Origin of the sequence: Neobacillus jeddahensis, from assembly GCF_000612625.1 — a bacterium.
Taxonomy (GTDB): domain Bacteria; phylum Bacillota; class Bacilli; order Bacillales; family Cytobacillaceae; genus Neobacillus; species Neobacillus jeddahensis.
In genome coordinates this window covers 1-57671 of sequence record NZ_CCAS010000008.1, presented here as the reverse complement: position 1 = coordinate 57671, position 57671 = coordinate 1, and the positions used below count along the sequence as shown (strand labels likewise).

Below are 57671 nucleotides of genomic sequence, written 5' to 3'. Positions count from 1 at the left end.
TCGTCCAAAGCGTTTCTTTGGTGCAGCTCGTAATATTGAAGAGGGCGGCAGCTTAACGATTTTAGCGACGGCTCTTGTCGATACAGGTTCCCGTATGGATGACGTGATTTATGAGGAATTTAAAGGGACCGGTAATATGGAGCTCCATCTGGATCGTCAGTTGGCTGAGCGTCGCATTTTCCCTGCGCTTGATATTCGTCGTTCTGGAACACGTAAGGAAGAGTTATTGATTCCGAAGGATCATTTGGATAAATTATGGGCTATTCGGAAATCAATGTCAGACTCACCAGATTTTGCAGAACGCTTCTTGAAAAAATTGCGTCAAACGAAATCAAATGAAGAGTTTTTTGCCCAACTTGGGGAAGAGCTAAAATCAAGACGGTAGTAGAAAAAGTAGGTCGAGGGAGACCTCGCAGGTGCGTCATGCGTCTGAGGAGTCTCTCGGGAACGCCCGCGCAGCACTGTGTACCTGAGGCGGAAATCAACAGCTAATTTTACTTAAAACCAACAAATCCCAACTTGCAAAATAAGGTTCCCCTTGTTATAATGGGTGCAGTGTGTTTGAAGTATTTCATGCTTGTTTTTACGACAGGCATTTTTATAACTCTGTTTCGAAAGATTCAGGGCGGAAGGAGATGAAAAGAATGAAAGCAGGAATTCATCCAAATTATAAAACAGTAACGGTGTCATGTGCATGTGGTAATACATTTGAAACTGGTTCTGTTAAAAATGAGATCCGTGTTGAAACTTGTTCAGAATGTCATCCATTCTATACTGGTCGTCAAAAATTCGCTGAAGCTGGCGGACGTGTTGACCGTTTCAACAAAAAATACGGCCTTAAGCAACAATAAGATTGCTCAAGAACAGGCAAGAGGAACTTTGACTTGCCTGTTTTTTATTGAAAAAAAACGCGTTAACATAGATAATCCGCCGGTATTATTTTGGCGGAAAGCATAAAATACTTACGATAGATTGTCTGATAGGGTTCGTTTAAGGAAGGAGACGCCGTTTATGTATTTAATGAAGCAAAGCGGATGGGTTGAGGTTATCTGCGGCAGTATGTTTTCTGGTAAATCGGAGGAATTGATTCGTCGGGTGAGACGAGCTCAGTTTGCGAAACAAAAAATAGCTGTTTTTAAGCCGAAAATTGATAATCGCTACAGTGAACAATCTGTGGTTTCCCATAATGGCTCTTCTTTTCACGCTAAGCCTATTTCCCATTCGATTGAGATTCTACATCATGTCGAAGCGGATATCGATATCATTGCCATTGATGAAATTCAGTTTTTCGATGAAGGAATTGTTCGGATCGTTCAACAACTGGCTGATAGTGGTCACCGTGTGATTTGCGCTGGGTTGGACATGGATTTCCGTGGTGAGCCGTTTGGACAAATGCCCGCGTTGATGGCAATCGCTGAATCGGTGACGAAGCTTCAAGCTGTTTGCACCGTCTGTGGTTCACCATCAAGCAGGACTCAGCGCCTCATTGACGGACGTCCCGCCTCTTACCATGACCCAGTTATCATGGTAGGAGCATCCGAGGCATACGAGCCACGCTGTCGTCACCATCACGAAGTCCCAAAAACCACCCCTGTCACCACCGCACGCTAATTGGGTGCCTGACACCATAAACTAGGTTAGCACGGTTAACATCGTTACCATGGTCGATGAGCAGGAATTGGTGCCTGACACCATAAATAACATTTGCACTGTCTGAGAGTTGATTTCTCAGGCAGTTTTTTATTAGGTTGATGGAATTCCGGGATTTTTCTGCGGATGTTGGAAAGATTTCACTCGGTGACAGGCGGGTTGGACGGGCATGATAGTAATGGAGGTGTACAATGCCAAAAAAGTTACTTTTGTTTATCATGCTGTTCATTGTATTAAGTGGATGCCAGAACGATACTAACCGCAGCAGTGACGAAGAAGCGTATGATTTAAGGAATGACACGACCGCACCAAACTATATGTCGAACCGTAATAATGATCGTAATACGGCAGAGAATATGACCAACCGTGGAAAGACTAAGCAGCACCAAGTCGAAAATGATATCACCAATCAAAATCCGAACTTTCTCGACCTAGGCGGAACAGGAAGTGGTAGTGAGGCGGGAGCGAACAACCAGGGCAACGATATCAACAAAGCGAAACAGGTTGTCGCTGCCACCAAAGAATTTGAGACCGACTCTGTGGTGATCAATGGCGATCGGATGTGGGTGTCGGTGTATAAAAAGGGGATTCTTTCTGATCAAGTGAAGATTGATGCTGAAGCCCGTCTCCATCGGAAATTGGTTCAGGCTCTTCCAAGTTATCATATGGAAGTCAGTGTGAAGGAAGATCGCCGCTAGCATGCTCTGCTTTTTTAGGGCATGTTTTTTTATCATATAAAATGTACAGAAATCAACAGACAACATAACAGAGTGATGAGAAAAAAGGGCGTACCACCGCCGTTTATCGCCCTGTAAAAAAATATCTCTCACAATTTGGTTTTGACGGTTGTTTTCACCTATACTATAATTAGAATGTTATGGACTAAAAACTGAGGTGAATGGACTGTGTTTGATCGTCTTCAATCCGTGGAAGATCGTTATGAAAAGTTAAATGAGCTTTTAAGCGACCCACAAATTATCAATGATACAAAAAAACTTCGTGAATATTCAAAAGAACAATCTGATATACAAGAAACTGTACAAACGTATCGCCAATATAAAGAAACGCGCGAACAGCTTCAAGACGCAAAAGCTATGCTCGATGACAAGCTTGATGCTGAAATGCGTGAAATGGTGAAGGAAGAAGTCAATGAGCTGGAAGGGCAAATTGAAGAACTAGAGGCAAAAATGAAAATCCTGCTTGTGCCGAAGGATCCGAATGATGACAAAAACGTTATCTTTGAAATCCGCGGTGCAGCTGGTGGCGATGAAGCAGCCCTATTTGCGGGAACGCTATACCGGATGTACAGCCGCTACGCGGAATCACAAGGCTGGAAGACCGAACTAATTGACGCAAGCCCCACAGGTCTTGGCGGTTACAAGGAAATTAGTTTTATGATTAACGGAGCAGGTGCTTACTCCAAATTGAAATTTGAAAATGGCGCCCACCGTGTGCAACGTGTTCCAGAAACAGAATCAAGCGGACGGATTCATACATCAACCGCAACGGTTGTCTGTTTGCCAGAGGCGGAAGAGTTTGAATATGAAATCCATGATAAAGATATTCGTTTTGATACGTTTGCTTCTAGTGGTGCGGGCGGACAATCCGTTAACACGACCATGTCAGCCGTTCGTTTAACCCATCTTCCAACTGGAATCATGGTATCGATTCAGGATGAAAAATCGCAACATAAAAATAGAGACAAAGCGATGAAGGTTTTACGTGCGCGCGTCTATGATAAGTTCCAACAAGAAGCGCAGGCAGAATACGATCAAGTGCGTAAATCTGCTGTTGGTACGGGGGATCGTTCGGAGCGGATTCGCACATACAATTTCCCGCAAAACCGTGTGACCGACCACCGGATTGGCTTAACGATTCAAAAGCTTGATCAGATCATTGAAGGGAAGCTCGATGAAATTATCGATGCACTCATTATGGAAGAACAAGCAAAACGACTAGAAAGTGCCTCAAAAGATGAGTAAAAAAGTATTCGAAGCTCTCCAATGGGCTTCTTCTTTTTTAATCGAGGCCAAGCGGGGTGAGAACGCAGGGGAATTACTGCTTCGCCATTACACAGGTATGTCGCGGGCACAGCTGTTTGCGAACGTGCGCGATGAGCTTGCCCCTTCAGTGTGGGACGTGTTTGAACAGGCGGTCAAGGACCATGCGGCGGGTGTTCCCGTTCAGTATCTGATCGGCTCGGAGGAGTTTTACGGTCGATCGTTTGTCGTCAATGAAAGTGTACTCATCCCACGCCCGGAAACCGAAGAACTCGTATATGGAACACTTGAGCGCATGAAAAAGCTATTCAGCCAAACCGGAAAGCTTCACCTTGCTGATATCGGCACAGGCAGTGGCGCCATCGCCATCACCGTGAAACTAGAATACGGGGTGTCAGGCACCAATCCAACTATGGAGCCAGTGCAAACAGTAGAAAGGGTGTCAGGCACCAATTTAAAGGTGACGGGGACGGATATTGCGGAGGAGTCGCTGGTGGTTGCCCGCGAAAATGCGGCTAGATTGGGTGCGGAGGTTGAGTTTATTCAAGGGGATTTGTTGCGCCCGTTGATTGAGAGGGGCGAAAAGCTGGATGTGGTCCTTTCCAATCCGCCATATATTCCAGCTGGGGATATTACCACTATGTCCGAAGTGGTGACAGAGCATGAGCCGCACCGGGCTTTATTTGCTGGGGCTGATGGCTTGGATTTTTACCGCCGATTCATGGTCGAGCTCCCACAAATCCTAGCGCCGCGCGCGCTGATTGGCTTTGAAATTGGGGCCGGTCAGGGTGGAGCGGTAGCGGAGCTTTTGCAAAAGGCCTTCCCAATGGCAATGGTAGAGGTTGTTAATGATATAAATGGCAGGGACCGGATGGTGTTTGCCGAACTTACAGAGTGTTAAGGCGAATCGGCGCCATTAACACTCTTTTTTTGACCTTCTAAAAAAATAATGGTGGGAAGTAGGGGGATAAGCCCGATATTCCTGCTGTATTTACATATTGTACGTTCTCCGGCCACACGTCATTCAAGCAAGTGAATCATGAATTTTTGTAAATTTACTAGTTTAAGATTCTGGCATTTTGTCCACAATGAAGATATCGAAGGGCAAAGGGGCGGTGCAGAATGAGAAGTAAATTACTAGTTTGGGGATATTTAGTGGTTTTATCATTGGGAACAATGTTGAGTTTATATATGCCAAAAACGGAAGCAGCATCAAAGGAATCGATCGTGATTCCAGGGGAAGCGATTCGCTTACGCATTCTCGCCAATAGTGATTTTGAAAAGGACCAAGCGATCAAACGTAAGGTGCGCGACGCTGTCAACGCTCAAATAACACTGTGGGTACAGGATTTAACCTCGATGCAGGAAGCTAAACAGGTGATGAATGAAAAGCTGCCAGAAATTCAAGCAATTGCGGAAGAGGTTGTCCGTGAACAAGGCTCCGATCAATCGGTCAAGGTGGAATTTGGGAAGGTGCAGTTCCCAACGAAATTATATGGGCAGTTCTTATATCCAGCCGGCGAGTATCAAGCGATTTTAATTACATTAGGAAGTGGAGAAGGAGCAAATTGGTGGTGCGTGCTCTATCCACCATTATGCTTCCTTGATTTTTCAAATGGAACAGCTGTAAGTGAAGGTTTTGAGGAGCACAAGGTGAAGGCGGAAACGGTGGAGGGGCATGAGGAGAGTGTGGAAAAGGTAGCTGTTGAAACTAGCAGCGACGAAAATGTGGTCGAGACACAACCAAAAGAAACCGTAAAACAGCCGGACACAGCCAAAAAGGAATCCTCAGCACACAAGCAGTCTGAAGTGAATAATGTGTCCAAAGAAGACAAGCAGAAGTGGAAAACGGTGGAAAAGGATGACACGATGAAGGCAGATGTGATCAACAAAAAGCAGGTAATCGCAGACGAGCCGATCGTAGAAAAGAGAGTCAAAAAACAAACGAAGAAGGCACCTGTGTATACAGCTGAAGATGAAGAGCCGGTCAAAGTGAAGTTTTTCGCCGTTGAGATGTGGGAAAAGATGTTTGACTAAAAATTAGTTCCGGGCTCCAGGCGCTTCACCTTCCACTCCGGTCATAGGTTCCTTACACAGCATAAATCTAACAAGGTATGATTCCTCATTATTCATGAGGATTATACCTTTTTTTGCTGTATAGTTATCGTATCATTTTGACTAGAGGACTACCATGATGCAGAATTAACTATCAATAATTTCTAGTCTATATAAGCAAGTTGGAACATGGTAGTATGAACTACATATTGGTCAAGATCTTTAATTTCACAAAAACTTAAGTACATTCTGTCAAATTATTTCACCATTAATGGTGAATGAAATTGGTCTGTAAACGCTTGCAATCTGAGGATATAATTTTAATCAAGGATATCCAAACTTATTACTACTAGTAGAGCGGTGAATAGCTTGTTAACTTCAAGAGAAATTCAAATTGTAACGAAATTGCTGGAGGCCGAAAAAACTCTTCGGACAAAAGATCTATCAACAGAGTTGAATGTTAGTACCCGAACGATCAAGTCTGACCTAGAGCAGGTGCGAAAATGGTTTACGGATCATGGAATTGAGCTTTGTTCACAGCCAAATAGAGGCTATTGGATTGAATGCAGTGAAAATAACCGTTTGAAACTGTATAAAACCTTAATGGAAATGGAAAGTAAATCACTCTATCCAGACCAAAACATCCGAATAGAGAAAATATTATATCTGTTTTTTTCGCAAAATGGTTATGTTACCGCAGCTCGAATCGCAGATTATCTACAGGTAAGTAGAAATACGGTCATCAGTGATTTGAACTTTTTAGAGGACTACATTAAACCATGGATGATCGAGTTGGAGAGGATGCCGCGTACTGGTTACAAGATTGTTGGAGAAGAAATTCATATCCGGTTACTTTTTGAACATATCATTCAGGAGAGTTTAAGTAATTTTGATTTATATAAAATTATTTCAACGCTAAAATCCGGTGGAACAGATGAAATAAACATTGGTTTTACACAGGAAATCCAAACTAAGTTTGAAAAAGTCATTCAATACATCCACTTGATATTAAAAGACAAGCGCTTTGAAGCCGTTTCCCATGCGGAAATAGTGTCCATCTTTATTCGTCTTATTATTTTTTTAGTAAGACTGGAAAGTGAATTTACAATTGGAAGCTATCGGCTGTTAAAGAACAACCAGCATATTGGTTCACTTTCCTCAAAATTCATTCTGAATGTCATGACGAAAATATGTGAGGAATTTGATTTTCCTATACTTGAAGATGAATTCTTATATGTACACCGCAATTTCTTATTAGAAGATAAAGAACTAAATCTTCTTACCATAACAGAGGAATTGATTCGTTCCGTCAGTAAGAAGGAAGGGATACCGTACGATAAGGACACGCGATTGTTTAATAATTTATTAACCCATTTGTCGTTACGGTTTGAAAAAAATAAAACATATGTAACCGAAGTAAATCCTTTTAAAAACGAAATTAAACGAAACAATGCTTCATTGTTTTCTAGTATAAAAGAGGCGTGTGAAAAGCTCTTTGGTAAAAATACGAAGGTGGTTCAGGATTCGTTTCTGTCCTTTATTGCCCTGCACTTTCTCGTTTCATATGAAAATGTGTTTGATAAAAAGCCGAAAATTAGAGCCCTTTATGTTTGTTCAACAGGTAGAGGGGTTGCAAGGTTAATCAAAAACCGAGTGGAGCGGGAAATTGGAGAGATTAATATAACGAGATATTGCTCTGTTATGGAAGTAGATGAAATTAGTAAAAATGAGGACATTGACTTAATTGTTAGTATTTTCCCAATTAAATCGAGTATTCCAGTCATTTTGGTAGAGCCAGTACCAACCGAAGAGAATATCTTAGCTATCCGTGAGAAAGTGAACGAACTTCGGAGAGGTAAGGTAGCAGGAGAGGATCTTACCATTGAGAACGATGACGGACATTCGCTTGTGATGGATTATGAAATGATTAGTCAGGAAATCATCGTAAAAGGTTTTGAAATATCAAATGAGATATTCAGCATGTTGGCCGGAAAAATGACAGAGGAACGAAAAATGGGTTTGCACGTCCATCTTTTCCTTATGGTTCATCGTTATTATTTTCATAAGCAATATGACCAATTTATCCATCAAACAAAGGATGACCATGATGAACAGTTGCTACATCAGATCAATGAAATCTTAATACGTCATCGTATTTTTATTAATGAGACAGAGCTTATCGCGCTATTACCATATTTTCAATGATTGGATGCGAAAATGGATGTGTGAAACAATTGTTTTGAAAAATGGATGGGTCATCGATCCTGAGAAGAAAAACATCGTTAAAGAAGATGTATACATTGTTGATGGGAAATTTGCTAGTTTAGAAGAAATTGATTCCGATCATAAAACTGAAATTGATGTGGAAGGCAGCTATGTTTCACCAGGTTTTATCGATATGCATGTCCATGTGTTTGAAGCGAAAACTGAACTTGGCATCAATGCTGATAAAGTAGGAATTGACCAGGGGGTAACAACCATTGTGGATGCAGGAAGCTCAGGTATCGACGACTATTCCTCCTTTAGAAAGACGATTATAGAGCCGAATCAAACGGAGGTTCTTTCCTTTATCAACATTTCACGAAAGGGCCTGTGCAATGGACTGTCTGAATTGGCAGACATGGATGAGTTGACGACCTTAGACGAGCTGCAAGAAATTCTTGCAAACGAGAAAAATATTGTGGGATTAAAAGCAAGAATGAGTGCTTCGGTTGTTAAAGACAATGGAATCAAGCCATTAGAATATGCAAGGAAACTAGCAAATGAAGCGAATTTGCCGATTATGGTTCATATCGGGAATGCCCCCCCTGAAATAACAGAAATTTTACCCTTATTAACAAAAGGGGATATCGTCACCCATGCCTTTCATGGAAAAAAAGGCGGTATTTTAAGTAAGGATGATAGATTGATTAATGAAGCGTTTGAGGCGATTGAACGGGGAGTATTATTTGATGTTGGGCATGGAACCTCCAGCTTTTCGTTTCAAACGATGAAGAAATATAAGGAAAAGTACCAATATCCATTTTCAACAAGTACCGATATTTATATAGGAAACTACGATAAACCGGTTGGCAGCCTGATGACAACCATGTCAAAGCTGCTCGCCATCGGATATTCCTTAGAAGAAGTTGTTGCTTCTGTTACATTGAGACCTAAACTAGCATTAGCTTTAGCGGAGCAAGGTAGTTTGCAGCACGGAACACGCGCTGATGTAACCGTCTTCAAAATAGTAAACCAGGATGAAACGCTGATTGACTCACATGGTGAGCAAATGAAAGTTAACAAACTGATGGTCCCACATTTAACGTTACGACAAGGAAAGGTTGTTTTTGAATCAAAATGAATATTGAAAATGCATCCCAAGAAATCAAAGAAATCATGATGAAAAGCGGAGACATAAAACGTTGTGAACAGGTATTTGACCTATCACAGGAGCTCTGCAAATCTGAAAATATCTTTATGACAGATGTTCAACAATTATCCGTGCTCTCACATCTATCGGCAATGGTTCATCGTTCATTAACAAGTGAAAAGCTTGCGCCAATCGACCGAGACTTGTTTGCTGGAATCTCTAGTGAGTCACTTAGTATGGCAAGGAAGGTAAAAGAATCGCTGGAAAATTTAGAAGAAGACGAAGTATATTTACTATCCATTCATTTTGAAGTAGCAAAACAAAATTGATCATTAACGGAGGAATAGAACATGAGTGAAGTAGTAGTAGTCATTGGGGATCGTTTAGGAAAAGGGCAAAATGTCGCAAAAGGTGTAGAAGCTGCTGGTGGGAAGGCAATTGTTGTAAGTGGATTCGGTGCAGATATGCGGTTGGGAGACGAAATGAATGCGAAAAACGCCACGATTGGAATCTCTTTCTGTGGAAGCGGTGGAGCTGGTGCGATTACAGCGCAAACAAAATATGGTTACAAGGCAAGATACGGAATGCGTTCGATTGAAGAAGGAATTACGGCTATTCGTGATGGTGTGAAAGTGTTAGGCTTTGGATTTATGGATGTGGAGGAACTTGGAAAAAGAATTACTGAGGAGTATTTGAAAGTAAATGGATAATTCCATGTATAAAAAATTAGTTCATAAGGTTCGAATTGAAGGAAAAGGACAATCCAAAGAACATGCGATTGCGACTGCACTTGGGAAAATTCAAAAAAAAGTGAACGCTGAATTAAATGGGATGATTATCCGCATTGAGCCAATCAATATCGAAATTGTAGAAGCGATTGAGGAAACCTATACGGAGCGGTTTTTACTTTTCTTTTTCCCAAGAAAAAGAAGCCAATTTAAGCTTTTGATGGATATTGAAGTGGATTTGTTCCTATTAGAAACCGAAAAAATTGAATTTAGAGAAAAGAAAAGATAGTAGGGAGATGAATTCATGGTATTTCTAACGATTTTATTCAAATCGCTTATTATTGGGGGGTTGGTTGGATTTGGCGTCGGGGCCGGTGCTGCACGGATGTTCCATGCTCCAAAGGTTCAAGGTATGGGCGCATTTAGAACATTGGGGGAATTAAATGCCTGTGCAGGTGACGCTGTATCCCACTTTTCCTTCGGTTTAGGATTTTTCTTTAATGCTTGGGCGTCCGCTGTTGGTGCAGGGGCATTTACGCAAGACGTTGACCATCGGATTATTCCGAACTGGGCAGCTGCATTTCTGATTGGTAGAGGGAAAAGAGTGGAAGATACTTTACACAATCCCAAAAAAATGGCGATTGTCGGTGCAGTCATTGGGGCCATTGTGGTAGCATTTTTGAATTCTACGGCTTCGGCCATTCCAGAATCGATGCAGGCGATTGCTGTTAAAGTATTAGTGCCGGCAGCAAACCTGTTAATCAACCCTGTTATGCCTGTCATTTTCTGGCTTGCAGCATTGGATGCAGGAAAACGTTCTGGTATGTGGGGGACTATTTTCGGCGGACTTGCCCACCTCATTATGGGGAATGCCGTTCCTGGGGTGGTTCTTGGAATTTTGATTGGTAAAGGTGTCGATGATGGCGGTTGGAACCGTGTAACGAAAACTTTGTTAATCTCAGTTATTATTTTATTCGTTTTAAGTGGATTTTTCCGAGGATTCGATATGAATTTCCTTACAAGTATACATGTAGACGTACCAACCGGATTAAAAGATTTACACAATCTTATTAGCGGAGGAGGAAAATAGTATATGGAATCACAAGTCAATCTAAAAGGCTTTTGGTACGCAGATTGGTCATTTCCTATCTTTGTAGCGTTTTTATCAGCGGGAATATTTGCTGGAACTCATATGTACTATGTCCACCATATCGGTGCATTCAATGATGTGGCCATTGTGGCCATGCTTCAGGCAGGAATCGAGGGTGGAGGATACGGCGCAGCAGCGGCATTTGGTGCCAGTTTCTTATTTGCCCGTGTTTTAGAAGGCTCGCTAGTCGGTATCTTGGATATTGGCGGCTCATTGCAAACAGGTCTTGGTATTGGTGTACCTGCGTTAATGCTCGGTGCAGGTTTTGTTACCCCAATCAGCAATTTCCCGTTATCCCTTTTAACCGGGGCAGTTTTAGGATTATTGGTTGGTTATGCAGTGATTGGATTGAAAAAATTCACAGTTGGAAAGGCAAATTCAACTTTTGGTTCGGATGTCATGATGGGAGCTGGTAACCAATCAGGAAGGTTTCTGGGTCCGCTAATTGTTCTATCAGCTTGTGGAGCATCGATTCCAATCGGTCTAGGATCCATTATCGGAGCGGCAATCTTTTATGTTTGGAAAAAACCAGTAGCCGGTGGCGCCATTTTAGGTGCGATGATTCTTGGGGCAATTTTCCCAATAACTTTGGAGTGATAGTAAAATGACAACTAGTTTATTCGAAAATTTTGGTTTAAAAAAAATTATTAATGCAAGTGGCAAAATGACCGCATTGGGCGCTTCGGCTGTAACCGATGAAATTGGCAATGCCTTAAAAGCGGCTGCCCAGGACTACGTCGATATTGATGAATTAATTCAATATGCCGGTACCGTTATTGCTCACCATACGGGTGCGGAGGATGGCTGCCCAACGGTTGGTGCAGCAGCTGGAATTGCCATTTCAATCGCATCAGTAATTGCAGGCAAAAATCTAAGCTTAATTGAAAGAATGCCAAATTCAGAAGGCTTAAAAAATGAAATTATTATTCAAAAAGGTCAAAACGTCCATTTTGGCGGTAGTATTGATCAAATGATTCGCCTGGGAGGCGGGCATGTCGTTGAAGTAGGCAGTGCAAATAAGGTGGAGTGTGACCATATCGAAGAAGCAATTACCGAAAAAACAGCAGCACTCCTTTATATTAAGTCACATCATGCTGTTCAAAAGGGAATGCAGTCAATTGAAGCGATGATGAGCATTGCAAAAAAACACAGTATTCCATTCATTATTGATGCGGCAGCAGAAAATGACTTTAAAAAGTACTATGCAATGGGGGCTGATATCATTATCTACAGCGGTGGTAAAGCATTAGAAGGCCCTACATCAGGATTTATTTGTGGGAAAGGGCATTTTATGGAAGCAGCCCGCAAGCAATATAAGGGAATTGGCAGAGCGATGAAGGTCGGGAAAGAAGCAATTGCTGGGCTCATTACCGCGTTAAATCAATATCCTGATAAAGATGATCGGGTAGACGAGCAAATCAGCCGGATGACAAATCTTTGCGATAGACTTAATAAAGTAGAAGGGCTATCCTGTTCAATTAAACAAGATGAAGCAGGTCGTCCTATTTATCGAGCCCAAATTGAAGTAAAGAAAGAAGCGGGTATGACGGCAGAACGGATATTGCATCAGCTTGAATCCGGCAATCCAGCTATTTATTTACGTCATCATTATGTCAACGTAGGAATTTTATCAGTCGATCCGCGTCCATTATTACTTGGACAAGAGGATATTATTGCAGATCAGATTATGAGCATCATCAAGGAGGCAAAGGAAAATAATGTTCGATAAACATCAAGTAATTTTTAATTGTTTAGCAAAAGATGTGGACAATGCGAAGGAACTCATCAATGTCGGTGGCGACCGTGTCCTTATTGGATTAATGGTTAAATCCTTCCCGGATGTTGACAGTGCCATTGAAGAAGTGAAACGTTATAAAGAAAATAACATCCCCGTTTCTGTTGGGTTAGGTGCAGCAGACCCTGTCCAATGGAGAAAGGTAGCAGACGTTTCGGCACAGACAATTCCCAATCATATTAATCAAGTATATCCTGCCTCTGCCTATACTTTGGGGAGAATGGAAGAGCTAGGTGCAACAGATACAATCGTAAATGCGGTCATTGAACCGACAGGCACCCCAGGCAAAGTAATGATTTCAACAGGTCCTGACAGCTCTAAATTTAAAGAAACGGTTTCTTGTGAATTAGCTGCGACAATGTTAGCTGAGATGGGTGTTCATTCTATCAAGTTTTACCCAATTGATGGTGACAAACGCTTAGATGAGGTAGCCGCTATGGCTAAGGCAGCAGCAGCAGTTGGAATTAAGTACTTTGAACCTACAGGAGGTATATCCTTAGAGAATGTAGAAGCGATTGTCAAAACCTGTTTAGATAGTGGTTCAGAGGTGGTTATTCCGCACTTATATACTTCTTTAATTGATAAGGAAACAGGTAAGACTAGACCAGAATATATCGAACAGTTGTTATCAATGAAGTGGTAGGAAAGCTAATCAAAAGGAATAAATAAGATCAAGTCAGTCCAAATATGGGCTGGCTTCTATTATTTTTGAAAAAAAATACTAGATTCACCATTCTTCCTGTTCTATTTAGCCTCTTATTTCATATTAATAGACTAGAATCATAAAAAAGAGGTGGAAAAGGATGCAAGCATTAATTCGGAAGGCAAATAAGCAGGATTTGGGAACGTTACGAGCGTTTCTATCACGGGCAAAGCTTGGGACGGAGGGACTAACTGCCGAAACCGTCGACTATTTTTTATTGCTAGAAGATGAAGATGGAACACTTCGAGGTTCACTTGGGATGGAGGCATTTGGTGAATGCGGATTGCTTCGCTCGCTTGTCGTTTCACCTGGACAAGCAGAGAAGGAGATTTTCATCTTATTTGATCAAATGGTCCTGTTAGCAAAAGAAAAAGGAATGAAAAGCTTGTATTTGGCTACTAATAAAGGTGTCACCCTGCCGTTTTTTGAATTAATGGGGTTCCAGCGAATGGGTCGAGGTGAGTTACCCCCGGATTTTTACCAATCTGAACACATTCGACACGTTTTAAATGTGGATAACTCGTTGTTTTTAAAATTTTCTATATAATTGTGGATATATCCACAAAGTTATCCACTTTTTATTCAAAGTTATCCACAATTTGTGGATAAACCTTGTTTTTATACCCACCTTCTTTTATACTTTCAAACATACTTAGTGAAAAAATATGAGTCTTTCCGTCTATATTCGTCAAAATTCGATAAAAGATTCATAACCGATAAAGGTGGATAACAATGAACACAAAAGTTTGGAAAGTGGATAACTATGTGGATAATCTCAAAAATAATCCACAAGTTGTGGATGCAGCGGATTTTTTACGAAAAAATGAGGTGGTTGCCCTGCCAACGGAAACCGTTTACGGGTTGGGCGGCAATGCTGAAAGTGATGAGGCAGTTGCCAAGATTTATGAAGCGAAGGGGCGGCCTGGGGATAATCCGTTAATTATTCACATTGCTGATCGCCAGCAGCTTACTAGATTTGTTGCAGATGTCCCTCACAAGGCGGAGCAGCTGATGGATGCGTTTTGGCCAGGGCCGTTAACGATTATTTTTAATAAGAAGGAAGGCGTTCTGTCGGAAAAAGCAACGGCCGGTTTGGCGACGGTGGCGGTGCGCATGCCCGATCATCCAGTTGCACTGGCATTGTTGGAGGTATGTGGTCTGCCGATTGCGGCACCGAGTGCGAACAGCTCAGGGAAACCGAGCCCGACGACCGCGGCCCATGTATTGGATGATTTAAATGGGAAAATTGCAGGTGTATTTGACGGCGGCCCAACAGGAGTGGGGGTGGAATCTACAGTGGTCGATTGTACGGAGGAGATCCCGGTCATCTTAAGACCTGGCGGCGTGACACTCGAGCAGCTTGCCGAGGTAGTCGGCGAAGTCCATGTTGATGCCGCTTTAACAGATGAGGCAGCCCGCCCGAAAGCACCGGGGATGAAATATCGCCACTATGCTCCGAATGCCCCACTTTTTATGGTGTCAGGCACCACGGGATTTTTGCAAAAACTAGTCACTGAAAAGCAGCAGGAAGGCTTAAAGGTTGGTGTATTGACGACGGAGGAGAATGTCGATCAATATTCGGCCGATCTTGTGCTTGCCTGCGGCAGGCGTGCGGAGCTGGAGACGGTGGCGGCGGCACTTTATGAGACGCTGCGCCGCTTCAATCAGGGGCAGGTGGATGTGATCTATAGTGAAATGTTCACGAATACGGGCGTGGGTAATGCCATCATGAACCGCCTCCAAAAAGCGGCCGGCAATAAGCTAATTTCAGAATAAAAATGTAGGAGCACCATGTCTCGAAGGGAGGCGTGGTGCTTTTATAATGAACAAGCTTCACCAAGGTCCGATTTCCCCTGCACACTTCTAAAATAGTTTGGACGTGCATATGCTTAGATAGTTAGTCCAAGGGGGGGCAGGGATCGATGTCTGAAATGGTTGGTGAATTGATTACACTTATAGTAATGGCATTTGCACTAGGGATGGATGCCTTCTCAGTTGGGCTTGGCATGGGGATGTACAAACTGCGGCTTAGGAAAATCTGTTATATCGGCCTAACGATCGGCTTTTTTCATGTGTGGATGCCGCTCGTAGGTGTACTGGCAGGGAAATTCTTATCAGAAAAATTTGGCATATTTGCCACCTTTATCGGCGGTGTCCTTCTCATCGTCCTCGGGGTGCAAATGATTTGGTCAACGATAAAAGAAGGGGAAGACAAGGTCATTTCTCCAGCTGGCTTCGGTCTCTTACTATTTGCCTTAAGTGTGAGCCTTGATAGTTTTTCGGTCGGACTGACCTTAGGGATATATGGGGCTAAAACCATCATGGTTATTCTCTGCTTCGGAATCGTTGCCACCGTGCAAACATGGGCAGGGCTGCTCTTGGGTAGGAAGGTGCAGGGCTGGCTTGGGACGTACAGCGAAGCCCTCGGTGGTGCCATTTTACTAGCGTTTGGCCTAAAACTGCTTACGCCATTTTGGTAAACATTACTCTAGTAAACTACATACGGCAATGGCTGAAATAACCTTCTTTCGAATTTTTCGAGAGAGGTTTTTTACATTTATAGCTATTTGAGCCGTTTTGCTAGAGTGGATAGGAAGAAGCTTTAGCCTTATAATAAAAACAAAAGGAGGCAAACAGCTTGAAGCATATATTGTTTGTATGTACGGGAAATACATGTCGAAGTCCGATGGCTGAAGCTATTTTGAAAAATAAAAATCTCACTGGCTTCGAAGTGAAATCGGCAGGCATTTATGCTGCCAATGGCAGTGAGGCCTCTACACATGCGAAACAGGTGATGGAAGACAACGGCGTTGCACACAATCATCGCTCGAGCATGCTAACGGGGGTCGAGGTGGATTGGGCCGATTTGATTTTAACCATGACCGCGTCCCATAAATTTGCGATTCAACAGCAATTCCCGCAATCTGGCCGCAAAGTGTTTACCTTAAAGGAATTTGGCGGTGAGCCGTTCAATCACGATGTCGTCGATCCTTATGGCGGCAGCCGGGAAATGTACGAGGCCACCTACCGAGAATTACAGGAATTCATTGATAAGGCGATTGAAAAACTAAATTTGTAGTGGAACCTTTATATTCGATAGGTAGTATGTCAAAATGAAAGCAGTATGTACTTTGGAATAGAAATGGAGGATTTTTTCATGAAAGTAGCATTAGCATCAGATCATGGTGGCATCCATATTCGTAAGGAAATTGCCAAATTGCTAGAGGAATTAAAAATGGAGTATGTCGATTTCGGCTGTGACTGTGAGACGTCAGTGGATTTTCCAGATTACGCCCTGCCTGTCGCTGAAAAGGTAGCGAGTGGTGAGTTTGATCGAGGGATTTTGATTTGTGGAACAGGTATTGGGATGAGTATTGCTGCGAACAAAGTGAAGGGCATCCGCTGTGCGCTCGTGCATGATACCTTTAGCGCGAAAGCAACGCGCGCCCATAATGATTCCAACATGCTTGCTATGGGTGAGCGCGTGATTGGCCCTGGATTAGCCCGCGATATCGCTGAAATCTGGCTGACTGGAGAGTTTGAAGGCGGCCGTCATGCCAACCGAATTGGAAAAATCACTGAATACGAAAACAAACATCTATAGGAATGGAAGCAACCTGCATTAACAAACAATCAATAGATCACTGTTAATAGAAAGGTCGAGACGGATGATTCACGAATGGGAAAAGGAACTAGAAGCAATCGTAACTGAATTCAAAGACCAGGTCGGATTGAAGCCGGGGCTGCTGCTGGTCGTTGGCTGCAGTACAAGCGAGGTCATCGGTGAACGAATTGGCACCTCTGGCACCGTGGACGTTGCAGAAATGATTTTCCGTGTATTGAGCAAGCTTCAAGCAGAAACAGGGATTCAGCTCGCCTTCCAATGCTGTGAACATTTAAATCGAGCGTTGGTTGTCGAACGCTCCGTTGCGGATGCCCGCGGGTTGGAGGAGGTTACCGTTGTTCCGGTCCGGACAGCCGGCGGAGCCATGGCCACCTATGCGTTTGCAAACCTAAACGAGGCAGCCGTCGTTGAATTCGTAAAAGCAGACGCAGGAATCGATATTGGCCATACGTTGATTGGGATGCACCTAAAACATGTCGCCGTGCCTATTCGCGTCAAACAAAAAAACGTCGGACATGCCTACGTCACCTTAGCAAAAGCGCGCCCAAAACTAATCGGCGGCGCCCGAGCCATCTACGAACCAACCAAAGAAAACAGAAGCTGCTAAAGTTTGGTGCCTGACACCATTTAGCAGGTACTCCCTGTCAATAGGTTGGAAATGGTGTGACACCATTTGTTAGGTATTCTCTATGATTAAGTGGTTAACAAGGGTGGTTTAGGTAAAATGGGACTTCCCTTGAGGGGAAAACGTGCTAAAATAAAGAAGGAATTTTCTAACGGTTTCTGGTTTATACATAAAAGGGGGATTTAGGATGAAGCATTTGTCACAAGCGGATGAGCAGGTTTTTCAAGCGATTCAACAAGAATTAGGGCGTCAGCGCTCCAAAATTGAATTAATAGCCTCAGAAAACTTTGTCAGTGAAGCGGTCATGGAGGCCCAAGGATCTGTACTAACCAATAAGTATGCCGAAGGATACCCTGGACGCCGTTACTATGGCGGCTGTGAATATGTCGATATCGTCGAAGACCTCGCACGTGAGCGCGCAAAGGAAATCTTCGGTGCGGAATATGTGAACGTTCAGCCGCATTCAGGGGCCCAAGCCAATATGGCCGTTTACTTCACCATCCTTGAACAAGGCGACACCGTTCTAGGGATGAACCTCTCACACGGTGGTCACTTAACACACGGAAGCCCAGTCAACTTCAGTGGGATCCAATATAACTTCGTTGAATACGGTGTCGATGAACACACACACCGCATCAACTATGAAGATGTACGTGAAAAGGCCCTTGCGCACAAGCCAAAGTTGATTGTCGCCGGGGCGAGTGCTTACCCACGCGAAATTGACTTCGCCAAATTCCGCGAGATTGCTGATGAAGTGGGCGCCTACCTCATGGTCGATATGGCGCATATCGCTGGACTCGTTGCAGCCGGCCTGCATCCAAACCCAGTGCCATACGCTGATTTTGTTACGACTACTACACATAAAACCTTACGTGGTCCACGTGGCGGGATGATCCTTTGCAAAGAGGAATTCGGCAAGAAAATTGATAAATCTATCTTCCCTGGCATCCAAGGCGGTCCGTTAATGCACGTCATCGCAGCCAAAGCCGTTGCCTTCGGCGAAGCATTGCAGCCAAGCTTCAAAGAATATGCTGGCAACATTATCGCCAATGCCAAGCGTTTAGGGGAAAGCTTGCAAAAAGAAGGCATCAAGCTTGTTTCTGACGGAACGGACAACCACTTGCTGCTCATCGATGTCCAGAATCTAGGCTTAACTGGTAAGGTAGCCGAAAAAGTATTGGACGAAATCGGTATTACCGTTAATAAAAACACGATTCCATTCGATCCGCAAAGTCCATTTGTGACAAGCGGAATTCGCATCGGGACAGCAGCCGTAACAAGCCGTGGCTTTGGTCTAGAGGACATGGACGAAATCGCCGCGCTGATCGCCTTCACGTTGAAAAACCATGAAGACGAAGCAAAGCTAGACGAAGCGCGTGCACGAGTTGAAGCCTTAACAAATAAATTCACCCTATATCCAGAATATTAATAGATAAAAAATCGACCTTTCATCACGAAGGGTCGATTTTTTCGTTAGAAAGTACAAAATATCCCACGTTAAAATATTCGGAAAATTCCTATAATATATTGACGAAACACATAGTTTGTATTACGTTAGTTACAAATGTTATCAATAAGAACAAATGTAAAAATAAGTAAAAGGAGAATTCAGTACAAACTTGCACACAAACGGGGCTTCCTATAGGTAAAAAGTTGGTATGAAAACGGTTACAAAATTCATAACATTTCAAATATAATAGAACCAGAAGGAGGTTGTAGGGATGTTCCTTGATGATCGCAGTGTCAATTTGTTAAACGAATTGATCCGGACTCCGCAAATAAAAAATAAGGAACTAGAAGATAAATTTAACCTTAGTCGACGCCAAGTTGGCTATTCGATTGAAAAAATCAATCAATGGTTACAAACGAAAAACCTATTGCCGATTACGAAAAGCCGCAACGGAAATTTTATTATTGATAAAAATATCTTTGAACATTTTTCTGAGGGAAGGACGACAACCGATCACATCGAAACGTACATCCCGACCGAAAAGGAACGAGCACTCTTACTTATATTATACTTACTTGGCAAAAAAGAAGAAATCTCTCTGTTTCATATTATCGACCTTCTCCATGTCAGCAAAAACACGGGGATCAGCGATATCAAGGAAGCGACCGAATTCATTAAGAACTACGGTCTGACCATCTCCTATTCGCGCGCCGATGGCTATGACATCATCGGCGATGAGTTCCAAATCCGCAAGCTGCTGATCGAGGTCGTCAAATCCGTTCTTAACTTTTTCAATGGTTATAAGTATTTCGAGAAATTTCTACAGCTTACTATCGCACTGATGAAGGAAAAGGTCAAATCGATAGAAGCATCGCTCAATATCCATTTAACTGACGAAAGCTACGAAAGCTTGCCCTACATTATTGAACTTATTTTTATTAGAATCGAACAAGGACATTTCCTTAACGCTGACTTTCATATTAGCGTCGATGAACTGGCCGACACCGAAGAATATTTGGCCTCTAAGCTGCTCCTAAAGGAAAACATGGAAATACCCATCACCGAAAGAATCTGGCTCACCCTGCAGTTATTGACATCCAATGTGCGCGCAGCGGATATCCTCACCGATGAACGCATTCAAGAACTAAAGCATGCCATCAGCAAGATGCTTCACCTTTTTGAAAAAAAATCATGCATCTTCATTGTCGACAAAGAGGAGATTTTGAACAAATTACTGCTCCATATGCGCCCTGCCTATTATCGAATCAAATATCATCTCACCCTGAAGGATCAATACTCGATGAAAATGATTGAGGAATATATTGACCTGCACGAAATGGCCGCAGCCTCGATTGGTCCGCTTGAGGAGCTAATTGGCGAGACCTTCCCAGCAGGGGAAATTGCTTTTATCACGATGTTCCTGGCTGGACAGCTCATCAAACAAGGCGAAGACCTTCACAAAAAGAAACGCGCCGTGGTGGTTTGTACGAATGGTTTAACCATTTCAAAAATCATGCAGCAAACGCTAAAGGAACTATTTCCAGAATTTTATTTTGCCGAAAGCCTGTCATTAAGACAGTTTCAGACCGATCCGCTTGAGCATGATATTGTCTTTAGTACGATTCCGATTCAATCAGAGAAGCCGCATTATTTAATTAACCCCCTCATGACGATAAGCGAAAAAGAGGCACTGAGGAGGCGGGTGATTACCACCGTCGACAAGGATAGCTATGCCACGATTAACATTAGTCGCTTAATCGCTACCATTAAGGAAAATGCTATCGTCACCGATGAAATGGCCCTGCTCACCTCGTTGTCGAAGCTGTTTCAAGCGGGCCAGAAAAAGGAACCCAAGGAGCCGAAACCCGTCATATATGGGTTGAAACAATTTCTACCGAGAGAGTTCATCCAAATCCGCGATCGCGTCGATACGTGGCAGGAGGCGATTGCGATTGCCTGTGAGCCGTTGTTGACAAGCAAGATTATCAAGCCGGACTATGTGACAACGCTCGTCGAGGAAAACAATCATCAGCATGTGTATAGTTTTATAGGTCGTCAGATGGCGATTCCGCATGCCGCGCCGGAAAAGGGCGTCCTGGCCGATGCCTTTGCCATGCTTATTTTAAAAAATCCGGTTGCGTTTGCAAACGGACATAAGGTATCCATTGTCACGCCACTCGCCATTTATAATCAAAACCGCCATTTAAAGGCGTTATCGCAGTTAGTCGAGCTCGCTGAAGACGATCACAAGATTTCCAAATTGCTAGACTCGAAGGATGTGTCTGAAGCGTGGTTGATCATCAATGGATATTGAATTGTTAGGAGGAACTACCATGTTTTTCGATCGAAAAATTACCTTTTTTGAGTTAGAAGCAAGTGATCGCCAAGAGGCACTGAGGAAAATGGCTGAATCCCTATACGCCGCCGAACTCGTTTCCGCTTCGTTTCATGACGGAATTGTTGCACGCGAGGAAAGCTTTCCCACGGGATTAGCCGTCGAGCCCTATGGCATCGCGATTCCCCATACGGATGCCGATATGGTCATTACACCACAAATCGCTTTTGCCTCGTTAAAAAACCCTGTTAAATTCCAAATGATGGGAAGTGGCGGTGAGATTGATGTGTCGTTGATTTTCATGCTTGCCTTAAAAAAAGCGGAGGATCAACTAACGATGCTGCAGCGCTTAATGGAAATTTTTCAAGACCGGGCATTATTGATGGAATTTGCCGCCTGTAAAAATCAAGCCGACTTAGATGCCTTATTAAACAAGGCGGGGCTGGAATAATTCTCCGGGCTTCTGGAGCTGGACCATTCTCGAAATCAAAATTCTTTATAGAAAAAGGAGGACTTTACATGTCAGTTTTACAATGGTTCGTCGATCTTGGTGCAAGTGTCATGCTGCCAATTCTCTTGTTTATCTTCGGGATTATTTTGGGGACCAAGCCAAGTAAGGCCTTTAAAGCCGGCTTAACGGTAGGGATTGGTTTCGTTGGGTTGAACCTGGTCATCGGCTTGTTAACGAATAGCTTAGGACCGGCTGCCAAGGCGATGGTCGATAACTTTGGCTTCCAGCTTGGGACGATTGATGTCGGTTGGCCTGCCGCTGCCGCCATTTCCTACGGGACGGCCCTAGGAAGTTTGGCGATTCCACTTGGGATTGGTATCAACGTTGTCCTGTTGCTCGCCGGTTTGACAAAGACTCTGGACGTCGATATTTGGGATTACTGGCACTGCGCCTTTACCGGCTCGCTCGTCTACGCCCTGACCGGGAATTTTGCCCTCGGCTTGTATACGATTGCGATTCACTTAGTCGTTATTTTCTTCCTAGGGGATTTAATTGCTAAGGATATTAGTAAGTTTTACGGCTTTACCAATATCACGTTCCCACACGGGGCGTCGGCACCCTCCTATTTGGTTGCGAAACCGTTGAATTGGGTATTTGACCGAATCCCCGGCTTCAATAAATTAGAGGCGGACCCTGAATCGATCCAAAAACGAATTGGGATTTTCGGCGATTCGACCGTCATGGGTGTGTTAATCGGAATTGTCATCGGGTTTCTCGCTGGCTACAATGTCTCGGAAATCATGCAGCTTGCTGTGCAAACAGGAGCCGTGATGATGTTAATGCCGCGAATGGTTTCGTTATTAATGGAAGGGCTTTCGCCGATTTCGGAAGCTGCTAGTGATTTTGTCAGAAAACGTATGCCAGGCCGCGATCTCTATATCGGGATGGACAGTGCTCTTTCTGTTGGGCACCCGGCTGTTTTGTCGGCATCGCTAATCATTGTGCCGATCACGTTGTTTTTAGCGGTAATATTACCGGGAAATAAAGTTTTGCCTTTCGGGGATTTGGCGACGATTCCGTTCTTAGTCTGTTTGATGACACCAGTGTTCCGGGGGAATATCATTCGAACTGTGGTCGCCGGGACGATTTATATGGCGGTCGGATTGTTAATCGCTTCCTGGGCAGCCCCATTAATCACCGATTCTGCGTTAGCAGCGAAGTTTGATATGGCCGGGAACTCCAGTATTTCTGCCCTTGTCGATGGGGCGGTATGGACGACGTTTATCTTTGTCGGCTTGGCGAAGATTCTCAGTTGGGGCGGAATTACAATTATCGGCGTGATCGCCTTCGCCGGCTTGATTTATTTGAATAAAATCAAACCAAAGCGTGAGGCGAAGCTTGGCAAGGATCAAGGAGCCAGTCTATAAGAAAAGCGTCAGGCACCTGTCTATCGACTTAATTTCTCTTAATGCGAGCCGAAAGTGATCGTTTTAAGTAATCAAGCACAAGCCGAGCTAACGGGAAGGTTGTACGTTAACCTTCTCAACGGATTGGCTTGTGACCTCGAGACGATGGCTTCTCGAGGCCAAAATTTTTTAAAAAAGGGAAGGTGATTCGCTTGTTAACAGAGTGGAAGGAAGCTGTTTGTGAGGCCAATAAAGCCTTGAAGGAGCTGGAGCTTGTCAAATGGACGAGTGGAAATGTCAGTTATCGTGACCCAGCGAGCAATCTCGTTATCATTAAACCAAGCGGCATTCATTTTGCCGCCTTGACACCGGATGATATGGTGATCGTCGATTTAGACGGAAAGGTCATCGAGGGCCATTTGAAGCCATCGGTGGACACGGCTAGTCATTTGTACGTCTATAAGCATCGCGACGATATCCATAGTATTGTGCATACCCATTCCCCGTTTGCGACTAGCTTCGCGATTCGCGGTTTGGATATTCCGTCTTACACAACTACCGCCGCCAATCTCTTCAATGAGCGGGTTCCGTGTTCAGACTTTGCGGCAATCGGTGAAGAGGACGTGGGAAAACAAATTATTGACCATCTTGGTGATTCACCGGCCGTATTACTCCGCAGTCATGGAGTATTCACCGTTGGAAAGGATATTGAGCACGCCTTGAAGGCGGCTGTCATTTTAGAGGAAACGGCAGAATATGCTCATTATGCGACCTTGCATGAACCGGACATCGAGCCGCTCAGCTCGTCCGTGATTGCGGCTTGCAACCATTTTTACAAAACGTCCTATGGGCAAAAAAACACGATAAAAGGGTGAGTGCAGATGAAAAAACTATTGATTATGTGTGGAACAGGGATTGCTACGTCAACGATTGTTACGGGAAAGGTGAAAACGTGGCTTTCGGAAAATGGACTCGAAAGTAAAGTGAAGCTATTCCAATCGAAGATCAGCGAGGAGCTCAGTCGCATCGATGACTACGATATTATCGTCTCGACAACACTTGTCCCTGATAATATTAAAAGTAAGGTCATTGATGGCGTCCCATTGTTAACGGGCATCGGCAAGGACGCGATGTTCGAAAAAATCAAAACTCAAATTCTCGCATAACGAAAAAACAGCCTGCTGGTGGGAGTAGGCTGTTTTTTTATGGGGCCATTTAATGGGGCCTGACCCCCGGCGCGTTAAAGCTTTACTCCACCAAACCGAGCGTCCGCAAGCCGTGATAAATTCCGCTCTCCATGACGTCGGTCGTTTTATTTTTTGCAATGGCGAACAGGTCGGGATGGGCATTCCCCATCGCGAAGCTTTCGCCCACACTTTGGAGCATTTCCTTGTCGTTTAAGCCGTCACCAAAGGCAATTGCCTCTTCCTTCACGATTCCCATATGCTCCAAAACGAGGCTCACCCCGGTCCCTTTATTCACATTGTCACGAAGCACATCAAAGCATTGCTGCATCCCGTCGACATTTGCCTGCGATAGGATCAGGCTCGGCACGCTCTCATAGAAGTGAACATCATCCGGCTTCATATTAATAAACGTCATGGCAAGGACATCGTCCGTCGAACCGCGTCGCTGGGCAAGTGGTTCATTTTTCCGGTAAGCGAATTTCGTGACAAACCTTCGGGCAGCGGGGGAATCTAGGGAGGTGAGGTAGTTCGCGGTGCCGGTGTGAAGGGCAAGTTCGTGCTGATGTGCGCCGGCAATCGTTAATACCTGTTCTACATGTGTGGGCGGGAGCGGCTTTTCGAAGCAGCGCTTACCCTGAATAATGGCGGCAGCCCCGTTGTACCCGATAAAGGATTGGACCTGCAACTCCGCGGCGAGCTCCCTAATTTCATGAATCGGCCTGCCTGTCGTTAAGATGACTTCCATTCCGCGGTCAAGCACTTCCAAGATTGCCTGCTTGGTTGAGTGCTCAATCGTATCGTCAGGACGAATGATCGTGCCATCAATATCTAAAAATAAAGCTTTATAATGGGACATCTCGACACTCCTTGGTTTAGTTTCAGGAAAATTCATACTATTCCATTAAGGCTATTATAACATTCTCTCCCTTCGTCAATCTGAAAAAAGGAACCGGCAAAGAGTTGAACATTGCTTTTTTTTTCTGTAAAATGAGACGAATGCATGATTAATTTTAATAAAAGGGGCGATTTTTGTGGCAAAGGTATACGTCTTCGACCATCCACTTATCCAACACAAGCTTACTTACATACGTGATAAAAATACAGGAACAAAGGAGTTCCGCGAGCTCGTCGACGAAGTGGCAACATTGATGGCGTTTGAGATTACAAGGGATATGTCGCTGGAAGATATCGATATCGAGACACCAGTCTGTACGGCGAAATCCAAAGTCCTGTCTGGGAAAAAGATGGGCGTTGTGCCGATTTTGCGCGCCGGAATTGGCATGGTTGATGGAATCTTAAAGTTAATCCCTGCTGCGAAGGTAGGCCACATCGGCTTATACCGCGACCCTGAAACATTAATGCCGGTTGAATATTATATTAAGCTGCCAAGTGATGTAGAAGAGCGTGATTTCATCGTGGTGGATCCGATGCTGGCAACAGGCGGTTCTGCGGTGGAGGCGATCCGCTCCTTGAAGAAGCGTGGCGCCAAGCATATTAAGTTTATGTGTTTGATTGCTGCACCGGAGGGTGTGGAGGCTGTGAAAACGGCACACCCTGATGTGGATATCTATATTGCGGCATTGGATGAGAAATTAAATGACCATGGCTACATTGTACCAGGCCTTGGTGATGCCGGTGACCGTTTGTTCGGCACAAAATAGTTTTATGATGAACAGCTCCGTTGGTGGGGCTGTTTTTTGTTGGTAGTTGAGCTTAAAAATGAGCAAATCCTAAATTTTGGAGGGAATCCAGTAAGGAGAGCAACTGAAAATCAGGTTGTTTTTACCTGAAAATGGTAAATTATCCAATCTAGCTAAAAAATGATCCGATGATGTCGGAGAATCGTCCAAAGAAGGCAGAAAATGATCCGATCTCTTGCGAAAATGATCCGATCTTAAATGTTGGAGGGAATTCTGATGAGAGAGCAGCTGAAAACGAGGAAATATTTACCTGAAAATGGTAAATTATCCAATCTAGCTAAAAAATGATCCAATGATATTGGAAAATCATCCAAAGATAGCAGAAAATGATCCGATTCATCGAAAAAATGCTCCGATCAAACCCAGTCTATCTGCCTGTCACAAATTATCCACATAATAGTCGCAATTAAATTGCAGGAATTCAGCTCCTGAATACGGAAATTTACCGGTACAACTAAAAAATGAGACTAATTAAGGAGGAAATGCCATGATATTAAATGAACGACCCGTGCCGATCCCGCTCCTACAGCGCGAAGCCCTTCTGCGGAGAGTCCCGCCTACCCATATAAGTTACCGGGACATCGAAGTAGGACTAATGAAATGGAAAAAGGGATACGCCGGTGAAAAGAATGTCGATTACTACCTCTCCTACCTCCCCGAAGATCAATACCACATCATCAATGACCTGCGTCTCATACAGAAAAATCCCTTCCAAATCGATAGCTACATTCAATCAAGGCAATTTGGCTTAATACTAGAAATTAAAAACATCAGCGGGACACTATTCTTTGATCAGGCCACCCAGGGCGTTATCCGAACGTATAATGGTCAATCAGAAGGAATCTCCAATCCGTTGACACAAGCACGGCACCATCAGAGCCAATTCCTCAAATGGATGATCCACCATAAACTCCCCTCCATGCCAATCGAGTACTTAGTCGTCATCAGTAAAAACTCGACCATCTTACGCACGAATCCTGGGAATGAACATATCTTTAACCACATGATATACGCAGAAAACCTCGAGGAAAAAGTAGCGGAGCTAGCCGCCAAATATCAAAGTCCTCTTCTGAAAGGTCAGGCCCTCAACAAACGATGTCAACTGATTCTAGCGGAAAATAGCCCCGCCTATCCGGAAATCCTTAAAACCTTTGCCATTCCAAAATCAATCATTATAAAGGGTGTTCGATGTCCGAATTGCCAACATATCCCGATGATCCGAGTCTCTGCCTCCTGGTATTGCGGTAAATGCAAGACCTACTCAAAGAATGCGCACATTCCAGCCATTCGTGAGTACTTTCTTCTCATGAATGAGCCGCTCACCGTTAAACTTTTTCAAGAATTTTTCCGCATTGACCAGCGCAATGTTGCGAAATACCTCCTCCGTACCCTCTCTCTTACGGCGACTGGACATGAGCGAACCACTGCATACTTTCTTCCACCCGAACGCATACTATCCCCACTTCTGGAAAACGATAGTAAAAAAGGGGAATGGTCGATATGAAATTGCTACTTGCTATCCTTCTCACCTTCCAAACAGCCAACATACTAGTTCACCCGCCGATTCCAAATCGGGCAGACGAAACCATCGCGATCGTCGTCCTCGATAAGCCGCACTCTGAGCAGGATATCAAACAGCTCATCGCTCCGTACAAAGACGTGAAACTGCGTCGCATTTTTCAAGAGGCAATCGATGGTTTTTCCGTGCAAGGTAGCGCGGAGCAAATCGAAAAGCTGACCACCCAAGCACACAAGCAAATTATCCATGTCTCAGCGGTTACCAACTATCAGGCCGAGACCGAGGAAAGCATCAAGATCATTGGCGGCGAAGAAGTGCGCAGCTTTTTTGACCAAAAAAATGAGCGGCTCACCGGCAAAGGGGTAACGGTTGGCGTCATTGATACGGGTGTCGATTACACCCATCCCGATCTAAGGCGCAATTATGCGGGTGGGCATGATCTCGTCGATAACGACCGCGATCCGATGGAGACACTCGCAATCGGCAAGGCTACCATCCACGGCACGCATGTCGCCGGGATCATTGCAGCTAATGGAAAAATAAAGGGCGTCGCTCCCGAGGCCAAGATTGTTGCCTACCGGGCACTCGGTCCGGGCGGAGGCGGGACAACCGAGCAAGTTCTCGCGGCGATTGATCAGGCGATCAAAGACAAAGTCGATATTGTCAATCTGTCACTCGGCAACGACATAAACGGTCCCGACCTCCCAATTAGTCTCGCTTTAAATCGCGCTGTCGACAAAGGCATCGTTGCTGTAGCGGCATCGGGAAATTCTGGCCCGAATGTGTGGACCGTCGGTTCCCCTGGTACAGCCTCGAAAGCGATCTCGGTCGGAGCGTCAACACCAACACTGGAGATCCCCTCTTTATTAATAGAAGGAACACGGGATAAAATCCGGCTTCAGCCGATGGAGGGCTCGGAAAAGTGGGCGCTGGACCGTTCCTTAGAGCTAGTCGATGGCGGGATCGGCAGGAGAAAGGAACTACAAAACGTTCAAGGGAAAATGGTCCTATTGCAACGGGGAACATTGACCTTTTCGGAAAAAGCCAAAAATGCCCTTGACGCGGGGGCAAAGGCCGTGTTGATTTACAATAATACGAGTGGAGAGTTTATGGGTAATTTGGATACCCCAATGACCATCCCGGTAGCAGCGCTATCGAAGCGTGACGGAGGTATTTTACAAAAAGAAATAAACAAGGGCAGTGTGTCGGCGAGGGTCGAGGTGAGGGAGGAGCGGGATCGGCTGGCGGACTTTAGCTCGCGTGGGCCGGTGACGGGAACATGGGAGATTAAGCCAGATATTGTTGCGCCAGGGGTGGCGATTCATTCGACAATTCCGGGCGGTTATTTGTCGCTGCAGGGGACGAGTATGGCGGCGCCGCATGTGGCCGGGGCCTGTGCGCTGATTAAGCAGGCGCATCCGGATTGGACGCCGCTGCAAATTAAGGCGGCTTTGATGAATACGGCGAAACCGCTTAGCAGCGGAGCTAGTGCGGAGAATAAAGACCATACGATTAAAATCGGTGCTGATTCTGAACCAAGCTATTATCGAACGTATGAGCAGGGGGCTGGCCGGATTCAGGTGGATGCGGCGATTCATGCACCTTCGCTTGTGTCGCCGAGCAGTATCCGCTTTGGGAAGTATACCGATGAGAGTGACCGGCATATCGCTCATTTGCATGTGGAAAATACGAGTGGCCGCACGCAGCGCTATGCCTTTACGATTCCGAAACAGGTGGACGGACTGAGCTGGCACTTCCCGTTATCGTTTACCTTAGAGGCGGGCCAAGCGAAGGAGGTCAGTGTCGAGCTTGTTGTCGATCCGAAGTTGTTTAAAGGCAAGATACACGATGGCTATTTAAGTCTGCAGGCCGGGGAAGCGTCGATGCAAATTCCATATTTGTATGTGCTTGAGGAGCCAGGTTACCCGCGTGTGATGGGGTTTGATTTTGGCAAAGGCGATCGACCAGGAGAGTACCGGTATGAGGTGTATTTGCCAGGCGGGGCGGAGGAATTTGGGATTGCACTGTTTAATCCCGAGGATTACCGGTTTGTGGGCTATCTTGATAGTGAAACGAATGTGAAGAAGGGGCAGCTCAAGAAGGTCATTCCAGCCGATCAAGTACCAGCCGTTGGAACGTATTTGGTGAAGGTGTTTGCGAAGAAGGCTGGGAAGGAGGATTTTATGGAGCGGATGATTGTGATAGAGGAGCCGGAGGAGTAGATTGTGCAGTCCGAAGCTACATAAAAAATGAGAATTAGATTAGAATTGGATTAAAAGTTCACAAAATGGACACAATTTGGACAAAAATTATTTGGAATTTACAATACAATTGTAGTAGTAATAAAAATTGAAAAAGTGGAGGAAATGAGAGGAATTGTTTGTGGATTAATTCACGTAAACTCATTGACATTGACAAGTGCCTATTGTATGCTAACAAAGGGTGTAAATGACAGGGTTTTCATAGTTTTTTATTTATATAATGATAGTTATTATGGAACCAATTCCCTTAGTGCCCCGTCAGGCATTCTCTTAGAGTGAGGATGTGATGAAAGTGCGTCAAAACAACCGCAATCCCTTTCGAGCCATGGCTCTAATGTCCGCGATTGTCTCCCAATTAGTCGGTTCCATTCTTATCGGTATTTTCTCAGGCAAATGGCTTGATCAGCAATGGAATACGGAGCCAATTTTCTTAATAATCGGACTGCTTTTGGGACTAGCCGCGGGTACATATACTATGCTTCTTTCTATCCGCTATTTCAATTCAGGAGACAACTAACATGCCAGATTTTAGAGTATTGTACAACAGGGAACGGAAATGGATGTTTTACTTGTTGTCCATCTATGTTCTTGGCTGGGGCTTCACTTCGTTCCAGACGGTGTTTTTGGGATTGATTCTTGGGACATGCTTTGGTTTTCTTAATCTTTGGTTATTAGTAAGGAAAACAGAGAAGTTTGACAAACTGGTTTCACAAGGCAAAAAGGTCACCTCGCTGGGTTCTCTGTCGAGGATGGCAACAGCGGGTATTGCAGCCGTTATCGCCTTAAGATATCCTGAATATTTTGATATGATAGGACTAGTGATAGGACTGATGACATCCTATATTGTCATTATGATAGATTATTTTTACCATGTAGTACATGTACAGAAATGAAGTGGAAGTGAGGTGAGTTTTAATGGAACATAAAGCTCCGGAGTTTGAGTTCATGGGACTTTGGTTTAACGGCGCTAATATGCTGATGATTACGATTGCAAGTCTGATTGTCTTTTTAATCGCTCTACTTTCAACCCGCAAGCTTGCTATGAAACCAACAGGAATGCAGAACTTCTTTGAATGGGTGATGGATTTTGTTAAGGGGATCATTAACAGTACAATGGATTGGAAGGATGGGGGGAGATTCCATATTCTTGGAATTACGATCCTCATGTATATCTTTGTATCCAATATGATAGGTTTACCGTTTGCACTTGTGGTAGATGAAACACTCTGGTGGAAGTCACCAACTTCAGATCCAATGATCACTTTGACTTTAGCTGTAATGGTTGTAGTTCTTTCCCATTTCTATGGTGTAAAGCTAAAAGGTGTGAAGGCGTATAGAGAAGGCTTCTTCAGTCCAATGAAATTTTTGTTTCCTTTAAAGATTATTGAGGAATTTGCTAATACGTTAACACTTGGTCTTCGTCTTTACGGTAACATTTTTGCCGGTGAATTGCTTCTGTCGCTTTTGGCAAGCGGGCTGGCACATCAAGGAATAATAGGTACGATTGCAGCAGTGCCGTTAACCCTGGTATGGCAAGGTTTCTCTGTTTTTGTAGGTTCCATCCAAGCGTATATCTTTACAATGCTAACAATGGTGTACATGTCTCATAAAGTGAGTCATGACCATTAAATAAACCGTTCATTCTTATGGACAAGCTAAAAAAAAACATATGTTTTTATACATTTAAGGAGGAAAAAGAAATGACAGGTTCAATTGGTATTTTGGCAGCAGCTATCGCAATCGGTTTAGCAGCAATTGGTGCAGGTATTGGTAACGGTCTGATCGTAGGTCGTACAGTAGAAGGGATTGCTCGTCAACCTGAATTACGCGGTGTCCTTCAAACAACAATGTTTATCGGGGTTGCGTTAGTTGAAGCATTACCGATTATCGGTGTAGTTATCGCATTCATGGTATTAAACCGATAAAATTAGAAAAATTCTAAATGGCGGAGATCAACCAATCCTCGCCATTCATTTATGTATTTTTCCTATCGTTTAGCGACTCTTGAAAGGAGTGAGCCCAGGGTGTTAACAAGCAGTTTAGTATTGGCTACTGCTGCTGAAGGCGGCGGCCATATAAATTTTGGAGATATCTTCTTCCAGTTAATAATATTTATCATTTTACTAGCATTGCTTAAGAAATTCGCGTGGGGTCCTTTAATGGGCATCATGAAGACTCGTGAAGATCACATTGTGAATGAAATTAATGCGGCAGAAAATAGTCGGTTAGAAGCGAAAAAGCTTTTAGAAGAACAAAGAAGTCTTTTAAAAGAAGCGCGAAACGATGCGCAGAATTTGATTGAGAACGCGAAAAAACAAGGCGATATTCAACGTGATGAAATTATCACGGTTGCCCGTACTGAAGCGGAACGTATCAAAGAAGCAGCGAAGCAGGAAATTGAACAGCAAAAAGAAAAGGCAGTTACAGCGATTCGTGAACAAGTGGCTTCTTTATCTGTATTAATTGCTTCAAAGGTCATTGAAAAAGAATTAACTGCCAATGATCAAGAAGAGCTAATTAATCAATATATTAAAGAGGCAGGAGAAGAGCGATGAGCAACTCCATGGTAGCAAAACGCTACGCATCAGCTCTTTTTCAAATTGCAACGGAACAGCAGAACTTAAGTCAGGTAGAAGAGGATCTTCGTGTAGTAAAAGAAGTCTTACAATACAATGCCGATTTGAAAGCTGTTTTAAGCTCTTCGAAACTTACGATTGATAAGAGAAAAGAGATTGTGACAAATGCTTTTGCATCGATCAGTGTCCATGTCCTTAATACATTATTGATCTTGATAGACCGCCACCGTGAGAACGAAATCATTGAGGTGGTAAATCAATTTATAGAGCTTGCGAATGAAGCAAGTGGTGTGGCAGAAGCCCAAGTCTATAGCGTTCGTGCGCTTACAGATGTTGAGCGGGAAGCCATATCGACTACATTTGCGGCGAAAATTGGTAAAAAATCACTTAAGATTGAAAATATTGTCGATACCAACTTGCTTGGCGGGATCCGCCTGCGGATTGGAAACCGTATATATGATGGATCATTAAGAGGTAAGTTAGATCGGTTAGAACGTAAATTATTGTTAAGCTAAGATTGAAAGAATAGGGGTGAAACTCATGAGCATCAAAGCTGAAGAAATCAGTGCCCTGATTAAGAAGCAAATTGAAAACTATCAGGCAGAAATTCACGTAACCGATGTCGGTACCGTTATCACAGTCGGTGATGGTATTGCTCGTGTTCATGGCCTCGACAACGTCATGGCCGGAGAACTTGTTGAATTCGCAAACGGCGTTATGGGTATGGCACAGAACCTTGAAGAAAATAACGTCGGTATTATCATTCTTGGACCTTATACAGAAATTCGTGAAGGCGATGAAGTACGCCGTACAGGCCGCATCATGGAGGTTCCGGTTGGGGAAGCCATGATCGGACGTGTTGTAAACTCGCTTGGACAACCAGTTGATGGAATGGGTCCTATTAACACAACGAAAACACGCCCTGTAGAAGCAGTTGCTCCTGGCGTAATGGCTCGTAAATCCGTTCATGAGCCATTACAAACAGGGATTAAAGCGATTGACGCCCTTGTGCCAATTGGCCGCGGTCAGCGTGAGTTAATTATCGGTGACCGTCAAACAGGTAAAACATCTGTTGCCATCGATACAATCTTGAACCAAAAAGGTCAAAATATGATTTGTATCTATGTTGCCATTGGACAAAAAGAATCAACTGTACGTGGTGCGGTTGAAACTCTTCGTAAATATGGTGCATTAGATTACTCAATCGTTGTTACAGCTTCTGCATCGCAGCCAGCTCCGCTTCTTTACCTAGCTCCTTATGCAGGTGTTGCGATGGCAGAGGAATTCATGTATGAAGGCAAGCACGTCTTAATCGTATATGATGATTTATCTAAACAGGCGGCTGCATACCGTGAGCTTTCCTTGCTGCTTCGTCGCCCTCCAGGTCGTGAAGCATATCCAGGGGATGTTTTCTACTTGCACTCCCGTTTGCTTGAGCGTGCATGTAAAATAAATGATACACTTGGTGCTGGATCGATTACAGCATTACCATTTATTGAAACACAAGCAGGCGACGTTTCTGCATACATTCCAACAAACGTTATCTCCATCACGGATGGACAAATTTTCTTACAATCCGACCTATTCTTCTCCGGTGTTCGTCCGGCGATTAACGCAGGTCTTTCTGTATCACGTGTAGGGGGATCAGCGCAAATCAAGGCAATGAAAAAAGTTGCTGGTACATTGCGTCTAGACCTTGCATCATACCGTGAATTAGAAGCATTCTCGCAATTTGGCTCTGACCTTGATAAGGCAACCCAAGCAAAGCTTAATCGTGGTGCCCGTACGGTTGAAGTACTAAAGCAGGATCTTCACAAGCCGCTAACTGTTGAAAAGCAAGTAGCAATCCTATATGCCTTAACACGCGGTTTCCTTGATGACATTCCATTGGAGGATATCCGTCGTTTTGAATCAGAACTCCATAATTGGTTAGACCACAACCGCAAAGAGTTGTTAGACCATATTACAAAAACGAAGGATCTTCCTTCTGATGACGATATGGCTTCTGCAATCAACGACTTCAAAAAGACGTTTGCAGTTTCCGAAAAATAGGGTCTGACATGTAACAAGGTTTGGCAGTGCGGCCGTTGCATACGGCCGTGCACCGAGCCAGACATTCTTTGAAAAAGGGTGGTGAGAACCTATGGCTTCATTACGCGAAATTAAAACTCGTATTAATTCGACAAAAAAGACGAGTCAGATCACAAAAGCAATGGAAATGACCTCTGCTGCTAAATGGAATCGTGCAGTCGTTAACGCGAAAGCTTTTGTTCCTTATATGGAAAAAATTCAGGAAGTAACGGCATCGATTGCGATCGGTTCAGGCGGTGTGAATCATCCTATGCTGAAACATCGACCTGTTAAAAAGACTGGTTATATTGTGATAACAAGTGATAGCGGGCTTGCAGGTGCATTTAACAGCAACGTGATTCGTAAAGTCCATCAAACAATTCAAAGCCGGCATAAATCGAATGAGGAATTCACCATTATTGCCATTGGCAGAGTGGCTCGTGATTATTTTGCCAAGCGCGATATGAATGTTGTTCTTGAAATAACAGGACTTCCAGCACAGCCGAACTTTGCAGACATTCAAGATGTGACTCGCAATACGGTTGGGATGTTTTCTGATGGAACATTTGATGAACTATACGTCTTTTACAATCATTATGTAAGTGCCATTTCTCAGGAAGTGACGGAGAAGAAATTACTTCCACTATCGGATTTATCCACTTCGCACAAGCTCATTTCCTATGAGTTTGAGCCATCTGCAGAAGAGATTTTGGAAGTCCTCCTGCCGCAATATGCCGAAAGCTTAATTTACGGTGCCCTACTTGACAGTAAGGCGAGTGAACATGCGGCCCGGATGACGGCAATGAGAAATGCAACGGATAATGCCAAAGAATTAATTAATCACTATACATTAGTTTTCAACCGTGCCCGTCAAGCGGCAATCACCCAAGAGATTACCGAAATTGTTGGCGGTGCGGCGGCCTTAGAATAAGGCCATTAGAATGGTGCCATTTGGTGCCTGACACCATTATCAACACCTCTTTAGTGGAAATGAATGTTGTTCAGTGACCTTGTAGAGTAGTGTAACGGGAATCGGTAAAGCGCTCCTGATTTTCTGATTACAACGGTTTCGAGTGAGGTGTGGTGAACAAGGTTCATTTTTAAAAAAGGGGTATGAAATGATGCAAAGTGTAAGTTAGGAGGGAAAACGATGAACAAAGGACGCGTTCTTCAGATTATGGGTCCGGTAGTTGACGTAAAGTTTGAAAACGGTCAATTGCCTGAGCTCTATAATGCTTTGACAATTGTAAACAAAGTGCGTAATGAATCAGGTGTTGAGATCAACTTAACCCTTGAAGTAGCCCTTCATTTAGGTGATGATACAGTTCGGACAATTGCGATGTCATCTACGGACGGTTTAACTCGTGGTTTAGAGGTGGAAGACACTGGTAAACCTATTTCTGTTCCCGTTGGAGATGTAACACTTGGTCGTGTATTTAACGTTTTAGGTGAAGCAATTGACCTTAAAGAAGATATTCCTGTAAGTGCCCGCCGTGATTCGATTCACCGTGAAGCACCAACATTTGAGGAGCTTTCTACTGAGGTTGAAATTCTTGAAACGGGTATTAAAGTAGTTGACTTACTTGCTCCATATATTAAAGGTGGTAAGATCGGTTTATTCGGTGGTGCCGGTGTAGGTAAAACCGTTTTAATTCAGGAGTTAATCAATAACATCGCTCAAGAACATAGCGGTATTTCTGTTTTCGCTGGTGTTGGTGAGCGTACACGTGAAGGAAATGACCTTTACCACGAGATGACAGATTCTGGCGTAATTAAGCAAACAGCGATGGTATTCGGACAAATGAATGAGCCGCCAGGTGCGCGTATGCGTGTGGCCTTGACTGGTTTGACGATGGCTGAATATTTCCGTGATGAACAAGGACAAGACGTGTTATTGTTCATTGATAATATTTTCCGTTTTACACAAGCTGGTTCTGAGGTTTCTGCCCTACTTGGCCGTATGCCATCTGCGGTAGGTTACCAGCCAACGCTTGCGACAGAAATGGGTAAACTGGAAGAGCGGATTACGTCTACCAATAAAGGTTCGGTTACATCGATCCAGGCGATTTATGTACCAGCCGATGACTATACGGACCCGGCTCCAGCAACGACTTTCGCGCACCTTGATGCAACTACTAACCTTGAGCGTAAGCTTTCTGAGATGGGTATTTATCCTGCGGTGGATCCGCTTGCATCGACTTCTCGTGCCTTGTCACCAGATATCGTTGGTGAAGAGCACTATAAAGTGGCTCTTCAAGTGCAGCAATCGTTGCAGCGTTACCGTGAATTACAGGATATTATCGCTATCTTAGGTATGGATGAGCTTACTGATGATGATAAGTTAGTGGTACTACGTGCGCGTCGTCTACAAAACTTCTTGTCACAGAATTTCCACGTGGCTGAGCAGTTTACTGGCCAACCAGGATCTTATGTACCGGTTAAAGAAACGGTTCGCGGTTTTAAAGAGATTCTTGAAGGGAAATATGACCATCTTCCTGAGGATGCGTTCCGTTTGGTTGGGCGTATTGAAGATGTGATTGAAGCTGCAAAACGTATGGGTGTAGAGGCCTAAGAAGAGCCAGGAGGGTAAAAAATGAAGACGATTAAAGTCAGTGTTGTTACTCCCGATGGCCCGGTGTATGATTCAGATGTGGAAATGGTGAGTACGAAGGCTCAAAGTGGTGAGCTAGGGATTTTGCCAGGTCATATTCCGTTGGTTGCTCCACTCCAGATTGGTGCGGTTCGTCTGAAGAAGGATGGTAAGACGGAGTTTATCGCGGTAAGCGGTGGATTTTTGGAGGTTCGTCCGGATCAAGTGACGGTTCTTGCCCAATCAGCTGAGAAAGCATCTGATATTGATGTGGAACGTGCGATAAGAGCGAAGGAGCGTGCTGAACAACGTATGAAGGAGCAAAGGCTTGAGCATACGGATTTCAGACGTGCGGAGCTTGCGTTGCAACGTGCCATCAATCGCCTCGCTGTATCGGAAAGAAGAATGTAATAGTATGAATGAAACCCCTTTGGCGGCGTGTGCTGCTGGAGGGGTTTTTTGGTGTTCGTTGAAAAAAGGGGAAAGTCTGAATGAATTGAGTTTGTTTGAATAAGATGTTAGGGAAGTAGGTTACAGTTTAAATTAATTTAAAAAGTCTATTTGGTGAACATTTGTTGACAATTCTCACTGACATTGGAAACATTTTGTTATTAAATAGGGGTGGTTGTCGAATTGGTAAGGCATTGTGGGGGGGCGGCACGTCATCTTCCGCTAACGCCCGAGATCACGTGTTGGCGGTGCCCACACTTGGGACTAGTTCTGTGCGCCTCCGTTGTCACTAAGGTTTGCGAAATTTCTCCTTTTAAGTCTCATTTGTGAGCGAGCGCTCAAGGGTTTTAAACTGGAAAATTATCGCGACGGATAGAATTCCAATTTTAAGAAATTGGCTTGTCGACACGGATTTGTAACAGTGCTATAATGAATTCGGTTACAATATTCATTAGTATGAAAATTTACAACATTGGAGGGGATGGACATGGAACTTCTGAATGTATATCAGAATAATTATCTGATAGTTTTTGTATTTCTATGTCTTGGGGTATTGCTGCCGGTGGTGGCGTTATATTTAGGTAAGCTGTTGCGTCCTTATAAGCCAAGTGATGCAAAGTATACCACATACGAAAGCGGTATTGAGCCATTTCACGATTCTCGTGTTCAGTTCAATGTCCGCTATTATATTTTTGCCCTGATGTTTGTTATTTTTGATGTGGAAACGGTGTTTTTATATCCATGGGCGGTGGCCTATGATAAGCTAGGGATTTTTGCGCTCGTTGAGATGTTGATTTTTGTAGCGATGTTGCTAATTGGCCTAGTCTATGCTTGGAAGAAGAAGGTGCTACGATGGATTTAAAACTGGAAGAGTTCTCACCTGAAGAGATTAGAGAGTTAGAGAGAAATGTATTTTTTGCCACGCTGGAGCAAATTAAGGCATGGGCCCGGAGTAATTCACTGTGGCCAATGACATTTGGTCTGGCTTGTTGTGCGATTGAAATGATGGGTGTTGGGGGAGCGAATTATGACCTCGATCGTTTCGGCTCATTTTTCCGGACATCGCCACGGCAATCGGATTGTATGATTGTGTCGGGAACGGTGACGAAGAAGATGGCACCGATTGTGCGTCGGTTGTATGATCAAATGCCGGAGCCAAAATGGGTTATTGCGATGGGTTCGTGTGCGACAGCGGGAGGACCGTATGTGAAGTCGTACTCCGTTGTAAAGGGCGTCGATCAGATTGTGCCGGTCGATGTGTATATCCCAGGCTGCCCACCAAACCCTGCAGCTTTAATATATGGAATAAATAAATTAAAAGGAAAAATTCGTTATGAAGCGAAGACTGGGAAGAAGGTGATTTAACCAATGAGCGGGGAGAAAGATCTCGATCAATTAAAGAAAGAGGCGGCGGAGAAAGCGAAGGCGGCAGCCCTAGCGAAGCGTCAGGTGAAGGAAGCGGGCGCAGCGGCACCACCACCATCAAGTCCGGCGACGCCAGAAGTGCAAGCCCCGGTGGCGGACGAGGTTCCTGCTGAAGAGCCGGTGTTGGCAAGTGATGCCGGCGATGATCTCGCGAAGAAAAAAGCCGCAGCTGTGGCGAAAGCAAAAGCGGCGGCAGCAGCGAAGCGAAAAGCGATGGAGCAAGCGGGAGGCATGGAGGCAACGGAAGAGCCAGCAGCACCAGAAGCCGATGCCGGTGATGATCTCGCGAAGAAAAAAGCGGCAGCAGTGGCGAAAGCGAAAGCGGCGGCAGCAGCGAAACGAAAAGCGATGGAGCAAGCGGGAGGCACGGAGGTAATGGAAGAGCCAGCAGCACCAGAAGCCGATGCCGGCGATGATCTCGCGAAGAAAAAAGCGGCAGCTGTGGCGAAAGCGAAAGCGGCTGCAGCAGCAAAACGAAAAGCGATGGAGCAAGCGGGAGGCGAAGCACCAGCAGCTGAAGCAACTGATAGCGCTGGAGGTGGAGATGATGCCAAGGCGAAGGCAGCGGCGGCAGCAAAAGCAAAAGCCGTAGCAGCAGCGAAGGCAAAGGCAGCAGCAGCGGCCAAGGCGAAAGCAGCTGGCAGCGAGGCCCCAGCAGGTGATGATGAAAAAGCCAAAGCGATTGCGGCCGCAAAGGCGAAGGCGAAAGCCGTGGCAGCAGCCAAAGCGAAAGCAGCAGGTTCTGCAAAAGCGGGTGAGGCTGAAACACAAGCGAGCGAAGCGCAACCATCTGTTAATCAGCCGTTTTTAGATAAGTATGTGAAGGTCATTTCGGAAAACCTAGGTTCAGAGGTTTTAGAAGATTCTTATATTAATAAACTTTCTAAAGATGTTCCGACTCTTGTGGCAAGGCGAGATACATATTTTAAAGTGGCTCAATTTTTGAAATATAATGAGCTCTTAGGTTTTGACTATCTATCCGAGCTGCATGGAACGGATTTTGTCACACATATGGAAGTTTATGTGCACTTATACTCATACAAAAATCGGCAATCAGTGGCATTAAAAGTGAAGATTGACCGCGATGAACCAACAATCGAGTCCTTGCAGCCAATTTGGGCTGGCGCAAACTGGCCTGAATGTGAAACCTATGATTTATTAGGAATTAAGTTTGAAGGACATCCAAATCTGCATCGGATTATGCTTGGAGAAGATTGGGTTGGCCATCCACTGCGAAAAGATTATGAGCCGTACGATGTGGAGGTATAGCCAATGATACGAACGGAAGAAATGTTATTAAACGTAGGTCCACAGCATCCAAGTACACACGGAGTATTCCGGCTGGTTGTGAAAATTGACGGGGAAATGATTACCGAAGCGACACCTGTGATTGGATATTTACACCGTGGAACTGAAAAAATTGCCGAAGATCTACAATATACCCAAATCATTCCCTACACCGACCGGATGGACTATTTGTCAGCCATGACGACTAACTATGTGATCTGTCATGCCGTTGAAACGATGATGGGCATTCAGGTGCCGGAACGGGCGGACTTTCTAAGGGTTCTTGCGATGGAATTAGGGCGGATTGCCAGTCATCTCGTGGCATGGGGCACTTATATCCTTGACCTTGGGGCAACGAGTCCATTTATTTATGCCTTCCGTGACCGGGAAATGATCATTAATATGCTGAATGAATTATCAGGTGCGCGCTTGACGTTCAACTATATGCGCGTTGGTGGTGTGAAGTGGGATGCGCCTGAGGGCTGGATTGAAAAAGTAAGAGATTTTGTTCCATATATGCGTGAACAGCTAAAGGGCTATCATTCGCTTGTTTCTGGAAATGAAATCTTTTTGGACCGGGTAAAGGGTGTTGGCAAGTACACGAAGGAAGAGGCGATTGCCTATTCATTGAGTGGGCCGAATTTGCGCAGTACCGGCGTGAAATGGGATCTCCGCAAAGATGAGCCGTACTCGGTATATGATCGCTTCGACTTTGACGTTCCGACGTCGGAGGATGGCGATTGCTTGGCACGCTACAGCTTAAGGCTGGATGAGATTGAACAGTCGTTGAGAATCGTGGAACAGGCGGTCGAGCAATTCCCAGCTGAGGGGGAAATCCTCGCGAAGGTTCCAAAAATTATTAAGGCACCAAAAGGGGAAGCATTTGTCAGAATTGAATCGCCACGTGGTGAAATTGGCTGCTATATTGCGAGCGATGGCAAAAAAGAACCGTATCGCTTAAAGTTTAGGAGACCATCATTCTACAATCTACAAATTCTCCCGAAATTATTGGTAGGCGAAAATATTGCCAACCTGATTGCCATTTTAGGGGCAGTAGATATTGTCCTTGGGGAGGTTGACGGCTAATGATTGAGGATTTACTCCAATCGAGTCCGGGCTGGGCTAACTTTGGGATATTCTTTTTACTAGCAGTTGTCTTACTTTTAGTCGTATTAGGGTTCGTTACATACGGAATTCTAGCCGAGCGGAAGGTCATGGGTTTCATGCAGTTGCGGCACGGGCCGAACCAGGTCGGTGGACGCTGGGGACTATTGCAAACCGTTGCGGACGTCTTGAAGCTGTTACTGAAAGAAGATATTATACCAAAAGCAGTCGATCGGCCCTTATTTATTCTCGCACCAGTGATTGCGTTCGCTCCATCGTTCATGGTGCTGGCAACGTTACCGTTCACCGACAAGTTCCAATTTGCTGATATCGGCGTCGGTTTGCTTTATTATATTGCCGTTTCTGGCTTGACCGTGTTTGGAATGCTGCTCGGCGGCTGGGCCTCTAATAACAAGTATGCACTACTCGGGGGCATGCGGGCAGCGGCGCAAATGATTTCTTATGAAATCCCGCTCGTTATGTCTGTGCTTGGCGTTATTTTGTTGTCAGGCAGCTTGAATTTAAATGAGATCGTTGCACGCCAAGAGCATGGCTGGTTTATGTTCTTGCAGCCGATTGGGTTTATTGTCTTTTTTATCGCATCCATTGCGGAATTGAACCGGACACCATTTGACTTACCGGAATCGGAGAATGAACTCGTAGCCGGGTTCCACGTGGAGTATTCAGGATTCCGCTGGGCGTTCTTTATGCTTTCAGAGTATGTGTACTTGTTCGGGATGTCGACGTTAATTACCGTTGTCTTCCTAGGAGGCTGGCTTGCACCGTTTGGGCTAACCTTTATCCCAGGAGCCATCTGGTTTGCACTTAAATTCAGTGTCGTCGTATTCGTATATATTTGGCTGCGAAGCACCCTACCGCGCTTCCGTGCCGACAGATTGATGGAATTCGGTTGGAAAGTATTACTGCCAATTGCCTTGGCAAATATCTTCCTAACGGCCATCCTCAAAACCATTTTTGGTGCCTGACACCAATGGTCACTTTAGAACTGTGATGATAGTGGAAAGGGCGTCTGTAGGGGGAAGAGAGTCAGCCTTACAAATGGTGCCTGACACCAATATCATCATTACCTACATTTAAACTGTACAAAGGGGTGAAAAACGTGCTTGGAGTATTTAAAGGCTTGAAATATACCCTGAAACAATTATCGCGCGAGAAGGTTACGTATGATTATCCGAATGAACCACTACCACTGCCAGATCGCTTTCGCGGTATTCAAAAGTTTTATCCGGAAAAGTGCATTGTTTGTAATCAATGCATGAACATTTGCCCGACAGAATGTATTAATCTCACGGGGAAAAAGCATCCAGATCCAACGAAAAAAGGGAAAATCATCGACACATACGACATTAACTTTGAAATATGCATCCTTTGTGACCTCTGCACGGAGGTTTGCCCAACAGAAGCCATCATCATGACCAATAACTTCGAACTCGCTGAATACAGCCGAGATATGTTATTTAAAAACCTAGAATGGTTAGATGAAAACGATGAAAACATACGGCAGGTGAATAAACCATGATATTTACAGGCGAATTCCTCGCTTTTATGGGACTCGCACTAGTGGCGATTATTGGCGGCGTGCTTCTGTTAAACCTTAACAAAGTCATTCATATGGTCGTTGCCTTAATCTTCACATTCGTCGCCATCGCGGGGATTTATGTGTTGCTATCAGCAGAATTTGTCGCAGCCGTCCAAATCTTAATTTATTCAGGCGCCATCACGATTATTATGCTATTCGGCATCATGTTAACGAAGCATGACGATGAAAGTGAGGCAAAATCAGGCAAATGGAGAAAGCTGTTCCTATTTTTAGGGATTCTGGGCTTTGCCTTTGCCGTCTACATTGGCATCTATAATTTCAATGTAGAGCAAGTTCCAACTAAATTACATGAAAACAATACGTTGCAAATTGGGGAAGCCCTTTACTCAAAATATATCATTCCATTTGAGTTAACCTCTGTATTACTATTAGTGGCGCTCGTTGGTTCGATCATCTTAGCAAAAAATGATAAGAAGAAGGAGGCGGATAAGGAATGAGTTCAATTCCCGCTTCAGCCTTCCTGGCACTAGCACTCATTTTATTTTGCATTGGGTTATATGGTGCCTTGACAAAGAAAAATACCGTTATCGTGTTGATTTCAATTGAATTAATGCTCAATGCTGTCAACATCAACCTTGTAACCTTTAGTAAATACGGCGTGGCTCCATCGATTACAGGTCAAATCTTTGCCCTATTTGCGATCAGCGTCGCAGCAGCAGAAGCAGCGGTCGGACTGGCGATCCTTATCGCCCTCTACCGCAACAAAAAAACCGTCAACATCGACGAAGTAGACACAATGAAAAACTAGATAGAACAAACGGGGTGTCAGGCACCATAAAAAGACATTCCCTTGGATTTGTCCACCTGAGACGGACATTGGTTCCGATTAAACGGAATGTCCACGCCAGGAGGACAAAAGGTGGAGTTTGTCCACGAAGGGTGCCAGGCACCATGTTCTATAAAGGGGATAGTGATAATGATGGAGAATGCATGGCTTATACCGCTTTTCCCGCTATTATCGTTTTTGATCCTTCTTCTATTCGGTAAGCGATTGAAGGAGGCGAGTGCGTATGTGGGGATTCTCTTCACATTGGCATCGCTCGTCTATTCAATTTTAGTATTATTCGAGCGCTTTTCAGAGCCAACTTATGGAACAAATTTTGAATGGCTCACGATAGGAGATCTGCATCTAACAGCGGGCTTTGAAGTCAATCAATTAAATGCATTGATGCTGGTAATCGTATCGCTCGTCAGTTTCTTAGTACATACCTACTCGAAAGGGTACATGCAGGGAGACGAGCGGTTTCCGGTATTCTATGCCTATTTAGGATTATTTACGTTTGCAATGCTCGGATTGGTTATTTCACCAAACCTGTTGCAAACCTACATCTTCTGGGAGCTTGTTGGAGTTGGTTCCTTCTTATTAATCGGGTTTTATTTTTACAAAGAAGAAGCTAGGGCCGCCGCGAAAAAGGCCTTTATCATGACTCGAATTGGCGACGTTGGCCTGTTCATCGGTATGATCCTCCTCTTCTGGCAAACGAAAAGCTTTGAATACAAGGAAATTTTCGCAGCAGTGGACGCCGGTGAGATTTCAACATCGATGATTACCTTGACCGCCATCTTAATCTTTATTGGCGCCGTCGGGAAATCCGGTCAGTTCCCGCTGCACACCTGGCTTCCAGACGCGATGGAAGGTCCGACACCTGTTTCGGCCCTCATCCATGCCGCTACGATGGTCGCAGCCGGGGTATACTTAGTTGCTTCCTTATTCCCACTGTTCGCCGCCAGCAAAACCGCCTTACTCACGATCGCTGTGATTGGCGCGTTTACCGCCATTTTTGCGGCCAGCATTGGTCTTGTGCAAACAGATATCAAACGCGTACTTGCCTATTCTACCGTTTCCCAGCTCGGCTATATGATGCTCGCGCTCGGGTCGGCCGGTTATGTGGCAGGCGTATTCCATTTAATGACACACGCCTTCTTCAAGGCCTTGCTATTCCTGGCAGCCGGCTCCGTGATTCACGCTGTGCACACCCAGAATATCGAGGAAATGGGCGGACTTTGGAAAAAATTAAAGCTGACAGGGCCGCTCTTCTTAATCGGAACACTTGCCATCAGTGGGGTGCCGTTATTTTCCGGCTTCTTCAGTAAAGACGAAATTTTAGCAGCGGCCTGGGAAGGAGGACATCCAATCCTTTTCTTGCTCGCACTAATCGCTGCGTTCATGACCGCTTTCTATATGTTCCGCTTGTTCTTCATGGTGTTCACCGGAGAAGCGCGCGGCAGCCAGAAGCATGTTCATGAATCACCAGCCAACATGACCTACCCAATGATTCTCCTTGGCGTCTTAGCGATCATTGCCGGTTATGTGAACACACCATGGTTTGGCACCTTCCTCGGCGACTGGCTCGTCGACGGCAACGAAGCACTGGCCCAGCACGGCCACATCGAAGGTCCCGTCTGGATCATGATTGCGGCAACGGTCGTATCCTTAGCGGGAATTTACCTTGCCTACTTGATGTACTACAAACGCTCGCTTGCCCGCAACTGGTTAAGCGGCACCGGCGATACCTTGCACACGATTGTCTTAAACAAATATTACGTTGACGAGTTTTACCAACTGACTGTTCTTGCGGCAACGACCGCAATCAGCTACTTCCTACGCTTCATTGATGTCTTCCTCGTTGAAGGACTTGTCAAGGGCGTGGTCGGAATCGTCCAAGGGCTGGGGAGAGCAGGCTCGAAACTGCAATCCGGCCAGGTTCAAACCTATGGGGCCGTCGCCTTCATCGGACTGGCACTGCTCGTCGTCATCTTTGCGTTCACAGGGGGGTACTTACGATGAATTTATCAGCTGTTCTTTCACTCCTAGTATTCTCCCCTTTACTAGGGATTATCGTTTTGGCGCTCATGCCAAAACAAGCAGAAAAGGCTATTAAAATAGTGGGCTTCCTAGGCACCTTGCCAGCGCTGTTCCTATCGCTGGCCGCCTATCTCCACTTCCAATGGGGCAAGGATCTGGCCGATTTTGCGGTCGCAAAACAGTGGATTCAATTCCGCGGTCTGAATGTCGATGAGCCATACTTTGCGGTTAACTATGAACTAGGCTTAAGCGGCTTTCAATTGCTGCTCGTCGCCCTGACCGCGATCGTCGCCACGTTATCGGCGATCGCAGCGGCCCGTTTTGTGAAAAAAGAATGGAAAGGCTATTTCATGCTGTTTCTACTATTAGAAATCGGTATGCTCGGCGTGTTCACAGCCGAAAACCTAATCCTATTCTTCATCTTTTTCGAAATCACCCTGATTCCAACCTTCTTCCTAATTGGAAAATGGGGCTATTTTGAAAAAGAAAAGGCAGCCTACAGCTTCTTAATCTATAACGGATTAGGCTCAGCTGTGCTCCTGATCGTAATCATGGTTCTTTTTGCGAAAACAGGCACGACCAATATTGATTTATTAACACAGATGATGGCCGACCCAAGCGCACCGCTGTCGAGCGACTTGAAACTAGGACTCTTCATCGCCCTATTAATAGCCTTTGGCGTCAAATTACCGATTTTTCCATTGCACAGCTGGATGCTGAAGGTGCACGTTCAAGCACCACCATCCGTGGTAATGATTCACTCTGGGATTCTCTTGAAAATTGGTGCGTACGGCTTAATCCGTTTCGGAATGGGGATTTTCCCAGAGCAGTTTGACCAATTGGCAACACTGATCGCCATCCTTGGGGTCATCAACCTCCTTTATGGGGCGTTCCTAGCGTTCATTCAAACCGACTTTAAAATGGTCTTGGCCTATTCATCGATTTCCCACATGGGGATCGTCTTGATCGGACTCGCGGCCATGAACCAGGCTGGCGTGCAGGGCGCAATTTTTCAAGTGGTCTCGCACGGCTTGATTTCCGCGTTGTTGTTCTTCCTAGTTGGGATCTTGTACGAGCGGACCGATACTTCGCTCATCGAGAACTTGGGTGGATTAGCGAAGGGAATGCCAATCGCTGCAGGCTTCTTGCTTGCTGCCGGGATGGCATCACTCGGACTGCCAGGCATGTCTGGCTTCGTCAGCGAATTTATGGCCTTCCTTGGTTTGTTTGAGGAAATGCCGTGGATCGCGGCAGTCGGTACAATCGGGATTATCATGACGGCTGCCTACTTGCTGCGGGCCATCTTAGGAATGACCTATGGTAAGGCACACCGTGAATTCACAGGCGTCCTCGACCTGAAGGGCGTGGAATTCGTGCCAGTTATCGTACTTATGCTATTAATCGTATTAATTGGTGTATATCCAAGTGTGCTAAGCTCTCCGTTACAAACGACACTTGAAACCATCATGCCAGGGTTAGGAGGGTGATGAAGGATGGATTTAGAGACATTGAAATCATTTGAGTGGAGCGTCATGACACCAGAGTTCATCATCCTCGGTGTTGCGGCCCTACTAACATTACTAGATTTATTTTTACCAAAAAAAATGGATCGACGCATCCTCGGCTGGATCGGGATAGTCGGCATTTTAGCCGCCATCCTTTCGGTTGCAAGCTTGCTTAACGTCGAGTCGACATCCATCTTAGATGATAGCTTTACCTTTGATGCATTTGGAAAATCCTTCAAGCTTATCTTGCTTGTCGGTTCCGCGCTTGTTATGTTTTTAGCCATCAGCTATGACGCGAAGGAAGGTATGGAAGACTATCGCGGTGAGTTTTACTATTTATTCCTATCGGCCTTGCTTGGCGCGATGATTATGACCTCAAGCGGTGACTTAATTACGTTATTCATCGGGTTGGAGTTATTAACCGTTTCATCTTATATTTTGGCGGGCATTCGCAAGCACAATCTCCAATCAAACGAATCGGCGATGAAATACGTCATCAATGGCGGAATTTCCACCGCGATCACCTTGTTTGGGATGAGCTATGTGTACGGATTAACCGGCACGACCAATCTATTTGAGATTGCCAACAAGCTGGCGGCTGTTACCAATGGACAGCAAGCCTACTTACTCGGCCTTGCCTTCTTGATGATCTTTGTTGGTCTCTCGTTTAAATTGGCCGCGGCTCCGTTCCATATGTGGGCCCCGGACGTTTATCAAGGGGCACCGACCCCGGTAACGGCTTTCTTGAGCGTTATTTCAAAATCGGCCGGCTTTGTCATCGTGATTCGCATCTTGATCTCGGTGTTTTACAATGCAGCACCAACGGACAATGGAGAGGGCATTCTCTTTAAAATGCATGATTACCTTGCCGTCATTGCGGCTGTCACGATGATCATCGGGAACGTGGTCGCCTTAAAGCAAACGAATATTAAACGGCTGTTCGCGTACTCCAGTATCGCTCATGCCGGCTACATCCTTGTCGCCTTAACGACGATGAGCTCGAACTTGTTATACTCGATCTGGTTCTACCTGCTTGCATATATGTTGATGAACCTCGGTGCCTTTGCCGTGATCCAAGTGGTCACCGAGCAGGCTGGTTCCTCGAAGATTTCTGATTTCGCTGGACTTGCACGCCGCTCGCCGATTTTGGCCGTACTTATGGGAATCTTGCTCGTGTCCTTGGCCGGCTTCCCGGGCACAGCTGGTTTCATCGGCAAACTGAACATCTTTGTCGGCGCTTTCTACGGCACACCGCACTATGTGCTGGCCGCCATCATGATTGCGACGACCGTTATCTCATATTTCTACTATTTCGGGATCATGACGCAAATGTTCTTCCGTCCGGCAAGCGACGAACGCAAGCTGAACATTCCGTTTGGCATTGTCGTCGTCCTGCTAGTCGCAGTCGTGGGCTCCATCTTGTTCGGCATCATGCCAAACATTGCGCTTGACTTCTTGAACAACCTGCACTAACCTTTGGGGAATAAACCCAGGTTTGCTATCAAGCCTCGGTTCTGTGCTCTTTAAAATGTGGTACTTGGAATAGTCTATGAAACTAGGCAGGCTGCCTTGGGGAAGGCAGCCTGTCAGGAATCAGAAGTGGGAGAAAGTGTCAAATGCTTCGGCAGGGGGCTGAAGCAGTCAAATCAAAGAGGTTATTATAAGAAAAGAAGAGGCTAGGGGTAGCCTCTTCTTTTTATTATGCATAAGGGGTCAGTCCCCCGCTACATAAAAGCGTTGATTCAATGGGGGTCAGGCCCCAGCTTGTCGGGTCGATGCAAACTTCTATTCGTTATCTACCTCATCTTTTTTTTCACCATCACTGATGCCATTATCCTGATCAACGCCGTCACCGACGCCGTGCTCCTCTAATTCAGTTTCCACGTCCTCCTGAATATCCTTTAAATTTTCCTTCGCTTCTTTTAAAGAGTCATTGGCATCCTTTTTGGTATCCTCAGCTTTCTCTTTCGTATCTTGATCGACGGCATCCTTTTGCTCGCCATCACTAATGCCATTATCCTGGTCAATCCCATCGCCGCAGCCGGCCAAACCGCCAAACGTTAACAATGCCGCCATTCCACTTACTACTAATGCCTTTTTATTCATATCGTTTCCTCCTTTAGTTTCATGTGTTGGTGAGTATATTCCCTCCGCACTAAGAAGTGAAACCATTTTTAAAAGAATAGTAGACTTCTCCATTTAATAGGGGGCAATGTTTAAAAAATGATCGACAGGGTATGACAACAAAGGACGAATACGAGAAGATGGAAAAGGAGAGATGTGAAATGAATGTAAGAGATATGATGGCAGGCTGGTACATATACACGGATAAAATTCCCCAGCTACTATTAGCCCTGCTCGTCTTAGCAGTCGGCTGGCTGATAGCGAAATGGCTGGGAAATATCGTCGAAGCTGGCCTAAAGAAAACAAGCCTGGATAATAAGTTATTTTCCAGCCTCGGCAATCGAACGTACACGTCCGAACGGATCATTGGAAAAATAGTTTACTATACGTTATTAGTCATTGTTTGGATTATCTTCTTTAATATGCTCCACCTTAGTTTCATTGCTGAACCGTTAGTCCGAATGGTATCAATGATGACAGCGGCGATCCCGCATCTATTAAAAGCTGCCCTCATTCTACTTTTTGCCTGGGTTGCAGCAATGGCATTACGCTTTCTGTTTAAAAAAGCAGCCACCTTCGTTCGCTTACAGTATAGACTTGTGAAATGGAAAATGGCCCCTGGCGAACAGGAAGCCTACCGTAAAGTGGACGGTCTGGCACAAGCAATCTACTACCTGGTCCTGCTGTTATTTTTACCAGCGGTACTGAGTGCATTGGAAATGGAAGGGGTCTCTGAACCGTTCTCCCATGTCCTTGCGACCATGCTTGCGTTTATTCCAAAGCTATTTGCGGCTGCACTCATTGTGTTCGTCGGCTGGATTATTGCCAAGATTGTCCGCGATATTGTCACTAACTTTTTAAAAAGCATTGGGATAGACCGGCTCGGTGAGCGCTTCGGGTTGATGAAGAATGGCGAAGAAGCGACGAGTCTCGCCGCGGTGATCGGCCACATTGTTTTTATCCTCATTATGATTCCAACGATTATTACGGCATTAGAAAAATTAGCGTTGACCGGCATTTCGGCACCGGCAATTGCGATGCTCGATAAGATTGTGACGTTAATTCCTAATATCGTTGTAGCGGTTCTGCTTTTATTAGTGGGGATTTGGCTAGGAAAATGGGTCGAAAAATTAGTCTCACAAATGCTATGGCGGCTGCGCTTCGATAGTGTCCTACATCAGATTGGTCTTGGGACGCTAACACCGGAACCATCGAAAACGAGCTTGTCCCAGCTTGTCGGCATCCTCGCCAAAATAGTGGTCGTACTCTTATTTACGGTCGAGGCTTTACAAATTGTCCACTTAAACTTTGTAGTAACCTTGGCAACAGGGGTAATTGCCTATCTACCGATGTTGTTTGCCGCCATTTTAATTCTCGGCGTTGGCTTTTATGTAGGTCATCTTGTTGAGCGGCTGGTCAAATCGCTAGTCAAACATAGCCAGGCGCGCACCCTTGCTGGAATTGCCAAGTATACGATTGTAGTGATTACAGTGTTTATGGCCTTAGATCAACTGGGCGTCGCGCATTCGATTGTCAATGCGGCCTTCATTCTTATCTTAGGCGGATTGGCGCTTGCCTTTGGCCTGGCATTCGGCCTCGGCGGCAAAGCGTTTGCCAGTAAATACTTAGAGAAGCTCGACGATAAAATTGATGAGGGAAAACCTCACTCATAGAAACAACAATCCGAAGTCTGAGGGGGCTTCGGATTGTTTGTTTGTTGGCGGGAAACGGTCTTCATCGAGGGGGTGAAGATCCAAACGAGAGATAGCAGGTCCCCTTAATAAAAACTACTTCAAAATAGATGCCCCAGCCCGTCACGACATTCCTTCACCGACTCCTGGCAGCTGGTCATTTAGTTTTTCCCTCATAATACTAATATCGGTTGGGAATGTTTGTCCGAGCACCATTTCCATGCCATAAATCAAGAGCAGATCCCCCTCCTGGAGGGCGGTATCATAAACATCCTTTCTAATCATCACATCACCGCGTTGAATAAACAAAACCACCAAATCGAGCTCGTCAAGCCCGCTGACGGCCTGATTAAGCGTCTGGTCAACGAGCGGGGAATCCTGATAAAGATGAAGATTCAACAGGGCATCTTCTTTATTTTTCAAAAAGACCTCGCGGAGCGGCATGTCCGCGAGGTCAACCTTATCCTCTAGCCGGCGCTTAAAAAGATCACCGAACCATTGCTGGATCCGCGCTAGCTTTAACACGACAAAGAGGACAAGAACAACTGTGGCGCAAGTTACAATTTCCTTCGTTCGCAGTCCTTCAGACAGGAATTGACTGATCGAAGAAATAACCACGGCGAGCGAGAAGGCGCCAAACAAAATCAAAAAGGTTGCCAATTTTCGGCGAACCGGATGCCCCAAAATGAGTTCGGATTCTCCAGTCGTAAAGCCCGTCCCGGTCATCATTGAAATGACCTGAAACCTGGAAACCTCCACCTTCAGTCCGGTTAAGCGAAATAGAATCACAAAGATCTCAATCACCGCCAGGATAATCACAAAATAGATGAACAGAAAAAGTACATTCATTTTTCCACCTCACATAAAAATAGTTGGGGCGACTCGGCCCCAACTGCTTTTCCCCATTACTGGATTTTTTCATTATAAAATTGGACGGAATACATCGCGCCTTCACTGACCATGTTGTTATCGTCAATATCGTGAGGATGTGGGTTACCACCTTTTTCAATCGGTAACTCCTCACTTTTTTCAAAAACAGTCGGGATCATCTTTCGCTTCCATTCTCGCAAAAACGTTTCCGCTTTAATGCGATTCGGTTTATTCGACAACCACATCGCTGCCGATGCCCCAATCCCAACGATCGCCAAGGAACTCATACTTACGACTCGCTTCATATCCAATCCCTCCTTTAGATTTACTACTATACATACCCGTCTATTTAATAAGTAAACCTAGTTACGAAGTTTCAGCGTGGCAAATAGGGGGGATGTATTCCTAAAAAGGAGTGGTTCCGTGGATAGTGGTGCGAGCAAGTGGCAATGGGTACAGCTGCACTGGAATAAGCTGGACAGGATGGAGCAGGATGAATCCTTACATACATGGCTGGGGCAGGTCGAGAAAAATAAAACAAATTGCCTGCGTGTCGGTGAAAAGGTGCTGAGGGGTTCGCTGATTTATCAACAAAATTTTTCCGAGGAAGACGATCATAAGATTTTTCACTTTTATTTGACCATCGACCGGCTCGTGACTGTTGAACTGGATTGGTCCGCGTTTACCCTATTGAATCAGGAGGAGCTGTTTCAGCAAATGAAGCGGACTGGCAATGCAATCGACGGCTTTTTGCTTTTTTTAGGCGAGCTGATGAATGAAATGCTCAGTGAAATTGATCAATTTGAAGAGGCCCTGAAAAACCTGATTTGGAGCGTCCGCAAGCGCAATGAAACGAGCATCCTTGAGCAGGTTTATCGGCGCCGGCATGACCTGCTTATTTGGAAAAATCTACTGATACCGATGAATGAAGTGAGAATGGCGATTGATGAACTGGACTTCGTTGGTGTTAATGAGGGAAAGGTGTTTACGACGACCTGTAAACGGATCAACCGGGCGATGACGCTGCTCAGTGAGTATGAGCATGAGCTCGATGCCTTGATCAATCTAGAGGAGGTCATCTCTTCCCATCGCGGCAATGAGATTATGAAAACCTTAACAGTAATGACGACGATTTTTACGCCGATCATGGCCTTCGGGTCTTTATGGGGGATGAATTTCAAGCATATGCCTGGGCTCGACTGGCGTTTTGGCTACGTTCTCTCGATCGTTCTCATCGTTGTTTCAACACTTCTACTGTATGGGTATTTAAAAATGAGGGGCTGGACGGGCGACCTTTTAAAGGGGAAAAAGAAAGGTTCATTTTTCAAATAGGTGTACGGTTAAAGCCCACTATGTTGAACAGGCAAGATGAACTGAGCATCAAAGAAAGTCGAAAAATAGGTTTCGGAGTCGGGTGATGGTGGTACAACACTATCAAGGTTATAAACTAGCTAACCTAACTGAAGAATCCAGTGAAACGAGAGAGGGTGATGTAAATATGTGGTTGCCTATTCGAACGACCTTGTAGTCACTAGAGAAGCAGCAATCTCAAAAAACAAGGAGGATGATGGAAATGGATAAACATCTAACTGATTTAGAAAATCAAGAACACAAAGGGTTTATGAGTGGAACGGGTCAGAAACAGGATGCAGCCAATAAGAATTCCGAACAAGACGAGGAGAACTTTCACCAGCCGCTGAAAGGACCCGAGGAGATTCAACAATTGTTAGGCCAGCACGATGGAAAGCTTACCTCCGGCCAAGATGATCGCCCTCCTCAAAGTCAGGAAGGCGAATCTGCCCCGCTGAAGGTGAATAAGGATCTGGATCAGCGCTATGGACACAGGATGGATGAGGGTGCACCAGATCAGCGTAGAAGAGTTGACGAAGGTGCATGCGAGCATGGCAACGAAGGGCAGCAAATGGATCAAGAAGGAGCACCTGAAAAAAACACCAACGATGAGCGTCACAAAGATGGTCGTGATGAAGAAGATAACCGCAGATACGGAGATGACATCTCGATCCAAGCTGATCGTCATATGCAAGATGATGCTGATCAGAGGGAGTCAAGGCAAAACTGACCACATGAACATCGATAAAATATACAAAGAGGCTTGCCCAGAACTAGGGCAAGCCTCCACTAGTTGTTTAGACGAAAAAAAGCGCCCCTATGAAAGGGCGCTGTCCAATTATTGTAGCGGATCGGGGGTGAGTTCGTCTTCGTCCTGAAGCTCGGTGCCGGTCTTTGCCTGTTTCATTTCCTTGCCAAGCCGCTTCATTTCGGTTAAATCCTGAGCCATCGAACTATTATTAGCGGATGTGACCTCGATCTTAATATCGATGCCATCCTTTTTCGGTTGCTTGAAGTCTGCCATCTTTCAACACTCCTATCCTAGTAGATTGCTATTCCCACTCTATCTACCCTATTTTTATAAAAATAAAACAGGCTAGGTCGGATGATCTATTCGAGCAAATAGCATATTTTGGTATAATACGAGAAAGTTCTTTGGGCAGCCAGCAGCTGGTAAGCCCCTTCATTTTTATTTTTAAAAAAAATAGGTTTAGACCTGTGACGATGCGGGTATGTAACAACTAAATAAACTCAGAGGTGATGAGGATATGAATCTGAACGTAGATAAACATCAGAATGAAGTGGAAATAGCGGTGCAGGTGGCGGGCGAAATCGATGCCTTTACGGCTCCAAAGCTACGAGAGGAATTATTGCCGCTAGCTGAAGGGAAAAATAAAATCATGACGATCAATCTTAAGGATGTGTCCTATTTAGACAGTACCGGACTAGGGGTATTTGTCGGCCTCTTCAAACAGCTGAAGAAAAATGACGGCGAACTAAGACTGGTGGAAATGTCGGATCGACTAAAGCGCCTTTTCGAAATTACTGGTTTAAGCAATATCTTAAATATATCGGCAAATTCAGAGGGTGGGGGACGATGAACAAGTGATGGATTATATTGAAATGAAGATTCCAGCAAAGCCGGAATACGTTGGTGTGATCAGATTGACGATTTCAGGGATTACAAGCCGGATGGGATATACATATGAGGAAATCGAGGATATTAAAATTGCTCTTAGCGAAGCTTGTACAAATGCTGTCCAGCATGCCTACCCTGAGGAGGAAGGCGGCGAGGTGATTATCGGCTTTGGCATTTATGAGGACAAGCTTGAAATGATGGTGTCCGATAGTGGTAAGAGCTTTAATTTTTTGCAAACGAAAAATGAACTAGGCCCGTATACCGCATCAAGTACGGTGGAGCAGCTTGCAGAGGGGGGTTTAGGGCTATATTTGATCGAAACGCTCATGGATGAGGTTCATGTCTTGAATCATTCTGGCGTAACAGTCTTCATGGTGAAGTACCTGAGTGGGGAGCGTGAAGTCCATGGCACAACTGCCTCGACCCATGAAACGAACTAAAGAGGAAATCGATGCCTTAATCTTAGAGTTTCAGGAGACTGAAAGTTCAATAGCGCAAACCATCTTGGTTGAGAATTACACCGCCTTAGTGGCGAGCTTGGCAAGAAAGTATTCTAAGGGAAGAAATTTTCATGAAGATATTATGCAAGTGGGAATGGTGGGGTTATTGGCGGCGATCCGCAGATATGATCCAGAACTGGGAAAATCGTTCGAATCTTATTTGATTCCAACTGTGATCGGGGAAATTAAACGCTTTTTGCGCGATAAGACGTGGAGTGTCCATGTGCCAAGACGGATCAAGGAAGTCTGGCCAAAGGTGAAGACGGTCGTCGATGAACTGACCAATCAATATCAACGGTCACCAAAAATCCAGGAAATTGCCGCCTATCTCGACATTTCTGAGGAGGAAGTGTTAGAGGCGATGGAAATGGGAAAAAGTTATCAGGCAGCGTCGGTTGACCATCCAATTGAAACAGGGTCTGAGGGCAGCACGATGACGACCTTGGATATGATCGGATCACAGGATGCGGGCTTTGAAAAAGTGGATCAAAGGCTGTTGCTGGAGAGCGCACTGCATGTGCTCTCAGAACGAGAGCGGGAAATTATCCACTGCACGTATATCGCTAACAAGAGCCAGAAAGAAACAGGCGAGCAACTAGGAATCTCACAAATGCATGTCTCCCGCCTGCAAAGAAAAGCGATCGCCAAACTACGTAAAGCCCTCACCACCGACAACTATCAAGGAATAAACGATAGATAACAGCAATCGGCACGCAAACATCAGTCGGTTTGCCTTAAAGACGTGATTGATTGACACTATTGGAATAGTGGAGATAAAGCAAATGGTGTCAGGTACCAATTTACAATTTTAGGAAAATTTTGGTTTATGCGTGCTGACAGTAGAGGGGATGGCTATGAATATTGTCATTGTGGACGATAATGTCACGAATTTAATGATTATTGAGAAAATTCTGCAGAAGGCTGGTTATCATCAATTGGTGTTACTGTCCTCTGCCAGGAAGTTATATGATTATTTGCAGCTTGAGACCCAGAAACCCGTCGAGGTCCCGGTCGATTTGATTTTAATGGATTTAATGATGCCGGAAATTGATGGCATGGAAGCGTGCCGAACCGTTCTAGCCAATGAACGGTTCCATGACCTGCCGATTATATTTGTCACTGCGATGGGAGATTCTTATAAGATGGCGGAGGCGATGGATGCCGGTGCGCTGGATTATGTGATGAAGCCGATCAATAAGGTCGAGCTCTTGGCCCGGATCCGTTCTGTCCTCCGCCTCAAGTACGAGAAGGATTTACGGAAGGAACGCGATAAGCGGATCCAATATGAGCTGGACTTGGCCAAGCAGGTGCAGCGAAGCATGTTAAGTGCGCCGATCGAAGCAGGCGATGTGTCCATTTCCGCCGTCTACAAGCCTTCATTTGAACTGGCTGGTGACTTGTATGCTTGGTATCAGATTAGCCCGCATCGCTATGGGGTGATTTTGCTCGATATGATGGGACATGGGATTTCTTCCTCACTCGTTTGCATGTACATTTATTCGGCGCTCAAGGACACAATCACGGGCATGGTCGATCCAGAGGACGTGATGAAGGAATTGAATCGCCGCATGAACCAGCTGCATTTGCCTGATAGTTTGATCAATTACTATTTTACGGCGATTTATTTTGTGCTTGATACGGAGCAGCAGACGATTGAGTATGTGAATGCCGGTCATCCGGCTGGAATTGCCATCGTCGATGATAAGGTAAAGCTGTTGGACGAAGGCTGTTGTGCGCTTGGCTTTTTTGAGGAGATCGAGGTCAAGAAGGGAATCATCCCTTACCAGCAGGGGGCCCGGATTTTGCTGTTTACGGATGGGCTGTCGGAATGGCTCGAGGATGAATATGGGGATGCGTCTGCGATGCTGGTTCATTGTTTACAGGAGCCGGGAATGAGGGATGCGGAAGGTGTCTTGCAGTGTCTTCAACTAAGCTCCCAGCAGCTAAATGCTCCAAAGGATGATATGTGCTTAGTGATGATTTCGACGAATGGGTAATAGGGGAAGGGGTCGCAGTTGAGCGGGAGTTGCCGTTTTGGCTGTGGCTTCTTTTTATTTTGAGAAGATGGTAC

General features: G+C 45.0%; 64 protein-coding genes (1 of these 64 running past the window's edge). 59 read left to right on the top strand and 5 right to left on the bottom strand.

What is annotated here, in order from left to right:
- The 28 genes from rho to TY15_RS05605 form a co-directional block, all read left to right on the top strand.
- Positions 1-385, top strand: the final stretch of a protein-coding gene (rho, locus tag TY15_RS05740; protein WP_040206950.1) for a transcription termination factor Rho. The gene continues 878 nt to the left of window position 1, outside the view; the window shows 385 of its 1263 coding nt (coding positions 879-1263); the start codon falls outside the window, past its left edge; it ends in the stop codon at positions 383-385.
- A gap of 259 nt (positions 386-644) precedes the next feature.
- Positions 645-851: a 50S ribosomal protein L31 gene (rpmE, locus tag TY15_RS05735; protein ID WP_040206952.1), complete on the top strand. Its 207-nt coding sequence runs from the start codon at positions 645-647 to the stop codon at positions 849-851.
- A gap of 160 nt (positions 852-1011) precedes the next feature.
- Positions 1012-1611: a thymidine kinase gene (locus tag TY15_RS05730; protein ID WP_040206953.1), complete on the top strand. Its 600-nt coding sequence runs from the start codon at positions 1012-1014 to the stop codon at positions 1609-1611.
- 230 nt (positions 1612-1841) lie between these two features.
- Positions 1842-2348 carry a hypothetical protein gene (locus TY15_RS05725; RefSeq protein WP_040206954.1) on the top strand — a complete coding sequence of 169 codons (507 nt, stop codon included), beginning with the start codon at positions 1842-1844 and terminating at the stop codon, positions 2346-2348.
- A gap of 207 nt (positions 2349-2555) precedes the next feature.
- On the top strand, positions 2556-3632 hold the full coding sequence (prfA, locus tag TY15_RS05720; protein WP_040206956.1) for a peptide chain release factor 1: 1077 nt from the start codon (positions 2556-2558) through the stop codon (positions 3630-3632).
- Positions 3625-4551, top strand: a complete 927-nt coding sequence (prmC, locus tag TY15_RS05715; protein WP_040206958.1) for a peptide chain release factor N(5)-glutamine methyltransferase — start codon at positions 3625-3627, stop codon at positions 4549-4551. Before prfA ends, prmC begins: the two co-directional genes overlap by 8 nt.
- A 221-nt stretch (positions 4552-4772) precedes the next feature.
- Positions 4773-5687, top strand: a complete 915-nt coding sequence (gene spoIIR / locus TY15_RS05710) for a stage II sporulation protein R (protein WP_040206960.1) — start codon at positions 4773-4775, stop codon at positions 5685-5687.
- Between the two features lie 387 nt (positions 5688-6074).
- Positions 6075-7910, top strand: coding sequence for a BglG family transcription antiterminator (locus tag TY15_RS05705; RefSeq protein ID WP_040206962.1), 1836 nt, complete (start codon positions 6075-6077; stop codon positions 7908-7910).
- Positions 7911-7926: 16 nt separating this feature from the next.
- Positions 7927-9048, top strand: a complete 1122-nt coding sequence (locus TY15_RS05700; protein ID WP_040206964.1) for an amidohydrolase/deacetylase family metallohydrolase — start codon at positions 7927-7929, stop codon at positions 9046-9048.
- Positions 9045-9386 (top strand): PRD domain-containing protein, encoded by a 342-nt coding sequence (locus TY15_RS05695; RefSeq protein WP_074432775.1) that lies wholly within the window; start codon positions 9045-9047, stop codon positions 9384-9386. Before TY15_RS05700 ends, TY15_RS05695 begins: the two co-directional genes overlap by 4 nt.
- Positions 9387-9407: 21 nt before the next feature.
- The gene (locus TY15_RS05690; RefSeq protein WP_040206965.1) at positions 9408-9767 is read left to right on the top strand and encodes an SFCGS family glycine-rich protein; all 360 of its coding nucleotides are present in this window, start codon (positions 9408-9410) and stop codon (positions 9765-9767) included.
- Positions 9760-10074: a DUF4312 family protein gene (locus TY15_RS05685; RefSeq protein ID WP_052353708.1), complete on the top strand. Its 315-nt coding sequence runs from the start codon at positions 9760-9762 to the stop codon at positions 10072-10074. Before TY15_RS05690 ends, TY15_RS05685 begins: the two co-directional genes overlap by 8 nt.
- Before the next feature lie 15 nt (positions 10075-10089).
- Positions 10090-10875, top strand: a complete 786-nt coding sequence (locus tag TY15_RS05680) for a DUF4311 domain-containing protein (RefSeq protein WP_040206966.1) — start codon at positions 10090-10092, stop codon at positions 10873-10875.
- 3 nt (positions 10876-10878) lie between these two features.
- Positions 10879-11532 (top strand): DUF4310 family protein, encoded by a 654-nt coding sequence (locus TY15_RS05675; protein ID WP_040206967.1) that lies wholly within the window; start codon positions 10879-10881, stop codon positions 11530-11532.
- Positions 11533-11539: 7 nt separating this feature from the next.
- Entirely contained in the window at positions 11540-12664 is a 1125-nt protein-coding gene (locus tag TY15_RS05670) for a DgaE family pyridoxal phosphate-dependent ammonia lyase (RefSeq protein ID WP_040206968.1), read from the top strand.
- The gene (locus TY15_RS05665) at positions 12654-13373 is read left to right on the top strand and encodes a KDGP aldolase (protein ID WP_040206970.1); all 720 of its coding nucleotides are present in this window, start codon (positions 12654-12656) and stop codon (positions 13371-13373) included. The genes TY15_RS05670 and TY15_RS05665 overlap by 11 nt, the downstream gene beginning before the upstream one ends.
- Before the next feature lie 160 nt (positions 13374-13533).
- A complete protein-coding gene (locus tag TY15_RS05660) occupies positions 13534-13980 on the top strand; it encodes a GNAT family N-acetyltransferase (RefSeq protein ID WP_040206972.1) in 447 nt (148 codons plus the stop codon).
- Positions 13981-14165: 185 nt separating this feature from the next.
- Positions 14166-15209, top strand: a complete 1044-nt coding sequence (locus TY15_RS05655; protein ID WP_040206975.1) for an L-threonylcarbamoyladenylate synthase — start codon at positions 14166-14168, stop codon at positions 15207-15209.
- Between the two features lie 146 nt (positions 15210-15355).
- Entirely contained in the window at positions 15356-15913 is a 558-nt protein-coding gene (locus tag TY15_RS05650; RefSeq protein ID WP_040206977.1) for a manganese efflux pump MntP, read from the top strand.
- A gap of 158 nt (positions 15914-16071) precedes the next feature.
- Positions 16072-16512, top strand: a complete 441-nt coding sequence (locus TY15_RS05645) for a low molecular weight protein arginine phosphatase (protein WP_096911876.1) — start codon at positions 16072-16074, stop codon at positions 16510-16512.
- 78 nt (positions 16513-16590) lie between these two features.
- Positions 16591-17037: a ribose 5-phosphate isomerase B gene (rpiB, locus tag TY15_RS05640; protein ID WP_040206979.1), complete on the top strand. Its 447-nt coding sequence runs from the start codon at positions 16591-16593 to the stop codon at positions 17035-17037.
- Positions 17038-17101: 64 nt separating this feature from the next.
- Positions 17102-17665, top strand: a complete 564-nt coding sequence (locus tag TY15_RS05635) for a TIGR01440 family protein (protein ID WP_040206983.1) — start codon at positions 17102-17104, stop codon at positions 17663-17665.
- 205 nt (positions 17666-17870) lie between these two features.
- Positions 17871-19112: a serine hydroxymethyltransferase gene (glyA, locus tag TY15_RS05630; RefSeq protein WP_040206985.1), complete on the top strand. Its 1242-nt coding sequence runs from the start codon at positions 17871-17873 to the stop codon at positions 19110-19112.
- A gap of 292 nt (positions 19113-19404) precedes the next feature.
- Positions 19405-21447, top strand: a complete 2043-nt coding sequence (locus tag TY15_RS05625) for a BglG family transcription antiterminator (RefSeq protein WP_040206986.1) — start codon at positions 19405-19407, stop codon at positions 21445-21447.
- Positions 21448-21466: 19 nt separating this feature from the next.
- Positions 21467-21919 carry a PTS sugar transporter subunit IIA gene (locus TY15_RS05620; protein ID WP_040206989.1) on the top strand — a complete coding sequence of 151 codons (453 nt, stop codon included), beginning with the start codon at positions 21467-21469 and terminating at the stop codon, positions 21917-21919.
- 68 nt (positions 21920-21987) lie between these two features.
- The gene (locus TY15_RS05615) at positions 21988-23346 is read left to right on the top strand and encodes a PTS galactitol transporter subunit IIC (RefSeq protein ID WP_040206991.1); all 1359 of its coding nucleotides are present in this window, start codon (positions 21988-21990) and stop codon (positions 23344-23346) included.
- 191 nt (positions 23347-23537) lie between these two features.
- On the top strand, positions 23538-24200 hold the full coding sequence (locus TY15_RS05610; protein WP_040206992.1) for an L-ribulose-5-phosphate 4-epimerase: 663 nt from the start codon (positions 23538-23540) through the stop codon (positions 24198-24200).
- Positions 24201-24206: 6 nt separating this feature from the next.
- Complete coding sequence (locus TY15_RS05605) at positions 24207-24491, top strand: PTS sugar transporter subunit IIB (RefSeq protein WP_040206993.1); 285 nt, start codon at positions 24207-24209, stop codon at positions 24489-24491.
- An 82-nt stretch (positions 24492-24573) separates the two neighbouring features.
- On the opposite strand, the gene TY15_RS05600 is transcribed toward TY15_RS05605, so the two are convergent.
- Entirely contained in the window at positions 24574-25368 is a 795-nt protein-coding gene (locus TY15_RS05600) for a Cof-type HAD-IIB family hydrolase (RefSeq protein WP_040206994.1), read from the bottom strand.
- A gap of 175 nt (positions 25369-25543) precedes the next feature.
- Between TY15_RS05600 and upp the strand changes: the two genes are divergently transcribed.
- From upp to nuoN, 24 genes are all read left to right on the top strand, one after another.
- Positions 25544-26173 (top strand): uracil phosphoribosyltransferase, encoded by a 630-nt coding sequence (gene upp, locus TY15_RS05595; RefSeq protein WP_040206996.1) that lies wholly within the window; start codon positions 25544-25546, stop codon positions 26171-26173.
- 526 nt (positions 26174-26699) lie between these two features.
- Positions 26700-27716: a nuclease-related domain-containing protein gene (locus TY15_RS05590; protein WP_052353707.1), complete on the top strand. Its 1017-nt coding sequence runs from the start codon at positions 26700-26702 to the stop codon at positions 27714-27716.
- Entirely contained in the window at positions 27713-29953 is a 2241-nt protein-coding gene (locus tag TY15_RS05585) for a S8 family serine peptidase (protein ID WP_040206998.1), read from the top strand. The genes TY15_RS05590 and TY15_RS05585 overlap by 4 nt, the downstream gene beginning before the upstream one ends.
- 331 nt (positions 29954-30284) lie before the next feature.
- Positions 30285-30509 carry an AtpZ/AtpI family protein gene (locus TY15_RS05580; protein WP_040207000.1) on the top strand — a complete coding sequence of 75 codons (225 nt, stop codon included), beginning with the start codon at positions 30285-30287 and terminating at the stop codon, positions 30507-30509.
- Position 30510: 1 nt separating this feature from the next.
- On the top strand, positions 30511-30885 hold the full coding sequence (locus TY15_RS05575; protein ID WP_040207001.1) for an ATP synthase subunit I: 375 nt from the start codon (positions 30511-30513) through the stop codon (positions 30883-30885).
- A 22-nt stretch (positions 30886-30907) separates the two neighbouring features.
- Complete coding sequence (gene atpB, locus TY15_RS05570; protein ID WP_040207003.1) at positions 30908-31621, top strand: F0F1 ATP synthase subunit A; 714 nt, start codon at positions 30908-30910, stop codon at positions 31619-31621.
- A gap of 71 nt (positions 31622-31692) precedes the next feature.
- Positions 31693-31917 carry a F0F1 ATP synthase subunit C gene (gene atpE, locus TY15_RS05565; RefSeq protein WP_040207004.1) on the top strand — a complete coding sequence of 75 codons (225 nt, stop codon included), beginning with the start codon at positions 31693-31695 and terminating at the stop codon, positions 31915-31917.
- Positions 31918-32016: 99 nt separating this feature from the next.
- The gene (atpF, locus tag TY15_RS05560) at positions 32017-32547 is read left to right on the top strand and encodes a F0F1 ATP synthase subunit B (protein WP_040207006.1); all 531 of its coding nucleotides are present in this window, start codon (positions 32017-32019) and stop codon (positions 32545-32547) included.
- Positions 32544-33083 carry a F0F1 ATP synthase subunit delta gene (locus TY15_RS05555; protein ID WP_040207008.1) on the top strand — a complete coding sequence of 180 codons (540 nt, stop codon included), beginning with the start codon at positions 32544-32546 and terminating at the stop codon, positions 33081-33083. Before atpF ends, TY15_RS05555 begins: the two co-directional genes overlap by 4 nt.
- A 25-nt stretch (positions 33084-33108) precedes the next feature.
- Positions 33109-34620: a F0F1 ATP synthase subunit alpha gene (gene atpA, locus TY15_RS05550; protein WP_040207009.1), complete on the top strand. Its 1512-nt coding sequence runs from the start codon at positions 33109-33111 to the stop codon at positions 34618-34620.
- Positions 34621-34711: 91 nt separating this feature from the next.
- Entirely contained in the window at positions 34712-35569 is an 858-nt protein-coding gene (gene atpG / locus TY15_RS05545; RefSeq protein WP_040207011.1) for an ATP synthase F1 subunit gamma, read from the top strand.
- A 219-nt stretch (positions 35570-35788) separates the two neighbouring features.
- Positions 35789-37210, top strand: a complete 1422-nt coding sequence (gene atpD / locus TY15_RS05540; protein WP_040207014.1) for a F0F1 ATP synthase subunit beta — start codon at positions 35789-35791, stop codon at positions 37208-37210.
- A gap of 21 nt (positions 37211-37231) precedes the next feature.
- Entirely contained in the window at positions 37232-37639 is a 408-nt protein-coding gene (locus TY15_RS05535) for a F0F1 ATP synthase subunit epsilon (protein ID WP_040207017.1), read from the top strand.
- Positions 37640-38165: 526 nt separating this feature from the next.
- Positions 38166-38540, top strand: coding sequence for an NADH-quinone oxidoreductase subunit A (locus tag TY15_RS05530; protein ID WP_040207020.1), 375 nt, complete (start codon positions 38166-38168; stop codon positions 38538-38540).
- Positions 38531-39043: a NuoB/complex I 20 kDa subunit family protein gene (locus TY15_RS05525; protein WP_040207022.1), complete on the top strand. Its 513-nt coding sequence runs from the start codon at positions 38531-38533 to the stop codon at positions 39041-39043. Before TY15_RS05530 ends, TY15_RS05525 begins: the two co-directional genes overlap by 10 nt.
- A 3-nt stretch (positions 39044-39046) precedes the next feature.
- Complete coding sequence (locus TY15_RS05520; protein ID WP_040207024.1) at positions 39047-40372, top strand: NADH-quinone oxidoreductase subunit C; 1326 nt, start codon at positions 39047-39049, stop codon at positions 40370-40372.
- 3 nt (positions 40373-40375) lie between these two features.
- Positions 40376-41476, top strand: coding sequence for an NADH-quinone oxidoreductase subunit D (locus tag TY15_RS05515; RefSeq protein WP_040207027.1), 1101 nt, complete (start codon positions 40376-40378; stop codon positions 41474-41476).
- On the top strand, positions 41476-42480 hold the full coding sequence (nuoH, locus tag TY15_RS05510; RefSeq protein ID WP_040207030.1) for an NADH-quinone oxidoreductase subunit NuoH: 1005 nt from the start codon (positions 41476-41478) through the stop codon (positions 42478-42480). Before TY15_RS05515 ends, nuoH begins: the two co-directional genes overlap by 1 nt.
- Positions 42481-42614: 134 nt before the next feature.
- Entirely contained in the window at positions 42615-43034 is a 420-nt protein-coding gene (nuoI, locus tag TY15_RS05505; protein WP_040207032.1) for an NADH-quinone oxidoreductase subunit NuoI, read from the top strand.
- Complete coding sequence (locus tag TY15_RS05500; protein WP_040207035.1) at positions 43031-43552, top strand: NADH-quinone oxidoreductase subunit J; 522 nt, start codon at positions 43031-43033, stop codon at positions 43550-43552. Before nuoI ends, TY15_RS05500 begins: the two co-directional genes overlap by 4 nt.
- On the top strand, positions 43549-43863 hold the full coding sequence (nuoK, locus tag TY15_RS05495; protein WP_040207038.1) for an NADH-quinone oxidoreductase subunit NuoK: 315 nt from the start codon (positions 43549-43551) through the stop codon (positions 43861-43863). The genes TY15_RS05500 and nuoK overlap by 4 nt, the downstream gene beginning before the upstream one ends.
- A 168-nt stretch (positions 43864-44031) precedes the next feature.
- Complete coding sequence (gene nuoL, locus TY15_RS05490; protein ID WP_040207039.1) at positions 44032-45903, top strand: NADH-quinone oxidoreductase subunit L; 1872 nt, start codon at positions 44032-44034, stop codon at positions 45901-45903.
- A complete protein-coding gene (locus TY15_RS05485; protein WP_040207040.1) occupies positions 45900-47408 on the top strand; it encodes an NADH-quinone oxidoreductase subunit M in 1509 nt (502 codons plus the stop codon). The genes nuoL and TY15_RS05485 overlap by 4 nt, the downstream gene beginning before the upstream one ends.
- A 6-nt stretch (positions 47409-47414) precedes the next feature.
- Positions 47415-48899, top strand: coding sequence for an NADH-quinone oxidoreductase subunit NuoN (gene nuoN, locus TY15_RS05480; RefSeq protein ID WP_040207042.1), 1485 nt, complete (start codon positions 47415-47417; stop codon positions 48897-48899).
- 312 nt (positions 48900-49211) lie between these two features.
- Here nuoN and TY15_RS05475 read toward each other — a convergent pair whose 3' ends face one another.
- A complete protein-coding gene (locus TY15_RS05475) occupies positions 49212-49532 on the bottom strand; it encodes a hypothetical protein (protein ID WP_040207043.1) in 321 nt (106 codons plus the stop codon).
- Between the two features lie 179 nt (positions 49533-49711).
- Between TY15_RS05475 and TY15_RS05470 the strand changes: the two genes are divergently transcribed.
- A complete protein-coding gene (locus TY15_RS05470; protein ID WP_040207221.1) occupies positions 49712-51223 on the top strand; it encodes a mechanosensitive ion channel in 1512 nt (503 codons plus the stop codon).
- 141 nt (positions 51224-51364) lie between these two features.
- Here TY15_RS05470 and TY15_RS05465 read toward each other — a convergent pair whose 3' ends face one another.
- The gene (locus TY15_RS05465) at positions 51365-52090 is read right to left on the bottom strand and encodes a hypothetical protein (protein WP_052353706.1); all 726 of its coding nucleotides are present in this window, start codon (positions 52088-52090) and stop codon (positions 51365-51367) included.
- Between the two features lie 56 nt (positions 52091-52146).
- Positions 52147-52416 (bottom strand): hypothetical protein, encoded by a 270-nt coding sequence (locus tag TY15_RS05460; RefSeq protein WP_040207044.1) that lies wholly within the window; start codon positions 52414-52416, stop codon positions 52147-52149.
- Positions 52417-52594: 178 nt separating this feature from the next.
- Between TY15_RS05460 and TY15_RS05455 the strand changes: the two genes are divergently transcribed.
- Together TY15_RS05455 and TY15_RS05450 are read left to right on the top strand one after the other, a co-directional pair.
- Positions 52595-53443: a magnesium transporter CorA family protein gene (locus tag TY15_RS05455; RefSeq protein ID WP_392391372.1), complete on the top strand. Its 849-nt coding sequence runs from the start codon at positions 52595-52597 to the stop codon at positions 53441-53443.
- 241 nt (positions 53444-53684) lie between these two features.
- Positions 53685-54191 carry a hypothetical protein gene (locus TY15_RS05450; protein ID WP_040207048.1) on the top strand — a complete coding sequence of 169 codons (507 nt, stop codon included), beginning with the start codon at positions 53685-53687 and terminating at the stop codon, positions 54189-54191.
- Positions 54192-54299: 108 nt separating this feature from the next.
- Here TY15_RS05450 and TY15_RS05445 read toward each other — a convergent pair whose 3' ends face one another.
- Positions 54300-54485: a hypothetical protein gene (locus tag TY15_RS05445; RefSeq protein WP_040207050.1), complete on the bottom strand. Its 186-nt coding sequence runs from the start codon at positions 54483-54485 to the stop codon at positions 54300-54302.
- A 244-nt stretch (positions 54486-54729) separates the two neighbouring features.
- On the opposite strand from TY15_RS05445, the gene TY15_RS05440 reads away from it, so the two are divergent.
- The 4 genes from TY15_RS05440 (at position 54730) to TY15_RS05425 (ending at position 57597) form a co-directional block, all read left to right on the top strand.
- The gene (locus TY15_RS05440; protein WP_040207053.1) at positions 54730-55062 is read left to right on the top strand and encodes an anti-sigma factor antagonist; all 333 of its coding nucleotides are present in this window, start codon (positions 54730-54732) and stop codon (positions 55060-55062) included.
- A 7-nt stretch (positions 55063-55069) separates the two neighbouring features.
- Positions 55070-55540: an anti-sigma B factor RsbW gene (rsbW, locus tag TY15_RS05435; protein ID WP_040207224.1), complete on the top strand. Its 471-nt coding sequence runs from the start codon at positions 55070-55072 to the stop codon at positions 55538-55540.
- On the top strand, positions 55506-56300 hold the full coding sequence (gene sigB, locus TY15_RS05430; RefSeq protein ID WP_040207055.1) for an RNA polymerase sigma factor SigB: 795 nt from the start codon (positions 55506-55508) through the stop codon (positions 56298-56300). The genes rsbW and sigB overlap by 35 nt, the downstream gene beginning before the upstream one ends.
- Before the next feature lie 154 nt (positions 56301-56454).
- On the top strand, positions 56455-57597 hold the full coding sequence (locus TY15_RS05425; protein WP_040207056.1) for a PP2C family protein-serine/threonine phosphatase: 1143 nt from the start codon (positions 56455-56457) through the stop codon (positions 57595-57597).
- Positions 57598-57671: the final 74 nt, after the last annotated feature.

Bases quoted from the DNA above. Each gene is read 5' to 3' on its own strand.
- rpmE (WP_040206952.1), top strand. From the start codon at position 645: ATGAAAGCAGGAATTCATCCAAATTATAAAACAGTAACGGTGTCATGT.
- TY15_RS05730 (WP_040206953.1), top strand. From the start codon at position 1,012: ATGTATTTAATGAAGCAAAGCGGATGGGTTGAGGTTATCTGCGGCAGT.
- TY15_RS05725 (WP_040206954.1), top strand. From the start codon at position 1,842: ATGCCAAAAAAGTTACTTTTGTTTATCATGCTGTTCATTGTATTAAGT.
- prmC (WP_040206958.1), top strand. From the start codon at position 3,625: ATGAGTAAAAAAGTATTCGAAGCTCTCCAATGGGCTTCTTCTTTTTTA.
- spoIIR (WP_040206960.1), top strand. From the start codon at position 4,773: ATGAGAAGTAAATTACTAGTTTGGGGATATTTAGTGGTTTTATCATTG.
- TY15_RS05700 (WP_040206964.1), top strand. From the start codon at position 7,927: ATGTGTGAAACAATTGTTTTGAAAAATGGATGGGTCATCGATCCTGAG.
- TY15_RS05695 (WP_074432775.1), top strand. From the start codon at position 9,045: ATGAATATTGAAAATGCATCCCAAGAAATCAAAGAAATCATGATGAAA.
- TY15_RS05690 (WP_040206965.1), top strand. From the start codon at position 9,408: ATGAGTGAAGTAGTAGTAGTCATTGGGGATCGTTTAGGAAAAGGGCAA.
- TY15_RS05685 (WP_052353708.1), top strand. From the start codon at position 9,760: ATGGATAATTCCATGTATAAAAAATTAGTTCATAAGGTTCGAATTGAA.
- TY15_RS05680 (WP_040206966.1), top strand. From the start codon at position 10,090: ATGGTATTTCTAACGATTTTATTCAAATCGCTTATTATTGGGGGGTTG.
- TY15_RS05675 (WP_040206967.1), top strand. From the start codon at position 10,879: ATGGAATCACAAGTCAATCTAAAAGGCTTTTGGTACGCAGATTGGTCA.
- TY15_RS05670 (WP_040206968.1), top strand. From the start codon at position 11,540: ATGACAACTAGTTTATTCGAAAATTTTGGTTTAAAAAAAATTATTAAT.
- TY15_RS05665 (WP_040206970.1), top strand. From the start codon at position 12,654: ATGTTCGATAAACATCAAGTAATTTTTAATTGTTTAGCAAAAGATGTG.
- TY15_RS05660 (WP_040206972.1), top strand. From the start codon at position 13,534: ATGCAAGCATTAATTCGGAAGGCAAATAAGCAGGATTTGGGAACGTTA.
- TY15_RS05655 (WP_040206975.1), top strand. From the start codon at position 14,166: ATGAACACAAAAGTTTGGAAAGTGGATAACTATGTGGATAATCTCAAA.
- TY15_RS05650 (WP_040206977.1), top strand. From the start codon at position 15,356: ATGTCTGAAATGGTTGGTGAATTGATTACACTTATAGTAATGGCATTT.
- rpiB (WP_040206979.1), top strand. From the start codon at position 16,591: ATGAAAGTAGCATTAGCATCAGATCATGGTGGCATCCATATTCGTAAG.
- TY15_RS05635 (WP_040206983.1), top strand. From the start codon at position 17,102: ATGATTCACGAATGGGAAAAGGAACTAGAAGCAATCGTAACTGAATTC.
- glyA (WP_040206985.1), top strand. From the start codon at position 17,871: ATGAAGCATTTGTCACAAGCGGATGAGCAGGTTTTTCAAGCGATTCAA.
- TY15_RS05625 (WP_040206986.1), top strand. From the start codon at position 19,405: ATGTTCCTTGATGATCGCAGTGTCAATTTGTTAAACGAATTGATCCGG.
- TY15_RS05620 (WP_040206989.1), top strand. From the start codon at position 21,467: ATGTTTTTCGATCGAAAAATTACCTTTTTTGAGTTAGAAGCAAGTGAT.
- TY15_RS05615 (WP_040206991.1), top strand. From the start codon at position 21,988: ATGTCAGTTTTACAATGGTTCGTCGATCTTGGTGCAAGTGTCATGCTG.
- TY15_RS05605 (WP_040206993.1), top strand. From the start codon at position 24,207: ATGAAAAAACTATTGATTATGTGTGGAACAGGGATTGCTACGTCAACG.
- TY15_RS05600 (WP_040206994.1), bottom strand. From the start codon at position 25,368: ATGTCCCATTATAAAGCTTTATTTTTAGATATTGATGGCACGATCATT.
- TY15_RS05590 (WP_052353707.1), top strand. From the start codon at position 26,700: ATGATATTAAATGAACGACCCGTGCCGATCCCGCTCCTACAGCGCGAA.
- TY15_RS05585 (WP_040206998.1), top strand. From the start codon at position 27,713: ATGAAATTGCTACTTGCTATCCTTCTCACCTTCCAAACAGCCAACATA.
- TY15_RS05575 (WP_040207001.1), top strand. From the start codon at position 30,511: ATGCCAGATTTTAGAGTATTGTACAACAGGGAACGGAAATGGATGTTT.
- atpB (WP_040207003.1), top strand. From the start codon at position 30,908: ATGGAACATAAAGCTCCGGAGTTTGAGTTCATGGGACTTTGGTTTAAC.
- atpE (WP_040207004.1), top strand. From the start codon at position 31,693: ATGACAGGTTCAATTGGTATTTTGGCAGCAGCTATCGCAATCGGTTTA.
- TY15_RS05555 (WP_040207008.1), top strand. From the start codon at position 32,544: ATGAGCAACTCCATGGTAGCAAAACGCTACGCATCAGCTCTTTTTCAA.
- atpA (WP_040207009.1), top strand. From the start codon at position 33,109: ATGAGCATCAAAGCTGAAGAAATCAGTGCCCTGATTAAGAAGCAAATT.
- atpG (WP_040207011.1), top strand. From the start codon at position 34,712: ATGGCTTCATTACGCGAAATTAAAACTCGTATTAATTCGACAAAAAAG.
- atpD (WP_040207014.1), top strand. From the start codon at position 35,789: ATGAACAAAGGACGCGTTCTTCAGATTATGGGTCCGGTAGTTGACGTA.
- TY15_RS05535 (WP_040207017.1), top strand. From the start codon at position 37,232: ATGAAGACGATTAAAGTCAGTGTTGTTACTCCCGATGGCCCGGTGTAT.
- TY15_RS05530 (WP_040207020.1), top strand. From the start codon at position 38,166: ATGGAACTTCTGAATGTATATCAGAATAATTATCTGATAGTTTTTGTA.
- TY15_RS05525 (WP_040207022.1), top strand. From the start codon at position 38,531: ATGGATTTAAAACTGGAAGAGTTCTCACCTGAAGAGATTAGAGAGTTA.
- TY15_RS05520 (WP_040207024.1), top strand. From the start codon at position 39,047: ATGAGCGGGGAGAAAGATCTCGATCAATTAAAGAAAGAGGCGGCGGAG.
- TY15_RS05515 (WP_040207027.1), top strand. From the start codon at position 40,376: ATGATACGAACGGAAGAAATGTTATTAAACGTAGGTCCACAGCATCCA.
- nuoH (WP_040207030.1), top strand. From the start codon at position 41,476: ATGATTGAGGATTTACTCCAATCGAGTCCGGGCTGGGCTAACTTTGGG.
- TY15_RS05500 (WP_040207035.1), top strand. From the start codon at position 43,031: ATGATATTTACAGGCGAATTCCTCGCTTTTATGGGACTCGCACTAGTG.
- nuoK (WP_040207038.1), top strand. From the start codon at position 43,549: ATGAGTTCAATTCCCGCTTCAGCCTTCCTGGCACTAGCACTCATTTTA.
- nuoL (WP_040207039.1), top strand. From the start codon at position 44,032: ATGATGGAGAATGCATGGCTTATACCGCTTTTCCCGCTATTATCGTTT.
- TY15_RS05485 (WP_040207040.1), top strand. From the start codon at position 45,900: ATGAATTTATCAGCTGTTCTTTCACTCCTAGTATTCTCCCCTTTACTA.
- nuoN (WP_040207042.1), top strand. From the start codon at position 47,415: ATGGATTTAGAGACATTGAAATCATTTGAGTGGAGCGTCATGACACCA.
- TY15_RS05475 (WP_040207043.1), bottom strand. From the start codon at position 49,532: ATGAATAAAAAGGCATTAGTAGTAAGTGGAATGGCGGCATTGTTAACG.
- TY15_RS05470 (WP_040207221.1), top strand. From the start codon at position 49,712: ATGAATGTAAGAGATATGATGGCAGGCTGGTACATATACACGGATAAA.
- TY15_RS05465 (WP_052353706.1), bottom strand. From the start codon at position 52,090: ATGAATGTACTTTTTCTGTTCATCTATTTTGTGATTATCCTGGCGGTG.
- TY15_RS05460 (WP_040207044.1), bottom strand. From the start codon at position 52,416: ATGAAGCGAGTCGTAAGTATGAGTTCCTTGGCGATCGTTGGGATTGGG.
- TY15_RS05455 (WP_392391372.1), top strand. From the start codon at position 52,595: ATGGAGCAGGATGAATCCTTACATACATGGCTGGGGCAGGTCGAGAAA.
- TY15_RS05450 (WP_040207048.1), top strand. From the start codon at position 53,685: ATGGATAAACATCTAACTGATTTAGAAAATCAAGAACACAAAGGGTTT.
- TY15_RS05445 (WP_040207050.1), bottom strand. From the start codon at position 54,485: ATGGCAGACTTCAAGCAACCGAAAAAGGATGGCATCGATATTAAGATC.
- TY15_RS05440 (WP_040207053.1), top strand. From the start codon at position 54,730: ATGAATCTGAACGTAGATAAACATCAGAATGAAGTGGAAATAGCGGTG.
- rsbW (WP_040207224.1), top strand. From the start codon at position 55,070: ATGGATTATATTGAAATGAAGATTCCAGCAAAGCCGGAATACGTTGGT.
- sigB (WP_040207055.1), top strand. From the start codon at position 55,506: ATGGCACAACTGCCTCGACCCATGAAACGAACTAAAGAGGAAATCGAT.
- TY15_RS05425 (WP_040207056.1), top strand. From the start codon at position 56,455: ATGAATATTGTCATTGTGGACGATAATGTCACGAATTTAATGATTATT.